Below are 42,002 nucleotides of genomic sequence, written 5' to 3'. Positions count from 1 at the left end.
GATTTTAAAATTAAAATTAACCTGGATAATCCTACAGAATATAATATTTTTACAGATGACTATCCATTAAATTATGAAAATATAAATGCAAAGAAAAGTTGGATTGTACTAGGTGAAAAAAAACAAAAACCTAGCTCATGGAAGTTTATACCTGTTAGATAACCTAAAAAGAAAAACACTCGTCCTTAATCAGAACGAGTGTTTTTTATCATTTTAGCCAAGAAGACTCTTTCCTCTAGGAATGCGAAGATAGTAGGCGGGAGATGAATTGGCTTCGAACTAGGGATGGCAGGACTTTAAAAATTATGCGGATGCATTATATGAAGGTTCTAAGAGTATAAAAAAGGGACAGGTTGAAAGAATAGACCCACCAATAGAAAATCACTGAATTGCTATTAACTAGATATAAATAATATAAAAAACATACAACCTTGTATTTCTTGGTAAGGTTGTATGTTTTTTATAGGGATCACCATACATGCCAATTAACTTGAAAATATAATAACGCTCCTTAAATTGAACTACTCACCACTTAACTAATGTCCTTACGGACTGTTTGAAGTGGAAGATTCCTGCGAACTCCGATGTATCCACCGGCTATCTTAGCAGTCTCTGCCAGTAGTCCCTACGGTGAAAACATAGGTATCTTGTACATTAACTCCCATGCGGAGTAGTTTGATATACTCATTTAAATATAATTGTCACACATAAGAAAAAGCCCTGCTATATAAGCAAGACTTTGTTACACAATTGCATATCTACTATCCTCTGAAACATATAAATTGGCCGTATGAATTCTCACATAACATTTTCCAAAGCGTCGCTTGACTTCAGATTTCAATTTCTTGTTTGCTTCCTCTAAAGAATTTGCTGGAATAATTGCGGATTGTAAACCTTTTTCCTTGCCACCATACACAACGGAAAAATCAATTTCATACTGATGTATCATGGTTTCCTCATTTCCCTTCTTTTGAAGTCACTTTGTCCATTCAATTGAAAGATAAATATCAATATATAACCAAACATATGCAATATCTTCTAAAAAGATGTCCATAATTTCCTTATTTCATCAAAAGTCCATATTAATCCTCTAACAAATGGAATAATGGATAATATTTAGGAATTGACAAGCGTCACTTTATTAAATTATATTTGAAATAATTAAATTAAATTAAATTACATGTTTTTAATAGATTAAAGTAGTTATTATTTCGCTGTATACATCAAGTTATAACTATAATATTTCTGCTCTCTTGAATTTATAATAATTAAATCACTGAATACATTCGACAAAAATCTACTATTTACGCATTGAGGATTTAATGTTTTAATAAATGTGTAATTGGTATGACCATTATGGAAAAAGAAAATGAAAAGCCTTCATCTATCCTAGAAGCTAGATGAAAAAAACTATATAAAGTTCAGAAAAAATGGTGTCATTTATATCGCATAATCAATAAATATGGACACACATTAGATATTTAACTTCGGAAAAAGCGAAATTATTTGAAATCCGCAGACATTCAAAATCTGCGTCATACTTCTCGTACGATTAAAGGAATTGAAACGCTTCGTGCTCTATACAAACGAAACCGAAGTTTGCAACTAAACTTTGGTTTTTCCACGTGTAGTGAGTTACAGCGATTCCTTACTATTAATAAAAAGTGTTATAGGTTTGTTAGTTTACACAATGACTATTTTTTTTACATTTTACAGTAGATAAAAATTATATTTTAAATAGGATGGATGAGTTTTGACATATATGAAAAATGATTTCTCTAAAATCAACTTTAACAGTTTAGAAGAGTTTGCGGACACAATTAGTGAGGTCCTACAATGCCCAGTTACAATTGAAGATGTGAATCATCGTCTTCTGGCATATAGTACTCATGATGAAAGAATAGACTCCGCAAGAGTTGCAACTATTATGGGAAGACGTGTGCCTGAAAAAGTAATTAACAGTTTGTGGAAAGAAGGCATTATCCCTGAACTGTTGAAAAAACGTGAACCTATTCGTGTAAAGAGGATAAATGGTGTCGGTCTTAGTGACAGGGTTGCTATTTCTATTTGGAACAAAGAAGATGTTTTGGGATTCATCTGGGTTATGGAAGACGAACATTTCTTAACTGAGGAAAATTTCACCTTGCTGAAAAAAGCTGCAGAGGCCGTAAAAAGCAAATTAATACAGCTTCAAGCTCGTAAAAATAAAAAGGTCGAACAAACACAAGAATTTTTCTGGAAATTATTGACCAATCACATACAAATAAATGAAATGATTATTGAAAATTTCCATCGTCTGCACATTACTCCTGCATCTGTATTTACTATCATCGTATTCCAGTTTGAACAAGAAATTATAAATAAAAAAGAAAGACAGATTTCTTATTTGCTAAAAACAAGCCAACATTTAGAAGTTTTACTTACCACAATAGATCATAATCGATTAATTCTTCTTACTTCATTGGACTGTGTGAATCGACCATCCTATGAAATCAACAATTTCGTTGAAATGTTTGTGCATAAAATGGAAAAACGATTTGGAGTTAAACATATCAAACCAGCGTTTAGTAGTGCTTATAGTGACTATCAAAAAGTTGATAAAGCTTATAAAGAGGCTCTAACTGTTTTATCTATAAAGGAAAAATTCCCTTGCGACACAGCAAACATCCACGGATATCAAAATATGGGTATTTATCAATTGATTGACCTTCTCCTTGAGAAACGAAAGTGTGAAGAGTATGAAAATCAAGCGTTACAAAAGCTGTATGATTATGATTATAAGCATAATTGCAACCTTGTTGAGACGTTGGAGACCTTTTTGAATAAAGACAGTAATGTGGGTGAGGTGGCCAAATCTTTAAATATTCATCCTAATACATTAAGTTATAGACTTAAACGTATTTGTGAAATCAGTGAGATTGATTTAAAAGATCCAAACAAAAAAATGATTATGTTCTTGGATCTCAAACTAAAAAAATTCATGTAGCAGCATCCTTTTGTGGAATTCCACAAAAGGATGCTGCATTTTTCTTTTTTCCTAACAATGAAAAAAGATTTTTAATACTCTATACTTGGACTACAACTAAGTTACCTAAAGATTAGTACAGAGGGGAAGATCATTTCATGATTATTGGAGTACCAAAGGAAATAAAAAATAATGAAAACCGTGTTGCACTTACACCTGCAGGAGTTATTGCGTTTGTCAAGGCTGGACATAAAGTATTGATTGAAACAAATGCCGGTGTTGAAAGCGGGTTTAACAATGTAGATTATGTATATGCCGGTGCTGAAATTATTCAAAGTGCTGCAGAAGTATGGAGACAATCAGAAATGATTATGAAAGTAAAAGAGCCCCTCGCCAGTGAATACACATACTTTCGTCCAGATTTAATTCTATTCACTTACTTGCATTTGGCTGCAGAGCCAGCTTTAGCCCAAGCTCTTAAAGATAATGGTGTTACTGCAATTGCTTACGAAACTGTAGAAGTGAATCATACGCTTCCGCTTCTTACACCAATGAGTGAGGTAGCTGGGCGGATGTCTGTACAAATTGGCGCACAATTCCTACAAAAATCAAACGGTGGACAAGGTATTCTTCTGGCAGGTGTTCCCGGTGTAAATCGCGGAAAAATCGCTATCCTTGGTGGAGGCATTGTAGGAACAAATGCTGCGAAAATGGCAATTGGCTTAGGTGCCGATGTAACAATTATTGACTTGAATGCAGAAAGATTACGCCAACTGGATGACATTTTTGGTACTCAAATTAAAACATTGATATCCAACCCGTTTAACATCGCGGAAGCGGTAAAACAAGCAGATTTGTTAATTAGTGCTGTTTTAATTCCCGGTGCCAAAGCACCTAAGCTTGTTACAGAAGAAATGGTAAGGGCAATGAAACCTGGTTCTGTAATCGTGGATGTAGCAATTGATCAAGGTGGAGCCGTGGAAACTTGTGATCATGTCACAACGCACGATAACCCGACATTCGAAAAGTATGGAATACTTCACTATTCTGTTGCGAATATGCCAGGTGCAGTTCCAAGAACTTCTACTATCGCTTTAACTAATGTAACAATTCCATATGCATTACAAATCGCCAATAAGGGTGTGCAAGAAGCAATCTTAGAAAACAATGCATTAAAACTCGGTGTAAACATGCTGAACGGTGAAGTTACATGTGAAGTGGTTGCAAAAGAACTCGGCTATGTTTGTGTTTCTATAGAAGAAGCTCTTGCGAAAAAGTAAACCAAATTAACATGAGCCTTTCATGTATTAAATAAGATGAAAAAAAGCTATGTTGTTGTCATATGTATGAACGGGTGCTTAATTAGATAACACATTTGGGGATTTTTCTACAAATTAAGAAACATATGAAGGAATAAGTACAAGTTATTCCTATTTTTCGAACTAGTGTTATTAGCATACTAGTATGCTGCAATTGAATTTATGAAAATCTTCCTATAAATGGAGGGAATTAAGCTGTAATTGTTTGGATAGGGAAATATCTGTAATCTACAGATATTTCTTTTTCTTGGTTAATAAACAGATTATTTGATTTAAGAAATTAGCGGTAAAATAGTTAAACTATACTAACCTCTCAAGAAGATTGGATAGAATTATTATCTAATCTTCTTGTATTTTCAGAAAACTTTAATCCATATAATAGTTAATATAAATGTTTCAGGAATCGTTTTCATATCCGTTAATGAAGTATATATGGAGGATAAACGTCTTTTCCTCTAAATACTTCAAAAGGATTATCTGTAAATCGTATCAAAGTGGAAAACATCCTCAATATATCTTTGGATATTGTATATATTCTCAACAAATTATATCTCTTCTATAAAAAGAGAAAGAATTATTACTTCGATTTGTTATTTATAAATGTCATAGCAAATCAAATGTAAATCACATAATAAAATTAATATATAAAACGAAAGGGGTTCCTATTATGAGACATACTACTAATATACAACGTATATCTATTACAATTATAGCAATTATTGCAGTAGTAGTTTGCTATTTTATGTATCAATCTCTTACTTCATCAGCAAGAGCCGTAGCGAAGCAAGAGAATTCAGTGCAATTAGCAAGTGAACAAAGAAAAAATGAAATAAAGAAAGAAGCACCAAAGCGCTTTAATGGCCAAGAGAGAAAAGTTGCCTATCTTACTTTTGATGATGGTCCTGGTAAATATACAGCTGAGTTGTTAGACATACTACGACAAAATGGTGCGGAAGCAACATTTTTTTTAATTGGTGAAAATGTGAAGCAGTTTCCGGATTTAGTGAAACGAGAGAAAGAAGAAGGCCATTATGTGGGCATGCACAGTATGACACATAACTTTAAGAAATTGTATACCGATGGTGAGTATGTAAATGAAATGAAAGAAGATCAAAATTTAATAGCAAATATTCTGAAAGGATCTCCCAAATTAACACGTCCACCATATGGCTCCATGCCAGGACTAAATGAAGAACTTCGCAATAAAGCAGTAGAAGCTGGTTTTACAGTTTGGGATTGGACAATTGACTCTTTAGATTGGAAGTATAACAAGATGCCAATTGATTCAGCTTCAGCTCAAATTGTTCAAAATGTATTAGCAGGTGCAACAGAACCACAAGAAGTTATTTTAATGCATGATATTCATCCGCAATCTGTTGCTGCTGTACCAGCTATCATAAAAGGATTAAAAGAAAAAGGATATGAACTTGAAGCGTATCATGAAGAAGAACATTTTCCATTGAATTTTTGGCACGATAAACGCATTTGATATTGTAGGAGGGATTAAAATTGATTAATAGAAAAGCGATCCTAATAGGAATCTTATCAATTGGATTTCTAGCGGGATGTTTAGGAGCAAAGCCAGAAGAGAAATTATACGTTGCTTTTGAAAAGGCAGCAGATCAAGAAAAAGCGTTATCTGATAATGTAAAAAAATTAGAGCAGTTAGAAGCAAAGGGACAAGAATTGTACAATCAAATTATACAGAAAGGACAAGAGAATAATGAGGAAGCACTACCCCAAGTAAAACAAGCTGTTGCAAATGTATCTGAACGTGAGAAAGAGTTAGATAATGAAGCAGATGTATTGGAAAAAGCCCAAAAAGAAGTAACATCAGTTCTTAATGATATAAATAAAATCAAGGATAAAAAATTACAAGAACAAGCCAAAACAGTAGAAAAAGCTTATAAAAATCGTTATGATGCTTTTCTAAAAATGAATGGAAGCTACAAAAAATCATTAATAATTGAAAAAGAACTTTATGAAAAGCTAAAAGAAAAAGAAACAAAACTAAAAGAAATTAGTGAGAAAGTTAAAGCTTACAATGTAATAAATAAAGAAACACTAAAGGAAAAAGAAAAGTTCAATCAATATACTACAGAGTATAATAAGGAGAAATTAAGTTTTTATAAAGGCGCGAAGATAAAAATAAAAGAGCAAAAGCTAGAGAAATAATTATGAACTTAAGTATCTTGAAATTCTTCTATCTACAGACAAATCAAAGTTCTACACCGAGCTTCTTATATTGAAAATCTGTAAAAAGGATAAATTTGAATTGTGAAATATTAGAAGGAGATATTCAAGTACTAGTTAATTAAATGATATATTGTAAAAGTCGAAAAAGCATTTTATAATGTTCTTTCGACTTTTTGGCTTGGTAACAAAGAACATAATTACAAATTAAGGAATTGCTATATAAAAGTTTCGTTGTATAGGTGTACTTTTCCCCATATTCATAGAGTTTTCATTTGTTTTCTGTTGATGATCACTTATGAGAAAAAGTAACCAAGCATATCAGCAAAGTTTAAGGGAGGATTATATATGCTTACACCATTAAAGAAAAATAATCGTTATATGGTCGGATTAGATAGTTTAAGAGGGCTGGCTATACTGGGTGTCGTGTTATATCATGTCAACTATAAGTGGATACCTGGAGGATTCCTGGGCGTTACAGTTTTCTTTGTACTCTCGGGTTATTTAATTACCGATCTTCTTGCTACTGAGTGGGAGAAATATAAAAGAATTGATTTAAAAAATTTCTGGATACGTAGGGCAAGAAGATTACTTCCAGGAATGTTTGTTATGCTCATTATTGTTTTTGCATGGGTGACGTTATTTCATAACTCCTTACTAGGAAAAATGCGAGGAGATTCGTTAGCAGCAGTATTATATATTAGTAACTGGTGGTACATTTATCATAAGTTATCATATTTTGATAACTTTGGCCAACCTACTCCTTTAAATCATTTTTGGTCGTTGGCTGTTGAAGAGCAATTTTATGTAGTCTGGCCATTCATACTTAGTTTAGGATTCTACTACATAAAAAAACGATCACGTATGACACTATTTATTTTTTTAGGAGCAATTGCTTCAGCAATTGCGATGGCTGTACTGTATGAACCAGGAAATGATCCAAGTAGAGTTTATTATGGTACCGATACAAGAGCGTTTTCCTTATTGATAGGGGCAGTACTCGCCCTACTTTGGCCAAGTAATAGACTTTCTAATAAAATTGTTCCACCAGCTCGTTTTGTTTTAGATGTAGTTGGGGGAATTGCTTTAATCATTATTTTAATTATGTTTTGGGAGACAAATCAATATGACTCATTCCTATATCGTGGAGGAATGTTATTTTTATCGGTTGTTACTGCTTTATTAATAGCCAACCTTGCTCATCCAACTAGCAGAGTTAGTGTACTTTTAAGGTTTAAACCATTACGTTGGATTGGTATTCGGTCCTATGGAATATACCTTTGGCATTATCCGATTATCACATTGACGAGCTCGCAAGCTAATACAGAAGGGCCTCATCTTACAAAAGCTATTTTTCAAGTTTTTTTGATTCTACTTATGGCACATCTTTCGTGGAAGTTTATTGAAAATCCAATTCGTCAAGGTGCATTGAAGAATCTTCGTTTAACGGACTTGAAAATAAGAGACTTATCATTCGTTAATAGAGTTGCTTTAGCATGTACAATATTCCTTTCCATAACAGTTATCTTTGGTTTCTCAACAGCCGGCAAAGTAAAAGACAATTCTAAACAAGTTAGGACAGAGGCGGTACAAGTGAAAAAAAATGAGGAATCTGCTCATCCAGTTACTAAGGAAGAGAAACCGATTGATAAAACATTAGAGGACGAAAATAAAGATTCCTCTAATCAAATTAAACAACCTAAGACTGTTACAGCCATTGGTGATTCAATTATGATTGATGTCTCTCCGTATTTAAAGGATGCTTTTCCTAATATTACAATTGATGCGAAAATTGGAAGACAGATGTCTCAAGCATTGGATATAGTAGAGGGAATGAAAAAGGAAGGCACTTTAGGAAGTCATGTTATTATTGGATTAGGTACAAATGGGGCATTTACTACTGAGCAACTAGAATCGTTAATTCAGTTGATAGGTGATGAACGTGAAATTGTATTAGTTAATACTAGAATACCTCGTCCGTGGGAGTCCGTAGTTAATGAGAAATTAAAAGAAGTCTCTTCTAAATTCCCAAATACTGTGCTAGTTGATTGGTATGCAGCAAGTGCTGGAAATCAATCATATTTCGAACCAGATGGAATTCATTTAAACACAACAGGAGCAAAAGAATACGCTTCACTTGTTGTTCAGCATATTGATAAGTAATTTGATTCTCTTCTAGATAATTTACCATTCATTTTATATTCCTTAATTTTACGTCAAACAAAAAGACTTCATTTTGAAAAAGATTAATCAAAATGGAGTCTTTTTACGCTAATCGGTATATACATCAGAACGCTTTTGTTTCATTCGTATTCTTTTAAGTCTATATTTTCTGTTTCGATGTAGTTTAGGAAAACCTTGTGATAAAAACACAATTGTAATGATAACTAATACAAGATTAACTTTGAACTACTCCCACTTATCGACCTTACGGTCTGATTGAAGTGGGAGATTCTTGGGAACAGAGCATACTTATTGATGTATTTCTTTACCAACAGCGGTTTCTCTTATTTACCAAGCTATCCCCGTAGATTCCTACGGTTCTATGATTTTTCAAACCAAGGCTAATGTCCGTAAGCCTTCGGCTAGAATATTTTTACTAGCATTAAAATCTCTATCATGGTTTGCATGACAAATAGGGCAAGTCCAGTCTCTTATTTCAAGAGATTTCTTGCCATCATGATGTCCACAATCAGAACATATTTGGCTAGATGGAAACCATCTGCTTATTTTGACGATTTTTTTGCCATACCAAGTTGCTTTGTATTCTAATTTAGATACAAAAGCAGACCAAGATACATCAGAGATTGATTTAGCTAATTTATGATTACGTAACATTCCTTTTGTATTCAAGTCTTCGATACAGATGATATCGTGATTTTTGATGATCTCTGTACTCAACTTATTTAGAAAGTCGTCCCGTTGATTTAGGACTCTTTCGTGTAATCTAGCAACTTTACGCTTTTGCTTCTGATAGTTTTTCGCATCAAGAAGGTGTATTCCTTTATTTTTAGCGATTAATGCACGTTTTGATAATTTACGTTGTTCACGTTTTAACTTCTTCTCCATTTTGGAAGTGAACTTATTATTGTCAATCTTATGACCATCAGAAAGGATAGCAAATTCAGTAATTCCTAGGTCGATGCCGATAGCAGAATCAGCTTTTTCAAGTGGCTGTATTTCAACTTCTGTAAGAATTGCCACGAAGTATTTTCTGCTTGAATTTCGTCTAACAGTAGCATTCATAATACGTCCATATACCTCACGGCTTTTGGCAAACGTAACAAAACCGAGTTTTGGTAGCTTGATCTTATTATCTACGATGGCAATATTACCGTTTGTATGCTTTGTTGTGTAAGACTGAACATTATTCTTTTTAGATTTGAATCGAGGTGCCTGATTTTGTTTCTTAAAAAATCGACTATAGGAATCCGCAAGGTTTTTTAGGGAAGATTGAATCGCAATACTGTCTACTTCTTTTAACCAAACTAATTCTTTCTTTAGTTGTGTTAATTGAGAAGAACAAGCGTTATAAGTAAGACCTTTACCAGTTTCTTTGTATGTGTCATTCCACATACCTAAGAAGTGATTAAAGACAAAACGAGAACAACCGATTGTTTTCGCAATCAGTATTTCCTGATCTTTATTTGGATAGATTCTGAACTTATAAGCCTTATTGACTAACAATGCTTTCACCTCACTTCATTACTTGGTTTTCGATGTATTTTTGAACCACATTTATGGAAGAACCACCAGTAGTTAACAAAGCTTCCTTTGATACGCCTGATTATACTATAAGGCATGATGTGTTTAAATACCTTTGGCTAACGCCAACCACAATTCATCTCCCACCTATCACTGGGCTACGCCCTGCGCGGGATTGAGGAAGGAGTCTTCTTGCGGAAAACTGATAAAGTACAAACTAATTTTACACCTCATTGTTTTCCTCCATTCCACCTATATCCTTTTCCCCATACAGTAAGGAGAAACTGAGGGTTAGAAGGACTAAGTTCGATTTTCTGACGAAGGCGACTGATATTCACATCTACTACTTTTGTGTCACTTAAACAATTTATACCCCATATTTTATTTAAGAGTTCATCACGTGGAATTGGCTTTATGGAATTTTCCATTAAATATCGTAAAATAATATACTCTGTTGGAGTTAAGTCAATTTCTATCCCATCCTTATATAATTTTTCTTGCAGAATATTTAATTGAAATGGTCCTGAGCGAATCGATTCCATATCCTTTTTAGTTTCTTTTACTCTTCTTAGCAATGATTGTACACGTGCTACTAATTCAATTATACTAAATGGTTTTTTTATATAATCATCTGCCCCAATTGTCAAACCGTGAACCTGATCTTTACTTTGCACACGTGACGTTAACATAATAATACCAATCTTTTCATTGTATTTTCGTATTTTTTTGCATACTTGAAAACCATCTATTCCCGGTAACATAACATCAAGTATTATAATATCAACATTATGATGTTCTAAAAGCTCAAGAGCTTTTTCACCTGTATTGGTTTCTAGAACATTGAAACCAGCATGCTTCATATTTAAAGTAATAAAATTACGAATTGTTATTTCATCATCTAATACTAAAATTGTTGTCATGCTCATCGCTCCTTTACTTTCGTTGGTAATCAGCCATGGATTTGATATAAAATTTAAGATTCTGGTAGTCAAATTTTTTTGATATTGCATATACATGCTCTCTTGTTTTAACTGCCGCTTCATAATTTTTGATCTTTGGCCATTCCTTATAATCAAAGGTATAAACTTCAAGCCACGTTTTATCTGTATCAATATAAAGAAAACATTGAGTAGTTTTCGATTCTTCTTGAAGTGTTATTTTTTCAATTAACTTTTTAGAAATTGTAATATAATAGCCGAGTTCTGCATTTACATATCGTTCTTCCATAGGCTTAAATTCAGTAGCCCTATCCCATTTGTACATTGCGTACAAATAGTGGGATGCCAGCGTATGGATGATTTTCCCATCCCCCTCGGACGGACAGATTTAGCAAACTCAACTATTCCATCACCAGTAACACCCTGACTTTCTGACATAAATTTATTCATAAATGGGTTGTTTTCATCAGAAAATAAATTTTTAAACTCATTTTTTTCAAACCTAGCTATATATAATTCCTGAGTGTACCTCAATTCCAGCTTCAATAATGATTGCTTTTAATTTTGGGAAATATTTTAAATTCGTATTTTTTATATTTTGTTTATATACGAGTCAAATGAAGTACTTGATAGCGTCTTAAGTTGTTCTATAAATTCAACTTTTAATTGCTGATTTTTAAGGGATTGGGCTTAAGTGAAGTCAGCAGCCTCGTGTAATTACATGCTTAGGACAGACATAGGATTAGATTTTCACACTCCTATTAATCCTTGATTTATTGTAATTAGAGTATAGAGTGTTTAAAACGCTTTTTCATTGTTAAGAAGGAAGAAAAATACATCCCCATTTTGTGGAATTACACAAAAACTTCATTTAATCAATTGCACCCTTAACAGCCTGAACCCATACTCTATTATTATTTTTGCTACTGTTATTTTCTATATGTATTACCACCTAGCGAGCACCATACATGTCCATCAACCTAAGAATCTAATAAAAAAACGTTATTCTTTCTAAACAAGATTATTAGAAAGAATAACGTTTTTTATGAATCTTTTAATTCAATATAGATTACAAGTATTTGCTGAAGATTTGCGAAGTCATTTAACTCATTCTCTTTTGGAAGAACTCACAAAAGACTTAGATTTTATAATCTAAAAGGAGCATGTTTTACAATCTCATAAGACATGCCCTTAAACCCTAATTCGAACATAAAATAGACCAGACTATAAGAGGAGATTATGTACAATATATGAATTAGGGCTGTTACCTTTTGTTACAAAGGTAACAGTTCACACGATATACCCGTCCCATACGTTATAATAACAATGAATTCTTACTAAGAAACGAGGTACATTCCATGGACTCTACAATTGATATAACCAAAGGTAATTATGTTCGATTTCCTTATCGCGACAATCCTTCCATACAGTTAACCGGTTATGTAATAAGTGTTTTACAGAATACAATTGTTGTAGATATTTCTGAAACGATGAAACTTCATAATATAGAGTATGCTAGACAGGTGGTGAAACATGGAAACTATCATAAAGTTAGTTAATAAAAAAACTGTTTTTTAGGACCTGATATAAGTATTCTTATTAGGCGCTAGACGAAATTTAATCATAAGAGGATTACACCATTTATTCCGTTTTCTAATACTATTTAGCATCAAATAACACGATTAAAGAATGTTGTGTTTGTAAAAAAGAGATACGCTTTAATTGAAACGTATCTCTTTTTTATGATTTTTAAAATCAACAGAAATAAATACCTCAGAATATTTATTTCTGCTGCTGACGAAAATCCATTCATTCGGTTTACTACCTCTAATTGCACATATTTAGCAGGTACTGGATTGAATTTTACATATTTGTGTTGCTTATTATTTTCTCATGTCTCAGAAGCTACCTTTTGAATAAGCAACACCGGTTGTACTTGTGTAAATATTATAGTTTAAAATGTGATCGGGCAGAACTTACTAAGATAACTGGTGGATACATCGGTGTTCGTAGGAATCTCTCACTTCAAACAGCCCGTTAGAACGTTAAGTGGTGAGTAGTTCAAAAACGACAATTCACCTTTCTTATTGATGGAGAAATTATGACAGTCGAATTTTTCAATTAACATATGACTCATAGGCCTTATTTAATAGAAAAATGTAGTCTTACCGTGCAGCAAAAAACTAAAAATCCTTACTTGAAATCTCCGACTCATCGGGGATTTTATGTTAGTTTAACAGGTGTATATAAGTATGTGGGTAAAGAGATGGAAGGTGTGAGCATATACGGAGTGATATTCTAGTTTTCTAGTTCTTAACGATAAAAATTGAACAAAAGTGTTATTTTAGACGAAGCCAACTGTGAGTACGGAAGGAGGCTTCGTCAGATGAAGTTACTATGCAAGGGTTTGGTAAACAAAAATCCTTGTGACAAAAAATCTAGTGGGAATTAGAAAATTTCGTTTCAAGGAATTTACCCTGCAGATACATAATAACATAGGGTTATCAAAAGAAATGTAACAATAATGTAAGGATTTGTCGAATTGAATGCGAAAGTTTGTTCAAGGAGAGGTAATAGGGTCGTTGAAAATTTCTTTCTGCTGAAAATCTACAAACCAAAAAGGGTACCTTCGAGCAGTGCTCTTTAAGTGGAAAATGGATTGTTGAAGAGTTAACTATGAGTAATTGTGGCGAAAAGATAATCAAGAATTTACTTTGTTGGAAATAAGCTAAATGGATGGCATCGTGGAGTGCAGTATCCAGTCCGTTCTTTGTTCATGGTATTTTGATTGGATTATTCTGGAGCCAAAACTAAACCAAAACACTATTTGATATGTAAGTGTAGGAGCACCTCAGAAAGTGCTCTTTGGCTAGGTCAATTATTTAGTTTAGATAAATCTCGTAACAAAAATACAAGTGTTATAATAACCATTACAAAATTAAATACGAGAGCTACTATAGTAGATAAATCTGTAATTTTCATGATCATAATACAACATGAGAAAATTGATGTTATAAAGGGAATAGATTGCCTTATTTTTGTTATTAAATAATTATTATTGTCATTAAGGTTCATCATTTTCATGCCAATAAACATTAGTAAAGTCGAAGTAATTAAGACACCAAACCCTGCTACAGCATCTTCAATAAACCAAGGTAATAATGGAAACATTGCTGAAAATAAAAATTGGTTAAGTACTAAAAGAAATAGTTGAATAAGGGACATATTTAGATGCCTGTTCATTTGTTCCATTTTTTACCCCCAAAAACGTAAATATAAAAGATGATTATTACAACCTATATTTTTGTTGTTTTGTAAAAAATAGGTTGACTATGAAGGTGTGAAACACCAATTCTAGGTGGGAGATGAATGTCGGCTGGCATAAGCCAACATGTTTGCTACTATATACTTGTACAGATAGCTCTTCAACGCTCTAGCGACCCACGCTTGCCGAAGTTGCAAAAACCAAGCTAAAGTAGGAAGCGTGGTGAGTAGTTCAATAGTAGAATCTTCTTCTTCCTTAGTGGTCAAACCATTTGCACTTTTATTAAAACATCAAGTTTTTAAGTATGTAAGTTACAAATAGTAACAAAGATAACTTGTTCTAACACAGTCTTTCAATAAATCCATAGAATTTTTCTCAGAGAAGCTCTATCCTTTGTTTTTTTGAATTTCATTAAAAAAGAACCCTTATATAAAGGATTTTTTAAATTTATAAGCGATTAAACTTTGTTTTAAAGCCACATTTATATCGCTTAATCAATGCTATAGCACCATGCTTATTATTTTAAGGAAGGATAGAGAGGTAACAATCCGATTACAATGCATCTACCATCTCTTTAATACGTGTTAAACTAACATAGTACCTCCGTTTTGAAGTTCTTTAATACTACTTGTATATTTCTGTTCTGAGCCCCCTTATTTTCTTATAAGGGGGCTCACTCTGTTCAAATTAAGATTTTGTTTAGTTTTCTTTAATCTCTACATCGCTTAATCAATGCTATAGCGCGATGCTAATTTTAGGTTACTAGTATAAACGTCACACCTTTATTCAAAACTTCGCGTCTTTCTTAAAAGCATCTTACCTTTATTTCAAATTCACATTTGATATGTTGCCTCCCGTTTGGGAAATTCCACAAATTGATGATCCATTTTTCTCCGTTCTGAACGATGAAATTACATTTTGAACACTCTATACTCGATTCGTATGCTCTTTTAATTTTAGGAACTGCATTTGCAGTTCCTCCAAGAGATTTTATACATTGTTTCTAGAAATGCTAAAGCATCTTAAAGAAGAGGGGATTACATATGTTGGTCAATCAAAGTGGAACAAAACTGGTTAAGTCTTGGGAAGGTACTGACTTATGAAGCAGATTGAGGTAAGAAGTTTGCGTCCGGTTTTTTTAGGTATTTGTGGTGCTTTCTTTTTTTCGTTCACATTTATAATTAATCGAGCGATGGAATTATCAGGTGGTAACTGGATATGGAGTGCGTCACTAAGATTTATTTTCATGGTTTTATTTCTTTTGCTTATTGTTATGAGTAGAAAAAAACTAAGGCCGCTATTGCAAGTTATGAGAGAAAATCCGGGAGCGTGGGTTTTATGGAGTTTTATTGGATTTGTCCTGTTTTACGCTCCATTATGTTTTGCGGCTGAACATGCACCAGGATGGGTAATTGCTGGGACTTGGCAGATTACTATTATATCAGGATCTTTATTAGCGCCTCTTTTTACTCAAACCATTCAAACACCAGATGGGCTTCTTAAGAAAAGAGGAGAAATACCAATAAAAGGGATGGGTATGTCACTTATTATTCTTCTTGGTATTGTTCTTATGCAAATAGAGCAAGCGAAATCTCTTGCTCTAAGGGATATTTTGTTAGGTATTATCCCTGTCATTATAGCTTCTTTTGCTTATCCATTAGGTAATCGTAAGATGATGGAGGTTTGTGGGGACCGTCTGGATACTTATCAACGTGTGCTTGGAATGACATTAGCTAGCTTACCATTTTGGTTTTTGCTATCCGTGTATGGCTTTTTTACAATAGGAGCGCCTAGTAAAGAACAAACAATGCAATCTATTTTAGTTGCTATTTGTTCAGGTGTAATTGGAACTATTTTATTTTTCAAAGCAACTGATATGGTAAGAGGGGATATGCAAAAACTGGCTACTGTTGAAGCAACGCAATCTATGGAAGTACTATTTGCTGTTATCGGGGAGCTAGTTTTATTACATTCTCCAGCTCCTACTATTTTATCTTGGGGCGGTATGTTTGTAATAATGCTAGGAATGATAGCACATAGCTATGTTTCTCATAAAGGTGAAATGACACAGCATCAAGGTATTAGTGCCTAAAAATATTTTGAAAATAATATGAGGCCCTAATGCAAAAAATCTATAAAACTTGCAGGAGTCTTGGTAATTTGCACCGAGGCAGACATGCCTTTGGGCGGTGAATATTCGCTACGCAACTGTAATTGATGGTAATAGTTGCATAGCGAATACGTGCGAGGAAGGACAAAGCAACTTCCAATAGGTGTATTTTGAAAACACAGGGATTTTTAGCCTCTGTGTTTCTTCAAGTTTTTCTTTAGGACTGATCAAGACACTCGTTGAAGATTCCAAATAACTACATAACTGAGTCAAGGAAGTACAGGCTACTTTTTGACTTAAACACACGTACAACGCTATTAAATCTTTAGCTTGATACATACTCGTTCTTTGACCAAAGTCCACTTTTCTAGCCAGCCGTTGTAGAGCTTGTGGGGTCAAAGATCGTTGCAATTCCTAAGAAAACAGAGTAAGTTCATTTAAAACTTCGCTACACATATAAAACACCATCCTTTCCATAGCATTACAGAAAGAATAACGTTTTTTCGTTATGGGGGTAATGATTTGATGGGCATGGAGTACATCCGAGATATTCACGTCTCAGATGTACTCCTACTAGTATCAGTATGTCCAACTCTGTGAGATTTCCGTGCATTCTTCTGAAGGAGGTGGGTTTCTCATATATATAAAAATGACGTAGAACATATTCTACGTCATTTTTATATAAACACTTTAAAGGATTAGGGGTCCTTACATTTTATATTTTTTAACATATCTGAATGAATTAAATTTATATTATCTGTTTAAGTGAGCCTGTAAAAGCAAAGGATATTGTAGCAGCTGTATCCCGAATCTTCAACTTTCTAGAATTATATAAATTTTAATTCACTGTTTGTTTACAGATTTTGTATCCGTCAGAGTAGGTTCTAGGGTATATTTACTTACGAATATTTGAGATTAAAATCATTAGCGAGATTACATTTTTAAGATACTGTTTATTCCTCGTTTGAAGAGATATTTGTCCCAAATTTATTTTAAAATCCCTAACTTACTTCAACTTTCAATACACCTTTAACACTAAAACCAACCAATTTATACCCACTAAATGAGCCAAAGGTAGTGGGTATAAATGGTCATATCTGTTTTAACTTTAAACTGCATTTTATACCTTATGTTTTTTGCAGAAATTCATGCTGATGCACCAGGTGTTACTTTTTTCAGCACCTGTTTTTGGTAATATTTTTGCGCTTCAGGATTATTTAAACATTAAGCCTGACGAGTTTTAAGAAAGCCCTCCAATATTTACATAACAGGAACTTTATTAAAGGTTCTTTCATAGTGCTTTCCAAATATTCTATTGGTATCACTATATCCCATAAATTTCAAATCGTAATAAAAACTAGGTTGTGAATCCATTCATTTTAGCTTTTTATTTCTTCAACCTACATAAGCTTAAATTATTGATACAAAAAAACTGAAATTTACTTCTTTTGTATCTTATAGAATGTAAGGACCTTACATCCAAAATTAAAACATCTATTTTTCGATAAGTAAATGATGAAACCTTATTTGTAATCATTTGTTACCTTTAAATAAAACAGTAGTGCTGAATTCATCATACGAGAGAATTCTTTGTTACTGTCTGCCTAAAGGACAGGATACTATTCTCTAAAATCTTTATTAATAACTAAAGGATTTAAAACTTTAGAGGCAATTCTTCTAATGATCTCATTAGGTAGTTTTCTTGCCATTTTATTCGCTCTCTTTCACCTTGTATCTGTATATCTGGCAAACGGTGTAACAGTGTAGAAATTGCAATTTTTGCTTCTAAACGAGCGAGTGGTGCACCAAGACAAAAATGACTCCCATGACCAAATGCAATATGACGATTGTTTTTTCTTGTAATATCAAATACATCAGCGTCTGGAAAGATCTTTTCATCACGATTAGAAGATGCTACGGATATAATAATTCTATCTTTTGATTGAATATCTTGTCCATGCATTGTAAATGGTTCTGCTGTCCAACGTAAAGTCGTTAGTTCAACAGGGCTATAAAACCGTAATGCCTCTTCAATTGCTGAATCAATTAAATCGGGATTTTGACGAAGTTTTTGTAACTGAGCTGGGTGCTCCAGCAAGGCCAAGGTCATATTTGTAATTAAATTTACTGTTGTTTCATGTCCAGCAACAATAAGTAACGTAATTGTCGAATATAATTCAGATGCATTTAATTTCGTTCCTTCACTTTCAGCCTTTATTAGTGCACTAATTAAATCGTCAGCAGGTTGTTCTCTCTTTTTATTAACTAAATGCTGTATATATTCAGCAAATTCTCCTAATTTTTGATTGTTTTTCTGCATGTCCTCTAACGTATGTGGGGTACTAATAATTGCCTGTGACCAAACTCTAAATTTATGCTGATCTTCAAGCGGAACACCCAACATTTCACTAATTACCATAATAGGTAAAGGGAAAGCATAATCACTTACAAGGTTTATAGAATTATTATGTTCTATTTTATTTAATAAAGTATCAGCAATATATTGAATTTGGCCTTCAAGTTGTATGATCATCTTAGGGGTAAATGCCTTTTGAGCAAGTGATCGTAGACGATTGTGATCAGGAGGATCTGAGTTGAGCATATGATTTCTTAAAAGATCCCTATTCTCTAAGGAAATAGGGACGTCCACGTCTTCTTCGTTATTGAATACGTTTTCAATATTTTTCATCAGTTTAGCATCTTTCAATAAAGAAATTGCGTCCTCATATCTTGTAATCAACCAACTTTGACTATTTTCTCCTGAAGATAAAGGATAAACAGGGTGACATTCGCGCAATTCTTTATAGATATCATATGCTTCCTGTTTAAATACAGGAGAAGATAACTGTGATTCGAATAATAGTTTAAAATTCAGTTCATTTTTTGAAGACATTTATATAACCTCCATCTTTATAAATATCTAGGTAGCTGCAGCACCTAATTTGCATTATAAACCATCCAACTCTGACAAAGGTAAGAATATTCCGATAAAATATTACTTTACTTGGTGAATTAAAAAAATTAATCCTTTGATATATACCTACTTTAATATACTTTATATGTACCAAAGTTTTAAAATTACAATTATTTATAAATAGCATAAAATATTCTTTAATGCAAATCCCTCTCTTATTATCATAAAAGTATCGAGAAGAATATTGGATCTAGTTGGTTTGACTTGCGACATTTCAAAAAACTATGAATTCTTTCCTTACTTGCATGGAGAAAAAGGACAATGGTGTAAAAGCTTTAGGACAATTACAATAAATCTACAAACCTTGGACATACTGATACTACTAGTCTAAAAGGGGTGCGTAATTGGTATGGAAAAAGAAAATGTATTCAAATGGAAGCATTATCAGCTTAATTGTTTTGTTAACGGTAAGATGGTACCTACGGTACAACCTCAGTTTTCGTGATGTAGTGGAAATGCTGGAGGAACAGGGCTTATCCATTTCTCATACAACGATTATGCGTTGGGTTCATCAGTACGGTCCTGAATTTGACGTCACCTTAAACAAACAAGTGAATCCTGAAGGGAAGATGAAACAGTTATGAAAATTAAAGGTCAATGGATGTACCTGTATCGTGCTGTTGATTCGAAAGGAAATACAATCGATTTTACCTGAACAAAACACGAGACCTGAAGGTTGCAAAATGCTTTTTCAAGAAGGTCTTGCAGTCTTTTCATGTTTCAAAACCCCGTGTTATGACAGTCGATAAAAATCCAGCTTATCTTATAGCAATTGAACAATTGAAAAAAGCATACCTGGTGGTATGCGACTTAGACAACAAAAGTACCTGAATAACATAGTAGAACAAGATAATTTCTTTATAAAGAAGCGAATTCGATCTATGCTAGGATTCCAATGTTTTGACACAGTTACATCTATTCGTTTTGGAGTAGAAGCCATGCATATGATTAAAAAAGAATAAGTTGATTTACGGGACCAGTCTGTCCAAAACGAGAAAGAATTCATCCATCAATTGTTTGGACTTACAGCATAAGGTACGATTCCATTAGAAATTTATGCGCTTTAGTATCTTTTATTCTATTTTTACACCAGAGCCCTTTGCAATGCCCAGTACAGTTGCTCTTTCTAGCGCTCATTAAAAAAAGTAAAACCTACTGCACAAAAGGGTCCTTTAGTCATAAGCTTCACTAGCTGTTGTGCGGTATATTTCGGTGAATATTTCATGTCATTTTGAAGCCACCAAATTGCCATCCCAACAACACAGGAAGTGAAGAAACGTAATACCATATCCTTTGGAATATCTGAGTCATGTTCTCCAATTTTAAGCTCAATGTAATTTCGTTCAAGGTTGTTCATGATAGTCTGCTGCATTTGTAGATTAAAATCATGAATGCCATGAGGCCCAAACATGGTTTTATAAAAGTCTGCATGTTTTACCATACACTCAAATAACGATTGTAAAACTTCCTCGAGTTTCGAAAAATCTATTTGATTTCCCTGCACATGGGCATATAGGACCATCTTACTTGCTAATTCCTCTAGTACATCCTCACTAATCTTTGTTAACAAATCTTGTTTATCCCTGTAATGTGAGTAAAATGTAGCTCGATTGATGAGTGCCTCATCTGCGATATCTTGAATAGTAATAGCATCGTATCCTTTTTCTGCTATCAGTTTGATAAAAGCATCATATATAAATTTTTTGGTTCGTATAATCCGTAAATCCGCTTTTCTCAACACTTTATACCTCCCCGTTTGTTATTGTCATTATAGACAACAGATTTCATCTTTTTGTTTTTTATCTAACATTTATGCCTTAACTGTAAATTGAATTTTATGGAAAAAACGATATAATTCCATTATAAACAACATGAGTTTATTATCAACAACACATTGTTAGTTATCTATCTAACTGTTGGTTAAACGAATACTAGGAGGAATAATTTAAAAGGCTTATAGTGAAGCGAATTTTCAAACAAAAGATGGTTCTAGGTGTCATTTTAGGTATTATGGCTGTTGTTATCATCGTTAGTTTTGCTTTTATGAAATAATAGATAATCCGCTAATTTAGCTTGTAGAAGTGTAGTAAATACAGTTCAAAAGAACGATACAAACAAATAAAACCAAAAATAAGAGTTAAGGCTATGGTACCTATATGCCTGAAAAAAACATACTAACGATTATCTAGATGAAAATAGAATAAAAGTAAAAACTTTCATATCGACTGTATTTTTCATACGTTTATAAATATATATTGTTAATGTGATCAAGGGGGATGAGAATAATTAAAAAAAATATTATTTTTGCACCAGAAACTTTTAACTTGGCCGAAACTACCAGATCAATAGAAGTAGCAAAGAAATGTTCCGAATACTTTCATTGCATATTTATAGGCTACTCTAGAAAATATGCGTATCTTATTGAAAAAGCTAACTTTGAATTTATCCACCTTGAACCAGCTTTAAGTGAAGACGATATCAATCAACTCATGAAAGTCGATCAGATGAAGGGCATAAAACATCCCTTTACATACGAACATCTCAAGAAACGAATTGAAAATGAGAAAAGAATTATAAATACTTACTGTCCGGCGGTTGTCGTTATCGGAACCACATTAAGTATGTTTATTTCGGCGAGAGCTTGTCAAATACCACTTGTATATATTAAACCACTAGCATATACAAGAACTTTTTTATTAAAAGGGCACCTAGAATTACCTTCTATAATTAATAAGCTTTTCTTACCTAAAAAATTTACTATGAATCTTTATAAAAAGGTTGCTTTAGGTATTACTTATAAACCAAAATCTTTCTCTAAATTGGCAAAAGAAGAAGGAGTAGAACTTCCAAAATACACCATAGATGCACTAGATGCCGATTATAATTTAATTACAACCATTCCTGAAATTAGTGGTGTGGAAGATCTTCCTGCTAACTATAAATATATTGGCCCGGTTTATGCAAAACTGGATACGCCCATACCTTCATTTGTAGATAGTCTTCCCACTAATGAACCAGTTATTTACTTTGCAATGGGGAGCTCTGGAAGTAAAGAAATTGTCATGAAAATCTTACATGTTTTAAAGAAGCTACCTGTAATAGTTATATGCCCTATGAAGGAAATACTTGGGCCTAGTGGAAATGTTTTTTCTAGTAATAAGAATATAATCCTTTGTGATTTGCTCCCTGCTCATAAATTGGGAAACATAATAGATTTATCTATTATTCATGGCGGGGAAGGTACAGTTCAAACAGCTTGTTTGTCGGGAAAACCATTCCTTGGGCTTGGATTGCAAGCAGAACAAAAAGTCAATATAAATGAATGTGTTCTCTTTGGTAATGCATTAGCTCTTAAACGAAAAGATATAACAACTAAAAAGCTTGGTGAACTAATAGAATTTTCTTTAACAAATAAAGAGATGCACAATAGGGCAGAAAAAATGCAGGAGCTTTTAGAAAATATTGATGGTCCAGTAAATGCTGCTAACTTCTTAATAAATCATTTCGCTACAACATAAAAGAATAATGGGGGTTTACCATGAATAAAGTATACGATAAAATCATTAGCCATTTGGCTGAAATAACAGGTTATGATCAAAGTGACATTGCTGTAACTGATTCGTTAGTTAATAATCTTGGTCTTGATTCAATGATGATTATGGATTTTCATAGATTAGTAGTACATGACTTTCCTGAGATGAAAGAAGTCGACTTGGAAGAAGTTTTTCAACAAGAGGATACAACTGTAGAAGATATTTTATCTTTAGTATATAAAGAAATAGGGATAGAAATGAAACAAGATACAGCTTCATTGCTGGATGATTTCACTGAAGTTAAAGAGTTTCATAAATATCTTAAAAGCAGAGAATACATTCCTTATTTTAGAAAAAACCATGGAATAGCATCAAATAGAATTATTATAGATGGAGAAGAGAAGATAAATTATTCCACTTATAATTACCTCGGTATTAATGGTTCAAATATAATTAACCAGGCCGTAATTGAATCGATAAATCGTTATGGAACGAGTGTTTCTGGTAGTAGATTACTTAGCGGAGAAATTGAAATCCATCAAAAGCTTGAAAGAAAAATTGCTGAATTCTTAGGTGCAGAAGATGCTCTAATTCAGGTGGGAGGACATAGTACTAACGTTAATACCATAGGGAATATTGTCAATCAAGAAGATTTAATTCTACATGATGCATTGGCTCATAATAGTATTATACAAGGTGCAATTCTTTCTAATGCCAAGCGAAAGCCGTTTAAACATAATGATATGGATCATCTAGAAGATGAGCTAAAAAAGCTAAGGTCGAAATTCCGCAGGGTTTTAATCGTGGTAGAAGGTGTTTACAGCATGGATGGAGATATCTGTAAATTACCAGAACTAATTAGAATAAAAGAAAAGTATAATGCTATTCTCATGGTGGATGAAGCGCATTCAATCGGTACTATTGGTAAGAATGGTAGAGGTGTAACAAGTTATTATGATGTTAATCCTAAATCAGTAGATATTTTAATGGGAACATTAAGTAAATCCCTTAATAGTTGTGGGGGATATATTGCTGGTAGCAAATCCTTTATAAAATATTTAAGATTCAATTCACCTGGATTTATTTTCAGTGTAGGAATGACACCAGCTAATGCAGCTGCGGCATTAGCGTCGTTAACACTCTGTGAAAGTGAAGAAAGTTTATTTATAAGATTAATAGAAAACCATACTTATTTCTTAAATGAATTAAAGAAACTAGGAGTTGATACAGGTAAAAGTTATGACACGCCAGTAGTACCTTTAATCATTGGAAACTCTGATGAAGCTCTTAAATTCTCGGAAATATTATTTAAAAATGGAATAAATGCGATGCCGATAATTTACCCTGCAGTAAAAGAGAGTGAAGCTAGAATAAGATTTTTTATCTCAGCTGCCCATTCAAAAGAAGACCTGGATATGACTTTAAAAGTAATTAAAGAAAACATTCAAAGTTTATCTACTTATAATGAGTCCGTGTTAATACCTTTATAAATTACGTGGAAATTTATATAGATAGGGAGCTTTTTGCTTCCTATCATTTAATTTTAAAAGAAGAGGAGGTTATTAAATGAAATACAGTTTGTTAATGAGCAAGTATCAATCATATTCTCCAAACAAACGTTATAAGTTACCAGAAAAGGCCATTCGTATAAATATTTTAGTTCGATTATCTAAGATTGTAGGGATAAGAGATACTCCTTTGTTCCAATTACTTTTGTTTTCAAAAGTTAAGAACTATATAAGGTTTATTGTATTAAGGAAGGTATATGAAAACTTTGATAATGTTCAAGCAATGACAAGAGGAAATATGCATCATAATATATTTCATTCATTTATGGATCTAGGTATCCAGCTGGGTATGATTTCACAAAAAGAGAATATATACACATTAAATCAAGAATACCTTTTGGCAGTAAAGAGCAGAAACAGCTTAGTGGAATTTGAAGACGAAAATTATAGTGAGATTGTAAATAAAATACAAAGTGATTACAAGTTCATTGAGCGTGTAATTAATGAAGAACATAATACAACATTAGGGAAAATAATGGAGAAACTAGATTATATATATATTAAAGAGGTCCTTACCTATTTACAAGAGATTAATGAATTAGACTTTTTTAAACAAATAGCCCCTAGTTTCTCAGAAGATTTCTACACAGATCTTGGAGAATTAGCTTTTAATATATACACAAAAGAGAACTATGCAGCTTTTATTTCTCAAAAACAATTTAAGTCAATTCTAGACATTGGGTGCGGAAATGGTAATTTTATTGATGTTCATTTGAGATCTGATGATAAACAAATTGTTGGTGTAGAAAGACAAAAAAAAGTGTTTGAGAAACTACAAACTAAATATAAAGATAAGTCAAATGTTGTTATACATAACGAAGACATTATAAATCTTTCTTTTGATAGCAAGTTTGACATGATTAATATGAGTTATATGCTATTTTATCTTACTCAAGACGAAAAAGAAGACCTCTTCAAGAAACTAAAAGAAATTTTGCATAGGGATGGTTCTATAATAATTTGTCAGTATTATCCTAATTTTGAAGTTTATCAAGAGCTTATTGCTAAACATAATAAGGATTGGAATCTTATATCTCGCTTTAAATATGATATTTGTAATAGTATTCTCCAAGCTGAAGTTGTATTAAATAATATGCTTATTGATTTTGCTCAAGCGGAGCAGTGGAATCTTTTCCTTCCTCTATTACATTCATGTGGATTTGAAGTGAGTGAAATCGCACCAGCAGATGATACATATTATTCGTATTTTATTACAATTAAACATAAAAATGGAGGTACAAATGATTAAAGCTACTAATGTTATAAAAGTCTTTAATGCAAATAAGCAAAATGAATTAAAAGTGTTAAGAGGAATTGATTTAGGTATAGGTAAGGGTGAATTATGTACAATTATCGGAAAATCAGGGTCGGGTAAAACTACGCTTCTCAAATGCTTATCTGGGCTAGACAGTGTTACTTCAGGCGATATTCAGGTAAACAAAAGAAGTATAGGTAATTTCACTAAAAAAGAAGTAAATCTTTTTAGAAAAAATGATATTGCTTTTGTTTTTCAAGAATATAACTTAATTGATGATCTAACTTTACATGAGAATATCTATTTGGAACATGATGTCACTGAGGAAATTGAAAATCTTATTGATGAGTGGGATATTCGTAAAGCAATTAATTTATTTCCTAATCAATGTTCAGGAGGTCAACAACAAAAAGCTGCTATATTAAGGGCTTTAGTGAAAAGAGCAAAAATACTGTTTTGTGATGAACCTACAGGAGCGCTTGATGGTAATTCATCTAAGGAGGTCCTAACAGTGTTGCAAAAGCTACAAAAAAGTCATCAAACTACAATTGTTCTAATCACCCATAATGAACAAATTATAAAAATTTCTAATCGCACTATCACTATCCATGATGGGAAAAAGGTTAATGATGTAGTAAATGAAGATATTGAATTAGCGGAGAATTTAGAATGGTAAATCAATATATTAAGAAAAAATTTAGAAAACGTACAATAAGGAGATTAAATACTTATAAATTAAAGCTTCTAGTTATATTTCTTGTTATTTTTGCTACAACTGGTATCTTTATAAGCTTTTTTGTTGGTACTAGTAGCGTTCTACAATCGGTTGAAAGATTCAACAGCGAATATAACGTAGAGGACGGTATATTAATAACCAATGAAGATATTGACGAGAAATTTGAGGATATTTCCTTCGAACAAATTAAAAATGGGGAAGTGAGGGAAGGTGGCAGTACAGTTCGAATATTCCAGTCAAGAAAAAAAATTAATAAATATCAAGTGACCAGCGGTCGTGATATTCAAAACGATAAAGAGATTCTAATTGACAATAACTATTTAAAAGCAAATAAATTAGCACTCAATGATGAATTGACTTTTAATGGAGAAAAATTAAAAATAGTTGGAACTGCAATATCACCTGATTATATTACAACCAAAAATAGTAATCTAGTGTTGCAAGCTAATTCTGAAGTTTTTGGTATAGCATTTGTAAATGAAGAAACTTTTAAAAGGCTATTCGGTAATAAGTTCTCTTCATATTATGCTTATACTAGCAATCTAGATGTTCAAGAGGTTTCGAAAATCGTGAAACCAACTTATATTAATAACTCTCAAAACAACACGAGGATACAACAAGTAATAGGTGATGCAAAAGCGCCAAGGGATCTAGCGTTGCTTTTAACATGCTTACTATATCTAATAGTTGGGGTTCTTTTAAGTGTTTATCATTTTGAAGTATCCAAGAAAGAATCAAATAACCTAGCAACATTTAATAAGCTAGGCTTTAACAAATGGGTTCTTTTTAAACATTATATAACTGAAACGAGCTTAACAATTTTAATTGCATGGTTAATCGGTGGTACAATCGGTATATTTTTGATTGAAACGATTATGCAAATGAATAGCCAAATATATAATTATCCAATTCTAAAAATTGATTACAAATTATTGACAGAATGTTTAGTTTTCTCACTAATTATTGTTTTAGTGATTAACTTTGTTTTAGTTTATCAGTTTTATATAAAATTTAAAAAGAAGAAAAATAAAGTTAAATCTATAAGAAAAAGAAGTGGCAAAATGATGAATTTCATTCCTTTTACTTACCGGTATCGGTTAAAGCGGATAAATAGAAATAAAAAGGAAATGGCTTTGTTTATAGTACTGATTTTCTTTGTAGGTTTACTGATTAATTTTTCGTTTTTATTGAAAGACTCTGTAACTAAGTATGTCGATGACTTAGCATCAGAGAATACTTTTGAAGAAATTTTGTTTTTAAATCCACCTAATCAATATGATATCAAAGGTGAAGAGTTTAAACTATATAACTTATATGATGAAGAAGGTATTACACAAAATGTTTATGTAATCGGTTCTGATTCTAAGTATTATAATTATAATCTCAAACTGGAAGATGGAGATGTAATAATTACTCAAGCATTCTCTGATAAATATGGGAAAAAAGTAGGAGATAAGTTACTACTAAAAGATGTAACTAATCAAAAAGATTACTCATTTAAAATTAATAAAGTCAACAATGTTACTACAGTGAGTAATATATATTTAGTTTTCAATAACGGAGAAATGTTCAACCATAAAACATATTCAGTACCTGCAGTAGCTCTATCAAAACCATATGATAATGCTAACGATAGTGGGATAGAAGCTACGTTGACTAGGAACGAGATAATAACTTCCGGAAAAAATATCTTAGAAGTTATAAACAAACAGATCACACTTATTTTAGGGCTTGCTATAGTTCTACAAGTTGCATTACTTTACTCACTTCTTGAGTTCAGTTATCAAAATAGTATCAAGTCAATTAAGACATTAAAATTAGAAGGTTATTCATTAAAAGAACTAATGAGAATGCATTTTGCCTTTAGTTTTCCTATTGCGGTCCTAACAATTATTGGATCATACCTTCTATCAAGAATAGGTGTAAGAGTGTTTTTGGATCAAATTATGTTTGACTTTGTCAACTTTGTTAAAGTTACTGATAACCTAAATATTATATTTGCAAGTAACGGAATGATAATTGCCGTATTTACCTTCTTCTTAATAAGAATAAGATCAAAAATGAAATGCATTTAAAATGACAATGGAGGTAGACGAGTTTATGAATAGAGTCGTAGTAACAGGAATAGGTATTGTTTCACCAAATGGTATTACCAGAGAGAGTTCCTGGGAAAGTATTGTTAATCTTGAAAGCGGTATTATTCCTTCCAAATATGAAAATACAAACTTTGTTGGAGAAGTAGATGACATTTTTAATGAATCACTTACTACAAAGGATAAGCGGTATATGGATCGTTGTACTCAAATGGCGGTAATTGCATCAAGAGAAGCCGTTAAAGATGCAGATTTATTAATTAATGATGAAAATAATGAAAACGTTTCTGTGTTTGTTGGAAGTTCTGTTGGGGGCATTCGTGCCCTCGCAGATGAGTTTGGAACTGCAGCTTTGAAAGGTGTAGATCAAATGACAATGCTTGTAATACCAAGAAATCTAATTAATATGATAGCAGCAAATATTAGTATTGATTTAGGTATAAAAGGTGAATCTCTTGCTTACTCAATTGCCTGTGCTTCAGGAACAGTAGCGATAGGAGAAGCATTTAAAAAAATTCAAAATGGTAGCAAAAAAATAATATTAGCAGGTGGAGCAGAAGCATGTGTTATTCCACAAGTTATAGAACCTTTTAGAAAGTTAAGAACCTTAACAAACTCTAAATTCTTAGATAAAGCTAGTGTCCCTTTTTCAAAAGATAGATCAGGATTTGTAATGAGTGAAGGGGCGGCCTTTCTTATTCTTGAAGAACTTAATCATGCAAAGGAGCGTGGGGTTCATATCTATTGTGAAATAGAAGGTTATGGGAGCTCATCAGATGCTACTTCATTATTGGCGCCTGACCTTAATGGTGTTACAAGATGTATGGAAAATGCATTAATTGATGCTAAATGCAGTTCCAATGAGATAGAGTACATAAATGCTCATGGTACATCTACCAAACTAAATGACTTAACTGAATCAAAGGCTATAAAGAAGCTATTTAATCAAAATCCTTTAGTATCCTCGACTAAATCTATTCATGGACATGCTTTAGGAGCAGCTGGAGCAATTGAAACAGCATTATGTTGTATGATGATTAAGAAAGGAAAATTAATTCCCACTATTAATGTATCAAGAGATAGTGTGGGAGAGGATATAGAAGTTAACCTTCTTTTAGAAAAGGTATCTAATTATAATGGTGGTAAAATCTTAAATAATTCATTTGCATTTGGTGGGCATAATGCCTCAATTTTATTATCAAAATTTCAGGATTAATTATGGATATTTTCTTCTGTAAGATAAATAAAAACCAAAGTAATCTTATATCAAAAAGAATTCTCACCAAACGAGCTATACAGAGATTAAAAAAAACTACACACCCTAAAAAAATGCTTCATATTATGTACAGCGATTTACTTATACAGTATGTGTTGTTCAAAAAACAAAGAATGAAATATCCGTTGAGTATAACCTATAATATGCGGGGGAAACCTCTATTATCAAAAGGCTTCTTTAATATTTCAAATTGTAATGAATGGGTTATGTGTACTTACAGTAATAATTCTGCCGTAGGGGCTGATATTGAGGAGTATAAGCGGTGCAATCATGAATTAGCTCAATTCTTTTTTACTCAAGAAGAACTTAAACACTTATTAACCTTATCGCAAAGAGAACAAATCAATTTTTTTACGGATTCATGGACTTTTAAAGAAAGTTATGTGAAATGTAAAGGGATTAGTTTATTCGATATTAAAAACAATATCCATTCACCTTTAGTGAGTAATTATTTTATTAAGGATTACACAGAAATTAAAGGTGAATTATTTCATTATGTACGTGGGGTTATTGAAAATTATAGTTGGTGTTTGTTAAGCGAAGAAAGCTTCACTAAATATAATATTAAGTTAGTGTGCTATTCGCAAATTATAGAAACTTTAACTAACATATACAGGGGGAATTATGCAGAGCATTTATATGACTAATCACTTTAACAAAATTTATCAACAAAGAGAAGAATTTGCTAATGAAATACAGCATTTCAAAAACAAAGAATGGGAAAGGCCTTGTAAAGATAAGTGGTCTTTTGGAGAAACATATTATCATTTATACTTAATGGTCAGGCGTTTTCGACAATTAAATAAGTTATATTTACCATTTTCTAGACCAATTGCTGCAGTAAGAAAAAAGTCACCTTATAAAACGCATAGTACGGACATATATACTGAATATAAAGAAAAACACAACAAGCCAATGAAGGCACCTTTTATTTTGCTACCACCTAAAGGAATAGAAGGTAAAATTTCATTTGAAAGATTAATTAAAGAGCTAGATAATGAAACAAAGAATTTAGAAAAAATACTTTCTAAAATCGAAGATGACATTGCTGGTCACATACGTTTCCCCGATCCAATTGCTCATAATCCAAACTTAATACAAAGTATTAATTTAATAGGTATACATGAAAAACAACATTTCTTTTTATGTAAAAAATATTATAACTTAAGTTAATGTGTCTCTATTGGAGATATACTAGTCTATTTGGGTCTGATGGAAATATATAAAGAATAACACGGAGAATAGTAGACTCCTATTTGGATTAGCAGTTTTGCTTGGAATTCAGTTGATAACTCGAATTTGAAATTGGAAGGAATTGAAGCTATTTTGCCCTAACAAGGAAGAAGTATACGAACATTTTAATGAATTTTCTTCCGGAAAAATCGATTAAGAACTAATAAAAAACATTAGCCTCTACATTGAATGATGTATGGTCCCGCCACAAGCCCATCAATTTAAGGATTTGAGGTAACCCCTTAAACGAAAGTTTTATTGTTAAATATCGGTAAACGTTTAAAGATAAAATGAGTGTTCTAGGTCCAAAGGATTCAGATATTTTTCAAATTCAATTACTAGTATAATAAAATTAAGATATTTAGTTTCTTTTTAAGGTTTATTGTAGGTTATTTAAACGAAAAAACAAAAAGAACTTGTAGGAATTCCTACAAGTTCTTTTTAGTTTAAGGTGAATATAAGGGGATTTATAGATTTATAGTATTGGTGCTGCACCTGAATTGAGATTTTACGTTTATAATACATCTCGTTTTTGAAACATTACACTAGATGCGATAAGCAATACTGCAAAAGATGCTAAGACAAATAAAGAAGATGTTGTTAACGTAAATTCAGAAAATAATGGTGTAGCGCCTTCATTTATAATTTCACGACTATCATACATATTTAAATTCAAATGGAATAGTACAATATATTTAGCAATACCTTGTGCGTATAACATAATAAGATATAGGATTGGGCCTTCTATAAAGAAAAGGAACATTGAAATAATTAAAGGTAGTACAGATTTACGAAATACGTTTGCTAGGAAAAAGGAAAGTGTTGCATAGAAAAATGTTGCTGGCAACATATATAGTAATTTTATTGTAAAAATAGATGGCGTAAGCTCTGTTTTCCCACCTCTCATCATTATTTCTCCAATTAAAGAAGCTGTAACTGTTGAGATAATGATGATAATTACCATTGATAAGAGCACAGTAATATATTTTGCAAATAAAATAGAGACGCGTTTTTTCGGACGAATTAACAATTGTTTAATCGTCCCTTTTTGAAACTCTTCTGTAATCGTCCGTGACGCAATTGTAATCCCAAATATTGTTGTAAACATAATAATTGTAGGTAGAAGGAATGATGCAAAACCTAAAGGAGTGTTTGCTCCAAGTGGGATATTAGAGGACAACAGACTCTTTAAAATAATCGCTATAACACCTTCGAGTAAAACTAGTACACCCATTAATATATATATCGTTTTCTGCGCATGCAACTTTAAAAATTCATTTTGAATTAACTTTATCATAATGAATTTGTACCTCCTGTTATTGCTAAAAATTCATCTTCAAGGGATGTGTTTTGTACAGTGACTCCATATACTCGTATATCTGCTAATACAAGTTGTTTTACTAATGCAGGAATTTGTTCTTTCGTTGTACTAACGAGTATTTTTCCATCTTTCTGGTCTCCCTTAATTACTTTATAAGCAATTTCAGGTTGAGAGACTTCAAATGAAACGACAAATTCCCCCTGTTCTTTTCCTTCTCGTAAATTATACTCCTGTACGAATTGGCCATTTTGAATAATGACAACACGATCGCACATCAATTCTACTTCACTTAACAAATGACTTGATACAATAATTGCTATATCTTCATCTTTTGCTAAGTGCTGCAAATAATCACGTAGTTGTCGAATGCCAGCTGGGTCTAAACCGTTTGTCGGTTCATCTAAAATTAAAATTTTCGGCTTGTGAAGCAATGCCTGTGCAATCCCCAGACGTTGTTTCATTCCGAGTGAATATGCTTTTACCTTTTTATGAATAGCCTGCTTTAAATCGACAAGCTTTACAATTTCAGCAATCCTCTCGGCATTGATTGGATTTATTGCCATATTAGCGAAATGTTTTAAGTTTTGCATGCCCGTCATATATTCATATAATTCCGGGTTTTCTACAATGGCTCCAATATATGAAAGAGCTTTTTCTCTATCTGTTCGAATGCTATGACCACAAATCGCAATGTCACCTTTTGTAAGAGAAATAAGTCCTGTCATCATGCGAATTGTCGTTGTTTTCCCGCTTCCATTCGGACCGAGAAAGCCATATACTTCGCCTTTTCTTACTTCAAATGAAAGACCGCGAATAATTTCATTAGATCCAATTTTTTTATGCACATTTTGTAAAGTAACCACTATATTACTCATTGCATCTGGTCTCCTTTATATTTCTATTTTTTTATCGTTTTCCGACTATATTCCTTCAGATAAAGCACTATTTGTGTAATAGTCTATGTTTCATGCAACTGTAGCATTTGAATTTTTTCATGATACAACAATCATAATAAAAAAGGCCACAATTCGTGGCCAATTCATTATGGTTGTTGAACTTGTCCTTCGGCGATAGGAGTTTTTTGTTGTGTTGCAGGATTAATAACTGATGTTGTCCAAGTTAATCCTGTTCCAGCTATTCCATCAAACTTTACCTGTGCTCCAACTGTAGATACAGTTTTTGCTACATCATCTATGAAAAAGTAATCTGACAACTTGCCTTTAGGTATCTTTAACCAATATTCTCCAGTGTTTTTTTGTCCGATTGTCATAGGAGTGTTTTTATTTTTCTCTTCCATACGTTTAAATGCATTATAGACCGCTTCACCAGTTAAATGTCCTGGCTCATACTTCTCAATGAAATCAGGCCCATCAAGCACTCCTAAATACCATATTTGCAAATTGTCCCCAATTTCAGTTACCTTAGTACCAGTATTCATGATGCCTGAAGTCTTTAATTCCTCAAGATAATAGTCAACACGTAAAGTCTGATATGGTTTTGCTACGATGTCATCGCCTCCATAAGACAATGTTCTAGTCTCGGATGAAAACTTATTCACCCCTGTACTTACTTTAAGTCCTGTTGTAATTTTTGAAGTAACAGATGCAATTCCTGGAATTGAAGCAGATGCTGACATTTCCGCTCCGACACTAATTTCAGCACTTGCATTTATTGTTAGTGAATCTGTTGTAGAATGTGTTTTAGTAGGTGCTTTTCTAGTTGAGGCATCTGGATTAGCGCTATTATCATTTATTACATAGTCAATTGCTTTCAACGTTTTCTGTTCTGAAGTTTTTTCGAAACCTGTAGTACTAAATGTTGCAAACTTCAACAGGTTATTAGAATCATATATACTCTTATTATTTTCAATATCAGGATTAGGATTTTCGGCTACTGCTGCATAAGTAGGTGTTGCAATAGTTCCTATACTTGTTAGTCCTAATGTTAAAGCTAGTCCTGTTGTTGCTAAAACTTTCAATTTCATTTCTATGCCCCCTATTAAATATGTTTTTTAAACTTTTAATATTCTGCAAATAAAATTGAGAACGATTTCTGATAGATACCTTTGTTACATGTATCATTGCAAGAGATTGATAACACATGTGATTTCACTACATTTGGTAAAGCAATAACTTTAGTACCTAAGTACACACGACTGTAGTGTCTAGCATACTGGTGAATTCTTCTAAAAAATAAGACTGCTATTTTTTAGAAATGTAACACTTACTGATCCTAAAATTCTTCTGATATTCCGGTTATTAAGATAATCGGAATGACATAATGTTACTTTAGTCTGTACTGAACTTTTATACGTGCCATCTTCTCCTTTCTTAGTAGTTATACCATTTATACCTTTATTAAAACATTAAGCTCTTAAGTATATAAGTTACAAAATAGTAACATAGAAATCCGTTATAATTCATATGAGGATTTTTAGATGTAAATAATTATATTAATAAAATTATTTCATCTGTAAAATATAAAAAATAATTTCATATTTATTAGTAACACATAATAATTATAGTTAAAGTGAAGTTATCTAAATAAAAAACATTTGTAATATAACATAATAACACCTATATATCGTTTCCCTGCATTTGGATATGCATAATTACATGAAAATATAGGTATATCAACTACTATACGCTATGCATTTCCGATAAGTGTTCGGAAATAATCCTTTATATTACTATTAACAGATAACAATTTTGCTATGAGATGAAATTGTTATTTTCTTTTTATGTGCCCAGTAAATTACGATTTTATGGTAACTAAAAAGAGAAGGTTATCGCTTTTCGCGCCAAGATTTAGAAACGCTAAGTTCCTATATGACTAGATATATAATACGTTTTGGAGATTATGTAATTGATTTACAAAAAAATCTCACCAAATAGAAGAAACCATCTCTCTATAAGCTCAATAGGTTGTGATTGGAAATAAAAGTAAAACTATGACCTGTTTTTTCACGTATCTCGGCTGAACCCTATTAAATGCCGAAAAGGTAACAACTTTGTTACTTTTTGTTGATATATGTCGATTTTAATGTTATATTCATAACAACAAAGAAAGAGAAAATAAAAACCCTTATCTAGTAAGAAATCAGAATTTTTAGTTTTCTCTACCGATGTACTTCATGTGTCGAAGAAGTTTGTGCATTTTTTTCCACTCTTTCTTTGTTTTACCCTACATAAGAAAACAATCTGTTTTTATACAGGTTGTTTTCTTTGCGTTACAACGTCCAGTAAAAAAATGGATTGTCGTTGAAGCTTGTTTTGTAATTAAACTTGTAGTCTACTTCAGTTACGGTTACAAAAATAGTACGTTACAGAAGGGACAAAAAGAAGATGTAGTATAATGACAAAAATAATATCACTGTTTATACTGAAAGCAATGAAAAAAGCACGTCGCTTTTTTTCATTACTATGATATGGTTTGTAAAGAATTATGATTAAATACCGAAAAAAGTAACAATTATGTTACCTTTTGTTGATATATGTCTTTTTGATGCTATATTCATAACAACAAAGAAAGAGTAAACAGAAACCCTAACGGGTATGATATCAGAATTTTTAGTTCTATCTAATCGATCTACTTTTTGTGCTTTATAAGTTTGTGTCTTTTTTGCCATTCTTTCTTTGTTTTACCCTTAAAAGAAAACAACCTGTTTTTATATAGGTTGTTTTCTTTTGTAAAAATAAAATTTTTTTAAGGTATTTTAGCAAGACATGTACTAAGAATTATAATGTTCATCAAATATTAATCCTGTAATTATTATATAATAATTATAGGATTTTTATTGTTTTTAAAATTTCCGCTAATGATTTATATATAAAATATATCTAGTATGTTATCTTTTTCTTCTTTAAGGAACAAAAAGAAGACGTAGCATAATGAAAAAGCTGCTGTCCTAAAGGGGCAACAGCTTATTTCTATACTGGTGCAAAAAAATTATAATTTCATTGAGCAAGACAATGGTTATTTAAATTGTCTGGTTACCATAAACTTTGCTATGATTCTCTTATAACAAACATACAAAAATCAGTAATATAGATTAGGACATTGGTTCGTACTATTGATTTTTATGATACTTCGCGTCCATTAATTGGTTGAACTGGTCGGCTATTCGTTGGGAATAATTTATGGAACGCTTCAATTTGTTTTTTGGACATCTCTATTGTCTGTTTCAACACAATCCATTGGACATTTTCAGTACAAGGAGGTGTTGTCAAAGACCCCATGTAACGGAATGATGAATGATCTGAAGGAAGAATCTGTTTTATATCAATGGTATGTTGCACATCGTCTTTTATATTTTTTCTGTACGGGAGATTTTCCCACATTGCTGCAAAACCTTCGTTTTTTTGTCCTTCTTTTATCATAATACCTACTACTGCTAACTGACCTTGATCATTTTGATGGACTAGATGTAATTCCATATCTGCATATTTCCCTTCAAATTGGTGCTCACTTGGTGTATGAAAATGGAATTGTTTTAATGTGTAACGATTTCCTCCTAGCATAAGATAATCATCAGGACTATTTGCTTTTCCCTCAATACTATGCCCATTATTTTTAATAGAAAATGATATTGGTTGATAGTTTATTTGCAAAGGATTATTATCAACTGTTGATTTTATTTGCTCTGTTTTGATATCTATTGGAGATTGTTCTTGCCCATTTAAACACATTTTGTATTCTGGTTTCAATTCTCCCCAGTGCTCTGGACCAGTATTCCCCTCATATGACCACTGCGTATTTTTCTTCGTGGATTGTTTTTGCGGAGCTTCTTGTTTTGCTGTGTTACATCCCATCAACACTACACTCATTGTTAATATAAAGGGAGTTTTATAAATAAACTTTAAGCCTTTCATACTGTTTCCTCCTTAGATGATAAAATATTGTATTTAAAAAATATTGCTTGTAACTAAAGGTTCTGTTACAAATTCGCCAAAAATATTAAGAATTTAGTGAAGCATCCCTCAATTGTTATGCAATTTAAGCTAATAAATAGAAAAATGGAGTACGGAAGCTATACAGTTAATTTATGAGGAAAGGAATACCTACGCTTCTTACCCATACCAAAAATCGATTATGTAATCTAATTATGATTCAAATTACTTAACCTGGTCATATTTAGTTGGCATTACTGTATTCATTCCGAAGCAGGGATGTTTTGTCATTCTTATATTTATCATTCTCGCTCCTAATTGATAGCGACTTTCATTTTATATTTATTATAATTATATATAAATTATTAAAAAAAAATCAATATAGATTTATATTCTTTGATGTGATACTATGTATTTCTGGTTATGTTGAAGGGTTTTCGACAAGAAGTTATTTCCCTAAATCTAGGAAAGAGGGAAATTAGTTTAATTGGATTCACCTTCCATCAACATCAAGCTAAAAAACAACCCAAATATAAAAATATTGAATTCTCAAGGTGAAAATGTACAATTTTATTTTAAGTGCGTCATAAAATTTTTAAGTTGATGGAGAGATATGGTGACCTCTACTAGTTGGTGGAAATATTAGTTTGTGAAAAAATGTCGAATTTGCGAGAATTTTGTGATTTTTTGTCTTGTGATACTTTATATTTAGTGCTAAACTCATAATACAAAGAAAGAGTAGCCGAAAATATCCCCATTCGAACAAAAAAGACTGAAGATTCAGTCTAATTTACGGATGAATAATATTCAAGTTTACTACTATTTCTTTGTTTTATTTTATATATAATATTGCAAATTACAAATAGATAGCGAGGTGAATGGAATGTAATTATTCGGTAAAAGTAGAGGATAAGTATTCTGTTGTTTTTATGACATCTTAATTAATAACATACTTATTACAAATATTTGTAGAGAGAATTGAAACTGTTTTTCAATCTAGCAATGATAAATTTGAGTTCATACAAATAATTATGAATCTAGTCAACAAACTGAGAATTTCATTGAAGATTCGGTATAACCAGATTTAGCCATGGAGTTTATTATTCAGCGGATTTTAATTAAGATTCTAAATGTATAAGTAGACCAAAATTGGTGAACGTTTTTGGTAATTATAAGACTATCTAATTACAAATCTGAGAAATGATTTCCAAGTGACATATGAATAAACAAAATTATTTGTGGTTTATATTTTTACTAAATGAATCAAGAATTAGGTAGTGGTTTAGAACAATTATTTAAGGACAATATTTTGGTGTATATAGGAGGGAGTATAAAATAAGGATTTTATCTCAAGAAGGGAATTAATTTACGTTTGGTTTCTTTAATTACAAAATCGATTACAAAAATTACTAAAACTATCTTTGGCATTAAAAAAGCCCTATATTACGGATGGGAGCATGAAAGAATGCCTATAGGAGGGGGAAAAAATTCTGGTGAATAATGTTATAAATCATCTAAAAATGCGATTAAAAAACTGAATATATTGATATTATGAACATAAAAACAATGAAGAGTAATATCAATAAACTAATAGCGTTGAAATAAAAACATTGTTAATCAGAAATGTATGCTCAAAATAAGACGGTAGATATGATATAAAATCTCGGGATTTTATAGGAATGATGAAAAACGTAACTTCGCCAGTTACAATTATATCGAAAATTGTTTAACTTGTAAATATTAAACTTAGTGAAAGTAATGTTACATTAAGAAAATGAAGTTTAATAGAGTACAAGAGAATTATTTATAGAAATTTGTTTTCAAGCTTTATGTGTATAACGATTAAAAGAAATGGAATACCATCAGCCTATAAAGTCATTGTCATTGCATATTCATATTACAGCCATCTAATTATAACTGATAGGAGAATGACATGATCAAGAGAGTAACTTCGATTTTTTCGATTTTCATGATTTTTATATTTACTATAGGTCAGAGTTTTACATCCATAATAGCAAATGCACAGGAGTTAAATAAAACAGGACTAGTAGATAGTTTTGCATTTGATAAAACGGAACTAGGTGTTGGCGAAACAACGAGAATCCGCGTTAATTTTAGTGAAAAACCTGGATTGGATATGAAAACAGGAGATACATTAACATTAGCTTTGCCCCCGGAATTAAAAGGATACAAAGGAACAATTCCATTAAACAACGAGCAAGGACAAAATTTTGGTACTTGTCAAATAAATACAACTAACGTGGTATGTACATTTAGTGATGTAGTTGAAAAACTTCTAAATGTTAAAGGACATTTTTATTTTCAAGTTGAAGCGACTCAAGATGTAGCATCGGGAGAGAAGAAAACAATCGATACGAATCTAGGTACTAATTTAGAGGCTCAAAAAGTAACGATTGCTGGTCAAATTAATAATGGGGGGAGTAGCCCTGGAACATTTCACTCTAAAGGGGGAAGTATTAAGCCTGAAGATACTAGTGTAGTAAATTGGTGGTTAAATATAAATGGAGCAAAGCAAAATGTAGATTCAGATATTGTTTTGACAGATACATTGCAACCGGGACAAACACTTAATCAGGATAGTTTCCGTATTGGAGGATTTGCAGCTCCAATGACACCACAGGAATTCCAAACTCAAGGTTATGGTACGGTTACTTTTATTAATGATAACGAATTTAAAGTTGTGATGAATAAGGAAAAGGCAAGTGGTATTACTTTTGCTTTCTCTTATACATCTACCATTACTGCAGATGGAAAGAGTCAACCATATTTTGATAATCAATATGCGGTTGATTACAAGATTACAAATGAAAATCCTATATCAACATCGGGTAGTGCTAGAGTTAACAATATAGATCAGGGCGGCGGTGCGCAAGGGGATTTACCTCCTAAAGGAACGCTAAGAATCGTGAAGCACATTGCCGGAGATGAGACAAAACTTGTACCAAATGTTTCATTTAACTTATATACAGAATCAGGTCAGCAAATTGGTGGTACGTATAAAACGGATGGACAAGGCATGGTAGAGGTCAAAGATTTAGACCCAGGTAATTACTATGTACAGGAGATTGCAGGTCCAAACTATTTGGATTTCGATCCTCAAGTAAAAGTACCTTTTACGATTGATGCAAATGCTGACAAAGGTGTAAAGCTTACTATTCCGAATAAGGTGAAAATGGCATCTGTTTCTGGAACGAAGACTTGGAATGACAATAATGCAACAGATCGTCCAAGTTCAATCCAAGTACAGTTACTGCAAAATGGAAATTTAATCAAAACACAAGAAGTAACAGCAGTGAATAACTGGAATTATACGTTTGCAGATTTACCTGCATATGATAATGATGGTAATGCTTATACGTATACAGTAAAAGAGCAACCAGTAGCGGGATATAAATCGGAAGTAAATGGCTACAACATTACGAATACAAAAGATGCAAAAACAACAGTAGCGGGAACAAAAACATGGAACGACAACAATGCAACAGATCGTCCAAGCTCAATCCAAGTAGATTTAATACAAAATGGAAACGTAATCCAAACACAAGAAGTAACAGCAGCGAACGGTTGGAATTATACATTTGCAGATTTAGCACAATATGATGCAAATGGTGTTGCTTATACGTATACAGTAAAAGAACAACCGGTAGCGGGATACAAATCAGAAGTGAATGGTTACAACATTACAAATACAAAAGTAGGCCAAACAACGGTAGAAGGAACAAAAACGTGGAAGGATGGAAATGCAACAAATCGTCCGACATCAATCAAGGTAGACTTACTACAAAATGGTCAAGTAGTTGCGACGCAAGAAGTAAGTGAAGGATTAGGCTGGAAATATGGATTCAAAGACTTAGCAGCATATGATGCCGAAGGAAATGCGTATAAGTATGAAGTAAAAGAACAACCGGTGGATGGATATAAATCAGAAGTAAACGGTTATGATATTACGAATACAAAAGATGCAAAAACATCTATTTCAGGAACGAAAACATGGAATGACAACAATGCAACAGATCGTCCAAGCTCAATCCAAGTAGAGTTATTACAAAACGGAAACGTAGTTCAAACACAAGAAGTAACAGCAGCGAACGGTTGGAACTATACATTTGCAGATTTAGCACAATATGATGCAAATGGTGTTGCCTATACGTATACAGTAAAAGAGCGACCGGTAGCGGGATACAAATCAGAAGTGAATGGCTACAATATTACAAATACAAAAGTAGCGAAAATGACAGTAGAAGGAACAAAAGTGTGGAAAGACGGAAATGCGATAAGCCGTCCAACAATGATCAAAGTAGACTTACTACAAAACGGAAATGTAATCCAAACACAAGACGTATTAGCAGCAATAGGTTGGAAATATATATTCGCAGATTTAGAAGCATACGATGCGAATGGAGTACCTTATCAATATGAAGTGAAAGAACATCTAGTAACGGGATACAAATCAGAGGTAAGCGGTTATGACATTACGAATACAAAAGTAGGCCAAACAAAAGTAGAAGGAACGAAGACGTGGAAAGACGGGAATGCGACAAGCCGTCCAACAACGATCAAAGTAGACTTACTACAAAATGGCAAAGTGATTGATACAAAAGAAGTGAG

At 32.3% G+C, this 42,002-nt stretch carries 27 protein-coding genes and 4 pseudogenes; 19 read left to right on the top strand and 12 right to left on the bottom strand.

Going from position 1 to position 42,002, the window contains the following annotated elements; genetic code table 11:
* Window positions 1-162, top strand: a pseudogene (locus V7S50_RS29545) (zinc dependent phospholipase C family protein); the annotation flags it as partial.
* A gap of 580 nt (window positions 163-742) precedes the next feature.
* Here V7S50_RS29545 and V7S50_RS29540 read toward each other — a convergent pair.
* Entirely contained in the window at window positions 743-949 is a 207-nt protein-coding gene (locus V7S50_RS29540; protein WP_065845783.1) for a hypothetical protein, read from the bottom strand.
* Window positions 950-1,354: 405 nt separating this feature from the next.
* Between V7S50_RS29540 and V7S50_RS29535 the strand changes: the two are divergent.
* The 6 genes and pseudogenes from V7S50_RS29535 to V7S50_RS29510 form a co-directional block, all read left to right on the top strand.
* Window positions 1,355-1,656, top strand: a pseudogene (locus V7S50_RS29535) (DDE-type integrase/transposase/recombinase); the annotation flags it as partial.
* Window positions 1,657-1,762: 106 nt separating this feature from the next.
* A complete protein-coding gene (locus tag V7S50_RS29530; protein ID WP_336376595.1) occupies window positions 1,763-2,986 on the top strand; it encodes a PucR family transcriptional regulator in 1,224 nt (407 codons plus the stop codon).
* A 137-nt stretch (window positions 2,987-3,123) separates the two neighbouring features.
* A complete protein-coding gene (gene ald / locus V7S50_RS29525; protein ID WP_336376529.1) occupies window positions 3,124-4,245 on the top strand; it encodes an alanine dehydrogenase in 1,122 nt (373 codons plus the stop codon).
* 706 nt (window positions 4,246-4,951) lie between these two features.
* Window positions 4,952-5,773, top strand: coding sequence for a peptidoglycan-N-acetylglucosamine deacetylase (locus V7S50_RS29520; RefSeq protein WP_336376528.1), 822 nt, complete (start codon window positions 4,952-4,954; stop codon window positions 5,771-5,773).
* A gap of 20 nt (window positions 5,774-5,793) precedes the next feature.
* Entirely contained in the window at window positions 5,794-6,459 is a 666-nt protein-coding gene (locus V7S50_RS29515; RefSeq protein WP_336376527.1) for a YkyA family protein, read from the top strand.
* A 366-nt stretch (window positions 6,460-6,825) separates the two neighbouring features.
* Window positions 6,826-8,640 carry an acyltransferase family protein gene (locus tag V7S50_RS29510; RefSeq protein WP_336376526.1) on the top strand — a complete coding sequence of 605 codons (1,815 nt, stop codon included), beginning with the start codon at window positions 6,826-6,828 and terminating at the stop codon, window positions 8,638-8,640.
* Between the two features lie 390 nt (window positions 8,641-9,030).
* On the opposite strand, the gene tnpB is transcribed toward V7S50_RS29510, so the two are convergent.
* The 3 genes from tnpB to V7S50_RS29495 form a co-directional block, all read right to left on the bottom strand.
* Window positions 9,031-10,164, bottom strand: a complete 1,134-nt coding sequence (gene tnpB / locus V7S50_RS29505) for an IS200/IS605 family element RNA-guided endonuclease TnpB (protein WP_336376525.1) — start codon at window positions 10,162-10,164, stop codon at window positions 9,031-9,033.
* A 248-nt stretch (window positions 10,165-10,412) separates the two neighbouring features.
* A complete protein-coding gene (locus V7S50_RS29500) occupies window positions 10,413-11,102 on the bottom strand; it encodes a response regulator transcription factor (RefSeq protein ID WP_336376524.1) in 690 nt (229 codons plus the stop codon).
* A 13-nt stretch (window positions 11,103-11,115) separates the two neighbouring features.
* Window positions 11,116-11,409 (bottom strand): hypothetical protein, encoded by a 294-nt coding sequence (locus tag V7S50_RS29495; protein ID WP_336376523.1) that lies wholly within the window; start codon window positions 11,407-11,409, stop codon window positions 11,116-11,118.
* A gap of 1,069 nt (window positions 11,410-12,478) precedes the next feature.
* Here V7S50_RS29495 and V7S50_RS29490 point away from each other — a divergent pair.
* Complete coding sequence (locus V7S50_RS29490; protein ID WP_147806313.1) at window positions 12,479-12,679, top strand: DUF2187 family protein; 201 nt, start codon at window positions 12,479-12,481, stop codon at window positions 12,677-12,679.
* 1,315 nt (window positions 12,680-13,994) lie between these two features.
* Here V7S50_RS29490 and V7S50_RS29485 read toward each other — a convergent pair.
* The gene (locus V7S50_RS29485) at window positions 13,995-14,372 is read right to left on the bottom strand and encodes a hypothetical protein (RefSeq protein WP_336376912.1); all 378 of its coding nucleotides are present in this window, start codon (window positions 14,370-14,372) and stop codon (window positions 13,995-13,997) included.
* 1,112 nt (window positions 14,373-15,484) lie between these two features.
* On the opposite strand from V7S50_RS29485, the gene V7S50_RS29480 reads away from it, so the two are divergent.
* On the top strand, window positions 15,485-16,477 hold the full coding sequence (locus V7S50_RS29480) for a DMT family transporter (protein ID WP_336376520.1): 993 nt from the start codon (window positions 15,485-15,487) through the stop codon (window positions 16,475-16,477).
* Window positions 16,478-16,711: 234 nt separating this feature from the next.
* Here the strand turns inward: V7S50_RS29480 and V7S50_RS29475 are convergent.
* Together V7S50_RS29475 and V7S50_RS29470 are read right to left on the bottom strand one after the other, a co-directional pair.
* Window positions 16,712-16,906, bottom strand: a pseudogene (locus tag V7S50_RS29475) (IS4 family transposase); the annotation flags it as partial.
* A gap of 1,243 nt (window positions 16,907-18,149) precedes the next feature.
* Entirely contained in the window at window positions 18,150-19,388 is a 1,239-nt protein-coding gene (locus tag V7S50_RS29470; RefSeq protein WP_336376519.1) for a cytochrome P450 family protein, read from the bottom strand.
* A gap of 430 nt (window positions 19,389-19,818) precedes the next feature.
* On the opposite strand from V7S50_RS29470, the pseudogene V7S50_RS29465 reads away from it, so the two are divergent.
* Window positions 19,819-20,503: pseudogene (locus V7S50_RS29465) on the top strand (IS6 family transposase).
* A gap of 92 nt (window positions 20,504-20,595) precedes the next feature.
* Here V7S50_RS29465 and V7S50_RS29460 read toward each other — a convergent pair.
* Window positions 20,596-21,210 carry a TetR/AcrR family transcriptional regulator gene (locus V7S50_RS29460; RefSeq protein ID WP_147806323.1) on the bottom strand — a complete coding sequence of 205 codons (615 nt, stop codon included), beginning with the start codon at window positions 21,208-21,210 and terminating at the stop codon, window positions 20,596-20,598.
* 535 nt (window positions 21,211-21,745) lie between these two features.
* Here V7S50_RS29460 and V7S50_RS29455 point away from each other — a divergent pair.
* The 8 genes from V7S50_RS29455 (at window position 21,746) to V7S50_RS29420 (ending at window position 31,103) form a co-directional block, all read left to right on the top strand.
* Window positions 21,746-22,987: a glycosyltransferase gene (locus V7S50_RS29455; protein WP_336376518.1), complete on the top strand. Its 1,242-nt coding sequence runs from the start codon at window positions 21,746-21,748 to the stop codon at window positions 22,985-22,987.
* A gap of 20 nt (window positions 22,988-23,007) precedes the next feature.
* Window positions 23,008-24,492 (top strand): aminotransferase class I/II-fold pyridoxal phosphate-dependent enzyme, encoded by a 1,485-nt coding sequence (locus V7S50_RS29450; protein ID WP_336376517.1) that lies wholly within the window; start codon window positions 23,008-23,010, stop codon window positions 24,490-24,492.
* Window positions 24,493-24,568: 76 nt separating this feature from the next.
* Window positions 24,569-25,819 carry a class I SAM-dependent methyltransferase gene (locus tag V7S50_RS29445; protein ID WP_336376516.1) on the top strand — a complete coding sequence of 417 codons (1,251 nt, stop codon included), beginning with the start codon at window positions 24,569-24,571 and terminating at the stop codon, window positions 25,817-25,819.
* Window positions 25,812-26,501: an ABC transporter ATP-binding protein gene (locus tag V7S50_RS29440; RefSeq protein WP_336376515.1), complete on the top strand. Its 690-nt coding sequence runs from the start codon at window positions 25,812-25,814 to the stop codon at window positions 26,499-26,501. Before V7S50_RS29445 ends, V7S50_RS29440 begins: the two co-directional genes overlap by 8 nt.
* Window positions 26,495-28,636 (top strand): ABC transporter permease, encoded by a 2,142-nt coding sequence (locus tag V7S50_RS29435; protein WP_336376514.1) that lies wholly within the window; start codon window positions 26,495-26,497, stop codon window positions 28,634-28,636. The genes V7S50_RS29440 and V7S50_RS29435 overlap by 7 nt, the downstream gene beginning before the upstream one ends.
* A 25-nt stretch (window positions 28,637-28,661) precedes the next feature.
* Window positions 28,662-29,870, top strand: a complete 1,209-nt coding sequence (locus V7S50_RS29430) for a beta-ketoacyl-[acyl-carrier-protein] synthase family protein (RefSeq protein ID WP_336376513.1) — start codon at window positions 28,662-28,664, stop codon at window positions 29,868-29,870.
* Window positions 29,871-29,872: 2 nt separating this feature from the next.
* Window positions 29,873-30,577 carry a 4'-phosphopantetheinyl transferase family protein gene (locus V7S50_RS29425; protein WP_336376512.1) on the top strand — a complete coding sequence of 235 codons (705 nt, stop codon included), beginning with the start codon at window positions 29,873-29,875 and terminating at the stop codon, window positions 30,575-30,577.
* Complete coding sequence (locus V7S50_RS29420) at window positions 30,555-31,103, top strand: DinB family protein (RefSeq protein WP_336376511.1); 549 nt, start codon at window positions 30,555-30,557, stop codon at window positions 31,101-31,103. The genes V7S50_RS29425 and V7S50_RS29420 overlap by 23 nt, the downstream gene beginning before the upstream one ends.
* 574 nt (window positions 31,104-31,677) lie before the next feature.
* Here V7S50_RS29420 and V7S50_RS29415 read toward each other — a convergent pair.
* From V7S50_RS29415 to V7S50_RS29400, 4 genes are all read right to left on the bottom strand, one after another.
* Complete coding sequence (locus tag V7S50_RS29415) at window positions 31,678-32,460, bottom strand: ABC transporter permease (protein WP_336376510.1); 783 nt, start codon at window positions 32,458-32,460, stop codon at window positions 31,678-31,680.
* Window positions 32,457-33,359: an ABC transporter ATP-binding protein gene (locus tag V7S50_RS29410; protein WP_336376509.1), complete on the bottom strand. Its 903-nt coding sequence runs from the start codon at window positions 33,357-33,359 to the stop codon at window positions 32,457-32,459. Before V7S50_RS29410 ends, V7S50_RS29415 begins: the two co-directional genes overlap by 4 nt.
* 167 nt (window positions 33,360-33,526) lie before the next feature.
* Window positions 33,527-34,468: a hypothetical protein gene (locus V7S50_RS29405; RefSeq protein ID WP_336376508.1), complete on the bottom strand. Its 942-nt coding sequence runs from the start codon at window positions 34,466-34,468 to the stop codon at window positions 33,527-33,529.
* 2,095 nt (window positions 34,469-36,563) lie between these two features.
* Window positions 36,564-37,355: a carbonic anhydrase gene (locus tag V7S50_RS29400; RefSeq protein ID WP_336376506.1), complete on the bottom strand. Its 792-nt coding sequence runs from the start codon at window positions 37,353-37,355 to the stop codon at window positions 36,564-36,566.
* Window positions 37,356-39,306: 1,951 nt separating this feature from the next.
* On the opposite strand from V7S50_RS29400, the gene V7S50_RS29395 reads away from it, so the two are divergent.
* Window positions 39,307-42,002 (top strand): Cna B-type domain-containing protein (locus V7S50_RS29395; protein ID WP_336584451.1); only part of this gene is annotated, 2,696 nt, incomplete at its 3' end.

It is taken from the genome of Bacillus sp. CCNWLW194, assembly GCF_037120585.1.
In the GTDB taxonomy this organism is placed as follows: domain Bacteria; phylum Bacillota; class Bacilli; order Bacillales; family Bacillaceae_G; genus Bacillus_A; species Bacillus_A basilensis.
Note: the sequence above shows the minus strand (reverse complement) of the source record. Positions and strands in the feature narration are given on the sequence as shown.

Coding starts and splice junctions, on each gene's coding strand:
- V7S50_RS29540 (WP_065845783.1), bottom strand. CDS start 949: ATGATACATCAGTATGAAATTGATTTTTCCGTTGTGTATGGTGGCAAG.
- V7S50_RS29530 (WP_336376595.1), top strand. CDS start 1,763: ATGAAAAATGATTTCTCTAAAATCAACTTTAACAGTTTAGAAGAGTTT.
- ald (WP_336376529.1), top strand. CDS start 3,124: ATGATTATTGGAGTACCAAAGGAAATAAAAAATAATGAAAACCGTGTT.
- V7S50_RS29520 (WP_336376528.1), top strand. CDS start 4,952: ATGAGACATACTACTAATATACAACGTATATCTATTACAATTATAGCA.
- V7S50_RS29510 (WP_336376526.1), top strand. CDS start 6,826: ATGCTTACACCATTAAAGAAAAATAATCGTTATATGGTCGGATTAGAT.
- V7S50_RS29500 (WP_336376524.1), bottom strand. CDS start 11,102: ATGACAACAATTTTAGTATTAGATGATGAAATAACAATTCGTAATTTT.
- V7S50_RS29495 (WP_336376523.1), bottom strand. CDS start 11,409: ATGGAAGAACGATATGTAAATGCAGAACTCGGCTATTATATTACAATT.
- V7S50_RS29490 (WP_147806313.1), top strand. CDS start 12,479: ATGGACTCTACAATTGATATAACCAAAGGTAATTATGTTCGATTTCCT.
- V7S50_RS29485 (WP_336376912.1), bottom strand. CDS start 14,372: ATGGAACAAATGAACAGGCATCTAAATATGTCCCTTATTCAACTATTT.
- V7S50_RS29480 (WP_336376520.1), top strand. CDS start 15,485: ATGAAGCAGATTGAGGTAAGAAGTTTGCGTCCGGTTTTTTTAGGTATT.
- V7S50_RS29470 (WP_336376519.1), bottom strand. CDS start 19,388: ATGTCTTCAAAAAATGAACTGAATTTTAAACTATTATTCGAATCACAG.
- V7S50_RS29455 (WP_336376518.1), top strand. CDS start 21,746: ATGAGAATAATTAAAAAAAATATTATTTTTGCACCAGAAACTTTTAAC.
- V7S50_RS29450 (WP_336376517.1), top strand. CDS start 23,008: ATGAATAAAGTATACGATAAAATCATTAGCCATTTGGCTGAAATAACA.
- V7S50_RS29445 (WP_336376516.1), top strand. CDS start 24,569: ATGAAATACAGTTTGTTAATGAGCAAGTATCAATCATATTCTCCAAAC.
- V7S50_RS29440 (WP_336376515.1), top strand. CDS start 25,812: ATGATTAAAGCTACTAATGTTATAAAAGTCTTTAATGCAAATAAGCAA.
- V7S50_RS29435 (WP_336376514.1), top strand. CDS start 26,495: ATGGTAAATCAATATATTAAGAAAAAATTTAGAAAACGTACAATAAGG.
- V7S50_RS29430 (WP_336376513.1), top strand. CDS start 28,662: ATGAATAGAGTCGTAGTAACAGGAATAGGTATTGTTTCACCAAATGGT.
- V7S50_RS29425 (WP_336376512.1), top strand. CDS start 29,873: ATGGATATTTTCTTCTGTAAGATAAATAAAAACCAAAGTAATCTTATA.
- V7S50_RS29420 (WP_336376511.1), top strand. CDS start 30,555: ATGCAGAGCATTTATATGACTAATCACTTTAACAAAATTTATCAACAA.
- V7S50_RS29415 (WP_336376510.1), bottom strand. CDS start 32,460: ATGATAAAGTTAATTCAAAATGAATTTTTAAAGTTGCATGCGCAGAAA.
- V7S50_RS29410 (WP_336376509.1), bottom strand. CDS start 33,359: ATGAGTAATATAGTGGTTACTTTACAAAATGTGCATAAAAAAATTGGA.
- V7S50_RS29405 (WP_336376508.1), bottom strand. CDS start 34,468: ATGAAATTGAAAGTTTTAGCAACAACAGGACTAGCTTTAACATTAGGA.
- V7S50_RS29400 (WP_336376506.1), bottom strand. CDS start 37,355: ATGAAAGGCTTAAAGTTTATTTATAAAACTCCCTTTATATTAACAATG.